Here is a 57671-nt window from a genome sequence, read left to right on the forward strand (position 1 = left end):
GCAAGGAAGAGCTGCAGTCGGTGAACGAGGAACTCGTCACCGTCAACTTCGAGCTGAAGGTCAAGGTCGAGGAGACCGGCAAAGCCAACGACGACCTGAACAACCTGATCGCCTCGACCGACATCGCCACCATCTTTGTCGACAGCGGCCTGCGCATCAAGCGTTTCACGCCGCGCGCGGCCGACCTGTTCTCGATCATTGCCTCGGACGTGGGCCGCTCGCTGCTCGACCTCACGCACAAGCTGGACTACGACCAGCTGGCCGAGGACGTATCCGCCACCTTCGACACCCTGCGCCTGGTCGAACGCGAGGTGCGCAGCAACGACGGGCGCTACTACATCGTGCGCCTGCTGCCCTACCGGACCAACGAAGACCGGATCGAAGGCGCGGTGATGACCTTCTTCGACATCACGCTGCGCCGCCAGGCCGAGGAACAGGCGCGCGCCAGCGAGGCGCGCATGCAGATGGTGGCCGAGAGCGCCAATGACTACGCCATCATCACGCTCGACCAGGAAGGCCGCGTCACCAGCTGGAACAAGGGCGCCGAGGCCCTGTTCGGCTACATGGCCGAGGAGATGCAGGGCGAACCCACCGACCGCCTGTTCGTGCCCGAGGACGTGGCGCGCGGCGTACCCAGGGACGAACTGCGCCGCGCACGCCAGGACGGCCGCGCCGAGGACGAGCGCTGGCACATGCGCAAGGACGGCTCGCGCTTCTTCTGCAGCGGCGTCACCACCCCGCTGCGCAACGGCGACTTCTACGGCTACGCCAAGATCGCGCGCGACGTCACGGCGCGCGTGCGCCAGGACGACGAACGCGAGCAGGCCCTGCACCGCGAATCGGCCGATCGTTCCGACGCCGAGAACGCCATCGCGCTCAAGGACGAGTTCCTGTCCGTGATGTCGCACGAGCTGCGCCATCCGCTCAACATGATCCACATTAACGTCGAGCTGCTGTCGCGCATGCCGGAACTGCGCCAGTCGCCGACCTTCATGCGCGCCGCCTCGATCATCCGCAACTCGGTGATGAACCAGGCCAAGATCATCGACGACCTGATGGACATGTCGCGGGTGCGCACCGGCAAGCTGTCGCTCACCATGGCGCCGGTCGCGCTGGACGCCGTACTGCAGGGGATCGTCGACGTCGCGCGCAGCGACCCCGCAGCCAAGGACATCGCCATTGCCTTGAGCGGCAATACCGGCGGCGTGCCGGTGCTGGCCGACGTCACCCGCATCGAGCAGGTGGTGATGAACCTGCTGAGCAATGCGGTCAAGTTCACGCAGGCCGGCGGCCACGTGCAGCTGACGCTGGCGCGGGATGACGGTTTCGCACGGGTCGACGTGGTCGACGACGGCCAGGGCATCGCCCCCGCCTTCCTGCCGCACGTGTTCGACATGTACGGCCAGAGTTCGTCCGTGACCACGCGCGCCAGGGGCGGCCTTGGCATCGGCCTGGCGCTGGTGCGCGAAATCGTCGCGCTGCACGGCGGCCGGGTCGAAGCCGCCTCGGAAGGCATCGGCAAGGGCGCCCGCTTCAGCTTCTGGCTGCCGGTGCTCGACCGCTCCGCCGCCCTGCCCCCGGGCGAACGCGCGGCCGACGACAGCCTGGCGGGCGTGCGCATCCTGCTGGTGGACGACATGGAAGACATGCTGCAGGTCTTCAAGTCGCTGCTCGAGACCACCGGCGCGATCGTGCTCGCCGCGACCAGCGGGGTTCAAGCGCTGGAAGTCCTGGCGCGCGAGGATGTGGACCTCCTGATCTCGGACATCGCGATGCCTGAGATGGACGGCTACGAACTCCTGCGCCGGGTGCATGGGTTACCGAAGTACGCGAGGCTGCCGGCGATCGCCATCACCAGCATGCGGCGTGACACCGACATCGCCCGGGCCAGGGCGGCGGGCTTCTCGGCGCACCTGGGCAAGCCGGTGTCGGTGGATCGGCTGAATGCGATCGTGAATGAGTTGTTGCCGAAGCGCGGAAACCAAGGCTGACCTGTAGGGTGGGCGGGTCCCCCGCCCACGCCGTGAAAGTTGGCAACGAGATCATCCGGCGCGATAGCGGAGCCTGATGCGGTCACCGCGTGGGCGGGAAACCCGCCCACCCTACCGAAGCTGGACGTTCAGCGCCAACGGCACCTTCGCCCGCAACGAAATATTCAACACCGCCTCCGGCTCCGCCTGCCCTTCCTCCTTCGCCAGCACGAAGCGCTGCAGCACCATCGCCGCCACCACCGTCATCTCCGCCAGCGCCAGGTGCTGTCCCAGGCACACCCGCGGCCCCGTCCCGAAGGGCATGAAGGCCCCGCGCGGAATCGCTGGCGCATCCGGGGCGAAGCGCTCCGGCTGGAAGGCCTGTGGCTCCGGAAACCAGCGCGCGTCCTGGTGCATCAGGAACACCGGGATCATGAACATGGTCCGTGCCGGGATCGTCCAGCCACCCAGCGTGAAGCCGCGCGTCGCGCGCCGGCTCATCAGGACCGGCGCGGCCGGATACAGGCGCATGGTTTCGTTCAGCGTCTGCGCCAGGTAGCCGAGGCGCGGCAGGTCCTCCCCTGCCGGACTGCGGCCTTGCAGCACCGCATCCACCTCGCGCCGCGCCGTATCCTGCGCCGCTGGATTCGCCGCCATGCACCAGGCCCACCAGCTCAGGCTCGCCGCGGTCGTCTCGTGCCCTGCCAGGAAGGCCGTCATGCATTCGTCGCGCACCGCCGCCAGTGGCCAGGCCGCCGGGTCGTCGCGGTGCAGGGCCAAGAGGCGGCTCAGCAGGTCGGCCGGCCATTCCGGCTGCGGCAATGCGAGGCGGGCCTGCAGCTGATGGTCGATCAGTCCCCTGAGCAGCGCGCGCACCTGGCGCTTGCGGCGCTTCCAGGGCAGCCAGTCCGGCGCGCTGGCGGGCCAGAACAGCTCGGCATTGCCCTCCACCAGCGCCTCGTGCACCGCTGTCTCCATGCTGCGCGCCTCGCCGCCGATCGCGCTGGAAAACATCATGCGCATGATGACGTCCATCGCCAGCGAGGTCAGCCCGCTCTCGATCGGCATGTTCGCCCCCGGCTGCCAGCGCTCCATGGTCGCGCCGGCTGCCGCCGCGATGGTCGGCACGAAGCTTTTCACCGACTTCGGTGCGAAGGCCGCTTGCAAGGCCTGGCGCTTGGCCGCCCACGGCGCGCGCTCCGCGATCAGCACGCTGTTGCCCTGCAGGTAGGAGAACACCTGCACCCCGCGCTCCCAGCGGATGATGGCGTCGTGGTGAGTGACCAGCAGCTCGCGCACCAGCGCCGGGTCACTGACGACGACCTGGTGCTCGGGCCAGATGCGCAGGTGGACCAGGTCGCCGTAGGCCTGGCGCCACCTGATGAGGACAGCCGGCAAGTCGCGCCCCATCTGCGCCAGCAGGCTCCAGCCGGTCAGGCGCGACGGCGGTCCGGGGGGCCAGCTGCCGGGCGGGTGCTGCAGCGGCGCTTCGTCGATCGGCGCGGACGGCATGCGGCCCGCATGGAAGGGACATTCGGAGAAGTTGGTCGTGTTCATGGCCCCGATTCTTTGCTAGGTGCAGGGCCAACGTCTTGAACGCAAACGACATCGACAGGCCGCATACACCCGCCTATACTGCTGGCTCATGGCGCCCGACAGTCACGACTACCTGCATCCCTGTCCCGATCCGCTCGCACGCGGCCCGCGCGCATGCAGCGAGGGTAAGGCGCCACTCGACCGGCTCTACCTGGCCCCAGCTGCGCTGCAAGACGCCATGCTGGCCCTGGTCAGCCGCGACACCTCGCATGTGGCGCTGAGCGACGCGCAGCGGCTGTCGCACTTCCCCGCTTCCCCCATCGTCACGCTGTCCTGGTTCCACGGCCTCGATGCGGGCCTTGTGGACGCGCGCGGCTGGCATCCGTTCGGCGCGCGCGTGATGATCTCGGGCAGTCAGTCCCATTCCCTGGTCACCTGGGCGCCGACGGGCGGCCGCGGCTACATGGCCTGCTTCCTGCCGGACGCCGCGCAGGCCCTGTTCGGGCTCGACCTGGCGACGGTGCAGGATCGCTTCCTGCCGGCGCATGCGGTCCTCGGCGACGCGTGGCAGCCGCTGTTCGATGCGCTGCTGGCCGCGGCGGACGACGCGACGGCCCTGCGCGTGCTGGAAGAGCAGTTAGGGAAGCGCTGGCGCACCGTACAGGGCCGCAGCGCGGAGCGGCCTTCGCTGCGCCAGATCGGCCGGCACTGGGTGCAGCAACTGGCCTGGAAGGCCTATGAATGGCGCAGCACCCACAGCGAGCGCCAGGTGGAACGCCGCATCAAGGCCTTCAGCGGCCGCTCGCTGCGCGAATGGCAGTCGCTGGTGCGCACCGAGGGCATGTTCTTCGCCGCGCGCGAGCGCTACGAGAACGGCCAGCCCTTCGACTGGGCCACCCTGGCGCTGGACGAAGGCTTTTCCGACCAGGCCCACATGAGCCGCGTCACGCGCCAGATCTGCGGCTTCCCGCCCACCGAATTCGCCAGCCGCTATATCGAGGACGAGTCATTCTGGATCTATCGCCTGTGGGTCTGAACAGCTAGAATCGCTGGACAAGCCAACGCGCGTCCATGCCACGCGCCCATGACAGGAGACCAAGGAATGTCGAACAAGATGTTGATGGGGCTATGCGCTTCGCTGCTGCTCGCAATGCAGCCTGCCGCTGCCCAGACCAAAGCGGCCGAGCCCGCGCCGCAATACGATGCCGCGCTTGCCAAGTCGCTCGGCGCCGACGAGCGCGGCATGCGGCCCTACGTGTTCGTGATCCTCAAGACCGGCCCCAGGAAAATCGAGGACAAGCCCGAGCGCGACAAGGTCTTCCAGGGCCACTTCGCCAACATGGGCAGGCTTGCCGCCGAAAAGAAACTGGTCGTGGCCGGCCCGCTGGACGGCAAGGAAGGCCGCCGCGGGATCTTCATCATCGCCACGCCGGACATCGAGGAAGCCAGGCGTTACGTCGAGACCGACCCCGTCATCGTGAGCGGCCTGATGGAAGCCGAGTACCACAAGCTGTACGGCTCCGCGGCACTGATGATGGTGAACGAGGTGCACGGCAGGATCGAAACGAAGCAGTAGTCCGGGTCCACATGTCCTGTTCGATGCCCGTCGACTGCATCGGTCAAGCGCCATCCGCAGGACTTGCCGCATCCTGGGCCTGTCCCGCATCGGACACCTCGAGCGACATTCCGACCAGTCCCTGGAACTGCCCATCCGCGGTGTGCCAGGGACGCGCATGCGACTTGAACCAGCGATAGCCGCCGCCGCGTTTTTGCAGGCGCACGCGTCGCTCGAACACTTCACGGGTACGCAAGGCGTGCTCGACCGCGCCCACATAATCGGCCGCATCGTCCGGATGCACGATGTCTTGCCAACCCATGTCCCGCAACTGATCCATGGTGGCGCCTGTCAGGTCGACAGTGCGCTCGTTCACGTAACTCAACGCGCCCGCGCTGTCGAGCTGCCAGATCAGTGCCGGCGAGGCTTCCGCCAGCGCCCGGAAGCGTGCCTCGCTGCCGCGCAAGGCTTCTTCTCCCCGCTTGCGCCCGGTGATGTCCGTAAACAGTACCGCGACACGGCGGCTGCCTTCGCCGCCAAGGCGGAAGATGTTCAGGTCGAATACGCGCCCCAGCATCAGTTCACCCTCTTCCACGCGAATCGGTTCGCCCGTTTCTACAGCACGTCCGTATAGGGCGGCCCAGCGCGGATTCGGGGTGCCCAGCAACTGGGTTGCGGTGCGTCCCACCGGATACGGCATGCCGGTATGTCGCACGAAGGCAGGATTTGCGTCCAGGAACAGGAAATCGGCCCATCGGCCTTCCGCGTCGGCCATCACCTCGACCACGGCATAGGCCTCGTCCATCTCGTTGAACAGGGCCCGGTACTTCTCCTCGCTCGCCTGCAGCGCCTGCGCCGCACGCAGCCTGTCGCTGACGTCGCGCCAGAACATGGCAACGCCTCCCTCGTCGGTCGGGTAGGCATTGACCTCGAGGTGGAAGTCGTAGCCTTCGCCCGTGTAGTGGTGGCTGAAGTGCTGCTCCGTGCCTTCTTCGACCACCCGGCGCAAGGCCCGCCCGACCGGGGCGTCCACGGAACCGGGGAAGGCATCCCAGTGCGAAAGCCCCAGCAGGCTTGCGCGCTCCCTGTCGAGCAGGCGCTCGGCGGCGGCATTCAAGCCCAGGAACCGGTAATCCGGCCCGAGCACGCAGTGCGCTTCGCTCATGCGTTCGAGGATGCTTTCCGCGCGCCGCTCGGCGCGCGCCGCGGCCGCCTCAGCGTGCGAGCGCTCGGTGGCGGCCCAGGTGCGCTCAGCGACCTCCCTCAGCAGCGCCTCCGCGTCGCCCGACCAGTCGCACACCTCGGTGCTACCTACGATCAAGGACGCGACCAGGCGCCCCTGCTTGACCAGCGTGGCGACCAGCATCGAGCGGAAGCCGAGCGCCGTGTAGCGCGCACGAAGCTCCGGGCTCAAGCCATCGTAGTTCGCGTAGTCGCCGACGTTCAGCATGGTCCTTTCCCGGATGATGTCGAGGAACTCTGGCACGTCCGAGACGTCGTGCGTTCCCGCGAGCGAGGGAAGATCCGCGCGCGCCGCGTCGCGGAGCACGACGCCCAGCGCGGCCGCCTCGTCCCATTCGACGTAATAGCACCACCCCGCACCGAGGTGCTCGCGCAGCAATCGCGTGGCCTCACCCTGGATCTCGGCGGCCGCATGAAGCGGCCTGACGGCATCAGCGAGCCGGAGCAGGAATGCCTGGCGCTGCGAGCTCTGCCGGGCCGCCTCTTCGCTGCGCTTGAGCCGGTCGACGTCGATGACCACGGCCAGGGCGCCCGTGATGTTTCCCTCGCCGTCGAGCAAGGGCGCGGAGCGCACTTCGGTCCAGGTTTCCCGGCCTCCGTCGTCGGTGTACAGCATCTGCATGCCGCCCAGGACGCTCTCGCCGCGCAGCGCCAAGGCGGCAGGAAAATCTTCGGGCTCGATCGGGGCGCCGGCGGCATCCCAGCCGCGCCAGCGTGCAACGCGCTCGACGTCGGGCGAAGGTATCAGATCGGCAGGCATGAAGCGCCGCATGACCTCGTTCAAAATGAGCATGTCGCCTTTCGGGTCGAGAATGCCGATCCCGATCGGCAGCGCGGCAAATGCGGTCGCCAGGCGCTGCTCGCTCTCGCGCAGGGCGTTCTCGGCATGACGGCGGCGGCTGATGTCGAAAAAGGTCAGGACCGCGCCTTCGATACGCTCGTAGGCGGTGCGGTAGGGATGGATGCGCACGATGTAGTCGGTGCCGTTGCTGCTGCGCGTTTCGCGCTCGACCGGCTTCCCGCTGGCGAAGACGCCGACGACATCGTTCAGCAGGTGCATGCTGTCGATCTTGCCGCTGAGGTCGGCCAGTGGCCGGCCGACGTCGGCCCCGATGATGTTGAAGATGCGCGTGACGCTTGGCGTATATCGCTGGATGCGCAGACGCAGGTCGAGGAACAGGGTCGCGATGTCGGTCGAGGCGATCAGGTTGCTGAGGTCGTCGTTGGCCTGGGCGGTTGCTTCCGTGCGTACCTCCAGCTCGGCATTGATGGTATGCAGCTCCTCATTGCGCGATTGCAGTTCCTCGCGGTGGATTTCGAATTCCTCGATATCCGCCCGCAGCTCTTCCACGTTCGCCTGCAGGTGCTCGTTAGCCCGGACCAGCCTGGCGTTGGCGGCTTCGGCCTGTTCGGTCGTCTGCTCCAGGTTGCGCCGCGCGCGCAGCAAGGCCTGCTCCAGTTCGCGTACGCGCGGGTCGGCGGGGTCCCCGGGCGCCACGCCATCGTCGGCAGGTTCGACCGACTCGAACCGCACCAGCCGCAGGCCTTCGGCGCCGGGCACAGGCAGCACCGACAGGGCGACTTCGCGCTCCTGGCCATCCTGCCGGTAGCGCAGCGGACCGGTATGCGCGGCCTGGCCGCTCTCGTTTGCCTGTGACAGCGCCGTGCGCAGGTCGATGCTCACATCAGGCGGAACCAGCGCCAGTAGCTGCATGCTGGGCTCGCCGCCGGCGAAGCGCAGGAAGGCACCCGCGCCCTCTGAAGCATGCACGACATTGCCGCTGCGGTCGATCAGCGCGCTGGGCGGCGCGAGCTGGAGCAGCACACGCTGGTGCAGCTCGGCGTAGGCCGGCGTCGCGGTCTTGCCCGCGGCCGGGGCGCCCGCTCCCGGCGCCGGCCGCCTGACCTCCGTACGTGGCAGGGCCACCGATAGCCGGCGTCCCGCCTGGGCGACAGGCTTGGCCTGGTAGATGCGATAGCGGCTGTTGACGGCGCTGAACAGGTCGGCCGCCAGCTCCGCGGACTCGGCGTTCCCCAGGAAGAGGAAGCCACCGGGTCTGAGTGCGGAGTGAAACACTTCCAGCACGTGACGATGGACTTCCCGGTTCAGGTAGATCAGGACATTGCGGCAGGTGATCAGGTCGAGTTTCGAGAAGGCCGGGTCGTGCAGCAGGTCGTGGCGCGCAAACAGGATACGTTCACGCAGCAGCCTGCGCACCTTGAACTGGCTGTCGACGGGCGTGAAATGGCGCGCCAGCCGTTCCGGCGGCACGTCTGCCGCGATCGTCTCGGGGTAGCGCGCGGCGCGCGCCATGGCGAGCCCGCGCTCGTCGATATCGGTGGCGAACATCTGCATCGCCGGGGCGTCGTCGACGCATTCCACGCGCTCGGCCAGCAGCATGGCGAGTGAATACGCTTCCTCGCCGGTCGCGCAGGCCGTGACCCAGGCCCGCACCGGTTCGCCGGCAGGCCTGGCCTGGCAGATGCGCGGCAGGACGAACTGCTCCAGCGCGTCGAAAGCCTCGCGGTCGCGAAAGAAGCTGGTCACGCCGATCAGCATTTCCTGAACCAGGGCGTCCGGTTCAAGCGGATCCTGCAGCAGCAGCTCGTGATAGGCAGGCAGGTCCGGCACGGCGCGTGCCTGCATGCGCCGTTCGATGCGGCGCAGGACGGTCACCTGCTTGTAATGGCGGAAGTCGTGCGCGGTTTGCGCGTGCAGCAGCGCCAGCACCGCCTCCAGCCGCTCCTGGGGGAATTTACCCATGTCTATAAGCGGTGGCTCGAGCGGGACGTTACCTTTCTGCCCGCCCTTGTGGATGGCCTGCATCACGTCGCGCATTTCCAGCAGCCTGGCCGCGATCTCGCCAGCGGGCTGGACAAAATCCGCGACGCCGGCATCGATCGCCGCCTGCGGCATGCTGGATTCCTCGGCCTCATCGGGAACTTGCACGATCACGATGCCGCCATGCTCCTTGATACAGCCCAGGCCGGCGACCCCGTCCGTGCCCATGCCGGACAGCAGCACGCCAATCGCGCCCTCGCCATGCGTTTCGGCCAGGGCGCGCAGGAAGATGTTGATGGTGGTGGGCATGCGCGGCGTGGCGGACGCTTCGCAGGCAAGCAGGTGGCCGTCTTCCATTTCCAGGCTGCGGCCGGGGGAAATCACATAGACCCGGTTCGGCAGCAGGGGCACGCGCTCGATGACCTGCACGACCGGCATGTCGGTAGCGCGCTGCAGCACCCTGTCGATGGCGCTGGGCGCGTCCGGGGCCAGATGCAGCACGACCACCAGGGCCATGCCGGGCGCCGGCGGCATGTTCTCGAGCAGCTGCATCAGGGCCGGCAGGCCACCGGCCGACGCCCCGATGCCGACCACTGGAAACGTCACTGCCCCGCTTGAAGACAGATCCGGCAAGGTGGACTCCGGCTGCTCATCCATAACTGAAATCCGTCAAGGTATTAAATATTGGATAAGTATAAACCGGCGGCAGTGCCTGTCGACATTCATGGCCCCCCTGCCATTTGCGGGAAATGGACAGGCTGCCCATGATGCGTGACCGCCTCACGTGCACCATGGCGACGACAGGAATCGGGACCGCGTTGCATGGCACGGCGCGGCTCCGGCAAAGGAGAGCCGGTGGACAGGATGCGGGTGCCAGCTACGCCAGTCGCGCCGCCAGCGACGCATGCCCTGGCGGCAGCATGCTAGAAGAGGTCGAGCTGTCCGCCCGTCCTGGCGCCGCCTTTGCCTGGCGCGGGCGGCACCACCAGCGGCTTGCGGAACTGCGAGCCATCCAGCCTGCCGAAGCGCCCGCGAAATTCTCCCATCCCCAGCCTGTCTACCGCCTTGGTAAAACGCTGGCGGATGAGGTCGGACCAGATGCCCTCTCCCTGCATGCGTTTGCTGAAGTCGCTGTCATAGTCCTTGCCGCCGCGCAGGTCGCGGATGCGGTTCATCACCCGTTGGGCGCGGTCGGGGAAGTGCGCCTGCAGCCATTCCTGGAACAGCGGGTTCACTTCCCATGGCAGGCGCAGCACGGTGTAATGGGCGCCAATGGCGCCGGCGTCGTGGGCCGCCTCGAGGATGCGTTCGATCTCCGGTTCGGTGACGAAAGGAATGATGGGCGCGACGCTCACGCTCACCGGGATACCGGCTTCCGTCAAGGTGCGGATGGTGCGCAGGCGGCGCGCCGGTGCGGCCGCGCGCGGCTCGAGGGTGCGCGAGATGGCGGGGTCGAGCGTGGTGAGCGTGATCGCGGCGCAGGCCTGGCTCTTTTCGGCCATCGGCGCGATCAGGTCGATGTCGCGCTCGATCAGCGAGGACTTGGTGATGAGTCCGACCGGGTGCTGGCATTCCTTCAGCACTTCCAGCACCGCGCGCGTCAGGCGCAGTTCGCGTTCGCAGGGTTGATAGGCGTCGGTGTTGACGCCGATGGCGATGTGCTCGGGCACGTAGCCCGGCTTGGCCAGTTCGCGCCGCAGCAGCTCGGCCGCGTTCACCTTGGCGAACAGGCGGCTTTCGAAGTCGAGCCCCGGCGACAGGCCGAGGTAGCTGTGGCTCGGGCGGGCGAAGCAGTAAATGCAGCCGTGTTCGCAGCCCCGATAGGGATTCAGCGAGACGTTGAAGGGCACGTCGGGCGAGCTGTTGCGCGACAGGATGGACTTGGCGACTTCGTCGGTAACGGTCGTGCGCAGGCTCGCTGCTTCTTCTTCGTCGCGTTCCCAGCCGTCGTCGAACTCTTCGCGTCCGTTGAGCTCGTACCTTCCTTGCAGGTTCGACACCGCGCCCCGGCCCTTGCGCGCGGCGAGCGGACGCGGGCCGAGCATCGGCTGCTCGTCCACGGGCTGGCGCTGTTCAGGGTTATTGCGATCGGGCACGGCGGCTCCATACTGTACGTTTATACAGTATGGTACGCCTTGCTCAGTTTGAATTCAAGTCCGGCACAAAAGCCCCCTGTTGCCGAAATAGAGTTGTAGGGTGGGCAGGTTTCCCTGCCCACGCGGTTCGATCACGTGTTCTGACCTGCTCACTATTTCGCTAACACCTGTTGACCGCGTGGGCGTTCGTGTCATGGGCCACTGGCCCATGACACCCCGCCCACCCTACAATGGATCGGCGTCTCGGACTTGACCGTTATGCGGCACAAAAGCGGCCTGTTGCCCGACAAAGCCGTCGAAGGCGTCCAGCAGCGGCTGGAACGACACTCCCTCGCCTTCCAGCTGGGCCAGCGCCAGGGCCGCCGCTTCCAGCGAAGACAGCTGGTGCGGCGCATGCGCCTTGCGAATCCGATAATTCGAGGGGGCCACTTCGCGCAGGGCCAGCTGCGGCAGCGTCTGCAGGGCCGGATTCAGGTACAGCATCTTGCGGCTCTTGCGCCAGGTGGCATCCAGCACCACCAGGCGCAGCCGTCCGGCGTCCTGCGGCACAAAGTGCGGCGGTACCGGCAGGCCGGCGTCGCCATCGGTGTCCGGATACAGCAGCACCGGCGCCCGCCCATCCGCATGCAGCAGCGCGTCGAGTGCAGGCGCATCGAAGGTCTCCCCTACCGCCAGCACGCTGCCCGGCACGCTCAGGTGCAGCAGGCGCGCACTGTTCTTGGCATTGCCGACCTCCAGCGGATGCTGCAGCACCAGGAGCGCCACACGTGGCTCCACCCGCGTGATCCACCGGCAGATGCAGGCCGACTGCGCGCGCAGGCAGGTCGCGCAGCGCGCGCGTTTTACGGCTGGCTCGTTCACGGCGTCGGCGTCCAGCCGCCGCCCAGCGCGCGGTACAGGTCGACGTGGGCCGCCAGCAGGCTGGCGCGCAGCTGCAGCACGGTGTTCTCGGCGCTGAAGGCGTTGCGCTGGGCGTCCAGCTCTTCCAGGTAGGAAGCGTAGCCGTTCGCATACCGGTTGTGCGCCACGCGCAGCACCTCGTTGGCGGCGGTGCGGCGCGCTTCCGCTTCCGCCAGCTGGCGCCGCAGGCCGTCGATGCCGGCCAGTGCGTTCTCGGTCTCGGCAAACGCGCCGCGCACCACGTTCTCGTAGGTGAATACGGCGCGGTCGCGCACGGTGCCCGCGATCTCGGCCTGGGCGCGCAGGCGGCCGGCATCGAACAGGGGCGCCAGGATGCTGCCCCCTAAGCTCCACAGCTCGGTGGGTGACTGCAACAGATTACCCAGGCTGTGGCCTTGCGCGCCGAGCGAAGCCGTGAGGCGGATCGACGGCAGCAGCTGGTCGCGCGCCGCGGCCAGGCTGGCGTCCGCCGCCGCCACCGCGCGCTCGGCCTGGGCAATGTCGGGACGGCGCCGCAGCAGTTCCGAGGGCAGGCCGGGGCCGGGCGTCGGCATGCGCAGGTCCAGCAGCGGCAGGCCCCGGGCCACCGGGCCGGGGCTGCTGCCGAGCAGAAGATTCAGCGCCTGTTCCTGCTGCGCGATCGCGCGCTCCAGCTGCGGCACCACGGCGGCGGTGGCGCGCAGCTCGGCCTCGGCCTGGGACATCTCCAGGCGCGAGCTGTAGCCGACTTCGAACTGGTGACGCGCCAGCGCGAAGGAGCGCTCGCGCGAAGCCAGGGTCTCGCGCGCCAGCGCCAGCTGGGCGTCCAGTCCGAGCAGGTTGAGGTAGCCGGACGCCGTGTTCGCCGCCACCGCCAGCGCGGCCGCGTCCAGCGCGGCTTCCTGCGACAGCGCTTCGAAGCGCGCCGCCGCCGTGGTGCTGGCCAGGCGGCCGAACAGGTCGAGTTCATACGCTGCCTGCACCGCGCCGGTCACCGAGGTCACTTCTACTGGCTGGCCCAGCGGGCCGATGGCACGCGCGCGGGACGGACCGATGGACAGGTTCAGGGACGGGACTTCGGCGCTGCTCGCAACGCGCACGCGCGCCTGGTACTCCTGCAGGCGCGAACGGGCAATGCGCAAATCGCCGTTGGCGTCCAGCGCGCGCCGTACCAGCGCGTCCAGCTGGGGGTCGCCGAAGGCCTTCCACCAGTCGCGCGCCACAGCGGTGTTGGCGGCGGGCGCGCTGCGCCAGGCGGCGGGCACCTGCAGGGTCGGCGCGGGCGCCGGCTGCGGCGCCATGCTGCACGCGGCCAGCAGCAGCGGCGCGGCCAAACAGACCAGCTTCCTCATCGCGTTTCCTTCTGCGCGGAAGCCGTGTCAATCGTCGCCACCACCGACATGCCGGGCCGCAGGCGCTGGGCCAGCGGCTGGTTCGGGTCGATGCTGATCCGCACCGGGATGCGCTGCGCGATCTTGACGAAGTTGCCGGTCGCATTGTCCGGCGTGATCACCGAGAACTCCGAACCGGTCGCCGGCGAGATCCGCTCCACGTGGCCGCGCAGGGTGGCGTTGTTCAGCGCATCGACCGTGAAGCTCACCGGCTGGCCCAGGCGCACGTCGGCCATCTGCGTTTCCTTCATGTTGGCGATGATCCAGAAGGTATTCGGCACCAGGGCCGTGAGCTGGGCGCCGGCGTTCACGAACGCGCCCTGGCGCACCGTCACCTGCCCCAGCTGGCCGTCGCGCGGCGCATGGATGCGGGTGTTCGACAGGTCGATCTCGGCCAGGCGCACCTGCGCTTCGGCGTTCGCGACCGCCGCTTCCAGAGAGGCGCGGCTGACGCCCACCGAGCGCAGGTTCTGGCGCGCGATCTCCAGCGCCGCCCTGGCCTGCTCGCGGCCGGCCACCGCCTGGGCGCGGGTAGCGCGCGCGGCGTCGCGTTCACGGGCCGACAGCGAACCGTCGGCCGCCAGCTCTTCCACCCGGCGCAGGTCGGCCTCGGCGCGCCGCGCCTGCGCTTCGGCGGACCCCAGGGTTGCCTGGTTCTGCTCGATGGTCGCCTGGGCGCTGCGGTTGGTCTGGGCGTAGTTCTCGAGTGCGGCGCGGCGGGTGGCCAGTTCGGCGCGCGCCTGCTCCAGGCGCTGGGAGGGAATGCGGTCGTCGATCCGCATCAGGAGCTCTCCCTTGCGCACTTGCTGGAAGTCCTGCACCAGCACCTCGACCACGTAGCCGGAGAGCTGAGGACTGATGATGGTCACCTGTCCCCGGACCAGTGCGTTCTCGGTCGCCTGCAGCGTGGTCTGGAACGGCGGCAGCTTCCAGGCGTAGAGCACCAGCAGCACGCCGCCCAGGGCGACGGCGCCGAAGGCGAGTGCACTCAGCAGGATGCGGCGCGAGCGTTTGTTGGCAGGTGGGCTGGATGGTTCGGGCATGTCAATCGGTCACTGGTTCGGGTGGTGGAGGCGCCCCGGGCGGCGGCGACGCCGGTACCGGGGTCAAGGCGGGGAAATAATGCAGCCACACGGCGTGCAGGAAGATCCACAGGGCGCTGGCGGCGGCAAGCACGGACAGCACGAGGAAGACGTCGTTGTAGGCCAGGATGTTCGCTTCGCGCGTGGCGCTGGCGGCCAGCGAGGCCGCGCCCTGGCGCGCGCGTGCGGCCGGATCGGCCACCATCTGGCCGACGGCCGCGGCGCCGGCCTGGATGCGGCTCGCCACCAGCGGATCGAGGCTGCTCAGGTGTTCGACGATGATCGAAGAGTGGTATTTCTCGCGCAGGATCTGGAAGCTGCCGACGATGGCCGAACCGAGCAGGCCGCCCAGGTTCTGGGTCAGGCCGAACAGCACCGAGAAGCTGATCAGGTTGGCCGGGTTGGCGATCACGGTGCCGATCAGCGAGATCACCAGGGGTCCCAGGAACAGGGTGCCGCCAAAGGCCAGCAGGCTTTGGCTCAGGTACATCTGCTCCGGGCGGGTCTGGTTGGTGGCATGGGCGTCGATCCAGGCGCCCAGCGCCATCAGCAGGAGCGAGATCACCTGCGGCGCCATCAGGTGGTTGACGTTGATGGTGAGCGCCGAGACGACCACGCCGGCGATGGTGGCGCACAGCACGATGGCGTACAGGGTCTGCAGCTGGTCGTTGTCGAGCCCGACGAGGCGCAGGAAGCCGACCGCGCCGACGCTCTGCTCGGACAGCACGATGCGCACCAGGATCATCGACAGGGCCAGGCGCACGATGTTGCCACTTGTGAACCAGCGCAGGTTGAGCAGCGGATTGGCGCGGTTGTGCTCCACGCACAGGGCCGCCGCCAGCAGGAAGACCGAGGCGGCCAGGGCGATGCCGATCCAGGGTTCCTCGAACCACCAGCGCACCCGGCCGAAGCTCACCGCCGCGCACAGCAGCGCCATGCCCGGCGCGAACAGGGCGAAGGTGACGAAGTCCATCGGCCGGAAGGCCTTGAAATAGTCCCCCGGCGGCAGCTTGAGCAGCAGCACCGCGCCCAGCGAGACGAGGGCCAGGCCCAGCTCGAACATGTACAGCCCGCGCCACTCGGCGATCTGCAGCAGGTCGTTGGAAAAGATGTAAGCCAGCGGCAGCGCCAGCTGGGCGCAGCCCATCGCCAGCGCGACGCCGCGCAGGCGCCACTCCTTTTTAAAAGCCTGCAGCACGTAATACAGCCCGAGCGGCGACACCGCTGCCGCCAGCATGCCGTGGGCGGCGCGCACCGCGATGGCCGAGCCCAGGTCGTTGACGAACAGGTGGGCAAAGGTGACCAGCGCGTACAGCACCAGGAAGATCTCGGTAAACAGGCGCAAACCGAACTGCTGGCGGAATTTCACCAGCAGCAGGTTCATCGATGCGTTGGTCATCACGTAGACGGCCGGCAGCCAGGCCGTTTCGGTGGAATAGGCGCCGAGCACGCCCTGCAGGTTGATCAGGTTGACGGACACCAGGGCGTTGCCGAGGCCGCCGGTGATGGTGATCAGGATGCCGACGGCCAGGTAAGCAAAACGCAGCGGCGTCGGGTGGGCCGGCGTGGAGGGAGAGCCCGGAAGCATCGGCTTTTCGTCCGGCGCCCACTGACGCGGCGCAAACTTGCTCATCCGACCATTCCTTCTCTTCCGTTGCCAGCTTCGCATGATAACCGTGATCGAAAAACCACGTCGGATGCCATGAGAGACACTGCTACGAAACAATTGCGTGGCCACTTTGTCACGCCACGAAAATTTACTACTGGAATTGCCTAAACGAGTATTGCTCTGCGTTTTCTACGTACCTAGAATCAACTTATGCCTCGCGGAAAGTTGTTCCGCATCCGCTTCACCCGGTACGTAGTGAGACAGAGTCAACATGGTTCCACGCTTCACGCTCCGCAACCTGTTCGCCGCCGCCCTCGCGGCCGCCGCCATGATCCCCGGGATCGCTGTGCAGCAGGAATTGCAACTTGATCATCGCATGAACGAACACATCGAGCAGGTTCCGGCCGGCCCGCAGGGCCGCGCCATGCTCGAGACGACCGTGTTCCAGCCGAACGGCCCGGGGCCCTTCCCGCTGATCATCATCAACCACGGCAAGGATCCGGGCCGCCCCAACCTGCAGCCGCGCGACCGCTTCTATCACATGGCGACCGCCTTCGTGAAACGCGGCTACGCCGTGATGGTGCCGATGCGCCAGGGCTTCGCCAACTCGACCGGGCGCTATCGCGACTACGGCTGCAACATGACCGCCAACGGCTATGCCCAGGCGGAAGACATCGCTGCCACCCTGGCCTATGCGCGCCAGCAGAAGTGGGTCGACGCCGAACGCATCGTCGTCGCCGGCCAGTCCTACGGCGGCCTGGCGACCATCGCCCTCGGCACCCAGCAGCAGCCGGGCGTGCGCGGCCTGATCAACTTCGCCGGCGGCCTGCGCGACGACAGCGACCGCTGCGCCTGGCGCTCGGCGCTGGTGTCGGCCTTCGCCGAATACGGCACCAAGGCCAAGGTCCCGACCCTGTGGATGTACGGCCAGAACGACTCGCTGTTCGGCCCCGAACTGGCGCAGCGCATGCACGCCGCCTTCGAACAGGCCGGCGGCCGCGGCCGCCTGATCGAGTTCCCGGCCTTCAAGCGCGACTCGCACGGCATGCTGGCCAGCCGCGACGGCGAGAAGGTGTGGCTGGACGACACCATGCGCTTCCTGGCCCAGATCGGCATGCCAACCAAGGTCCTGTACGACGTGCCGCCGCCGCCGACCCCGGCGCGTACCGACTACGCCAAGGTGGACGATGTCGAGGCCGTGCCCTTCCTGTCGGAAAACGGCCGCCGCGCCTACCAGGAATACCTGGGCAAGATGACCCCGCGCGCGTTTGCCGTGTCGCCGAGCGGCGCCTGGACCTGGGCCGAGGAAGGCGAAGACCCGGACGGCCGCGCCCTGGCCACCTGCACCGCCAAGAGCACCGAGCCGTGCCGCCTGTATTCGGTGGACGACTATGTGGTCTGGACGGGCGACCTCGACCAGGCGGCGGAAGCAGCCATGACGGCGTCGAACACGCCGGCGCCGAAGCCGGCTGCGGACCCGAACGCCTCCGCGCCAACGACCTCGATCGGCTCCAACAAAGCCGCCAACTGACACGATGGCCGGCCGCGCCGGCCATCGTGCTGTCAAGCGGCCCGCGCATTATTTCCGTGCGTGAAGCCTGACAAGCATCCAAGCCGCGACCCAGCGCAAACCACAGCTCGCCTGCAACTCCGACAATGGCCCTGAGCCCATCACGGAGGATTGCATGATCCGCATCATCCACGCCCTGCTCGCGCTGGCCGCGCTGTGCACCAGCGTGCCGGCGCTTGCTACCAACAACTACCCGGTGATCCTGGTCCACGGCTTCCTCGGCTTCGGTCCCGACACCTTTGAACATAGCGGCTTCAACTACTGGGGCGGCTATGGCGACATCGCCTCGCACATGCAGGTCTACCGCGGCCCGCGCACGGTGTTCGCGGCCGTGGTCGGCCCGGTGAGTTCCAACTGGGACCGCGCGGCCGACCTGTATGCCCAGATCAAGGGCGGCTGCGTCGACTACGGCGCCGCCCACGTGCGCAAATACGGCCTGCCCGGCCAGCAGCAGAAACCCGCCGGCAAGTGCTGGGCCGCCGATCCGAAGAACAATCCAGAGAACTACCCGCTGGCGCTCTACCCCGCTTGGGACGCCCGGCACCCGATCCACTTCATCGGCCACAGCCAGGGCGGCACCACCATCCGCGCCCTCGTCGAACTGCTGGAACACGGCTCGCCCGAGGACGAAGGCGGCCACGAACTGTTCAAGGGCGGCAAGGTGGGCTGGGTGCGCAGCGTGACCACGATCTCGACCCCGCACAACGGCACCACCTTCGCCGACGCCGTACTGAACGTGGTGCCGCCGCTGCAGACGCCCCTCGGCGACCTGCTCAAGAACCGCTGGGCCAACTGGGAGCTGTCACCGGACGGCGCGCGCGAATTCAACACCTGGGCCCGCACCTCGCCGCACATCTATTACTACGCGATCGGGACGGTAGCGACCGAAGCCGGCGCCTGGTGCTGCAACGGCACCGATCGTGTCGTGGCGCCGATCCAGACCACCCTTTACCAGTACCCGCGCACCGACATGATCCCCGGCTTCAAGGCCACGGCCGGCGAATGGATCGTGCCCTCGGTGCTGCAGCACGGGCTGGGCGGCTATACGCAGCAGGGGGCGGGTCGGGTCTGGATCGACAGCGACTGGTTTGCCAATGACGGGGTGGTGAATACGGTGAGCATGCGGGCGCCCGGCGGGCATCCGGTGCGGGAGTTCGACGGCAAGTCGGTGAAGGGGGTGTGGAACTTCCTGGGGAATTACCGGGGGTATGACCACTTCGATATTCTGAACTGGCCCAATCCGGGGCCGTCGGCGAATCCGGTGTATGAGCGGATTAGTGACATCATTTTTGACTTATAGGTCAGTTCGCGCTTGCTCTCTAACCACCAGCCCCAAGACCGTCATCCCGGCGCAGGCCGGGATCCAAGTTCGTCGAATAGCGCTGGCGCTTCGCGGATGCATCGTGGCTAATCAAAGCAAGTTGGATCCCGGCCTGCGCCGGGATGACGACTCAAGAGCTGGTGGCGGGGATCGAGAGCCGGGCATGCAAGCTACTCAATGCACGCTGCGCAGCCCCCGCGCCAGATCCGACAAGCGATACGGCTTGCTCACGAACGTGAAATCCCCCAGCCGGTACTGTTCCAGCTTGAGCGCCGGCTGCGGATACCCCGAGGCCAGCATCACCTTAATGTTCGGGTAGTTCTCGCGCGTGTACTCGGCCAGCTCGATGCCGTTCACGCCGTTCGGCATGACGATGTCGGTGAACAGGATGTCCACGTCGCGACTGGCCAGCACGTTCATCGCTTCGAGACCGGTGGCCGCGGTGGTGACTTCGTAGCCCATGCTCATGAACAGGGCCGACGCCACGTCCAGCAGGTCCGGTTCGTCCTCGACGATCAGGACCGTCTCCGAGTCGCCGTGCGCGGCTTCGCGGTCCTGGCTGCTCACCATCGGCAGGTAGATCGTGATCGAGGTCCCCTCCCCCAGCGTGCTCTGGATGACCACCTCGCCGCCCGACTGCTTGATGAAGCCGTACACCTGCGACAGGCCCAGGCCCGTCCCCTTGCCGGTTTCCTTGGTCGTGTAGAAGGGTTCGAAAGCGCGCTGCACGGTTTCCGGCGACATGCCGGTGCCGGTGTCGGTCACCGAGACGCACACATAGGGCCCGCGCGCCAGTCCCGGCACCTCGCCTTCGCGCAGCGTGACCGGCGCCGTGTCCAGGCTCAGTTTGCCGCCCTCGGGCATGGCGTCGCGCGCGTTCACGACCAGGTTCAGCAGGGCCGACTCGAAGCGGGCGCCGTCGACCACTGCGCTGCCGGCCTGCGGGTCGAGGTTGAAGTCGAACTCGATGCCGGTATGGCCGGCGCGCCGCAGCACCGACTCGAAGCCCGAGATCAGGCGGTTGATGCTGCGCGTTTCCGGCTGCAGCGGCTGCTGGCGCGCAAAGGCGAGCAGCTGCTGGGTGAGCGTGGCGCCGCGGTCGATCGCGCGCCGCATGCTGTCCAGGGTCTTGGCGTCGCTGCCGCCCTGGCGGCTCATGCTCAGTACCTCGAGGCCGCTGGCCAGCACCGACAACAGGTTGTTGAAGTCGTGCGCGACGCCGCCGGTGAGCTGGCCGATCGATTCCATCTTCTGCGACTGGAACAGCGCCAGCTGCGCCTGCTCCAGCGCTTCCTCGGTGCGCTTCTTCTCGGTGAGGTCGCGCGTGATCTTGGCGAAGCCCAGCAGCTCGCCGGCGTCGTCGTGGACGGCGTCGATGATGACGTGGGCCCAGAAGCGGGTGCCGTCCTTGCGCACGCGCCAGCCCTCGGACTCGTAGCGGCCTTCGCGCGCGGCGGTGCCGAGGGCGCGCTCAGGCATGCCGCCGGCGCGGTCTTCCTCGCTATAGAAGCGCGAGAAGTGGCTGCCCAGGATCTCTTCCAGCGAGTAGCCCTTGATGCGCTCGGCGCCGACATTCCAGTTGGTCACCAGGCCTTCAGGCGAGAGCATGTAGATGGCGTAGTCGGTGACGCCCTGCACCAGCAGCCGGAAGCGCTGCTCGCTCTCGCGCAGCGCATCCTCGGCCAGCTTGCGCTGGGTGACGTCGCGGGTGATCTTGGCATAGCCCAGGTGGTTGCGGTGCTCGTCGTAGATCGGGTCAATCACCACGTGGGCCCAGAAGCGGGTGCCGTCCTTGCGCACGCGCCAGCCCTCGGCCTCGTACTTGCCATGCTCGAGGGCGTGCGCCAGCGCGCGCGCCGGCAGGCCGCTCTCGCGGTCTTCCGGCGTGTAGAAGCGCGAGAAGTGCTCGCGCAGGATTTCATGCGGCTGGTAGCCCTTGAAGCGCTGCGCGCCGGCATTCCAGCTGGCGATGTGGCCGGACGGATCCAGCATGTAGATGGCGTAGTCGCTGATGCCTGCAATGAGGTACTGGAACCGTTGCTCTTCGGTCAGCGGCGGCTTGCTGGGGTGTTGCGTATTCATGAGCCGGGGCACTTCCATGATGGTGCGGCAAATATCCTATCATAGCCTTACTCAGCAATATCAGCCGCGCGCTTGACACGGTATTGACTTGTATAGTCAAGTGCAACGTTGGAAATTGCGCTACTGCCCGTTCGATCTGTCGGATTTGACGTTACAATGCTGAATTGTATCTTTCCGCTGGCCTCCCGTTGCACATGACCCAGGCACCCACCAATCACCTCGACCTCAGCCGCTGCGCGGACGAACCGATCCGTACGCCGGGCAGCATCCAGCCGCATGGCTTCATGCTGACGCTGTCGCAGGCCCTCAGGGTGCAGCAGGCCAGCGCCAACCTCGAAAGCTGGGTCGGCATCCCGGCGCAGCACGTGGTCGGCCAGCCGCTGTCCGAGGTGGTAGGCGAGGCCGCTGCGGCCCGCATCGCCGCCGACATCGAGGCCAATCCGATCGCTTCGCGCCCGGTCTACCTCGGCACCGTGACGCCCCCGAACGGCGCTCACTTCGACGTGCTGGCCCATGCTTGGGACAGCCTGCTGATCCTCGAATTCGAAGCGGTCGACCGGCGCCGCGCCGCCGACTTCCGCAACCTGTATCCGCTGATCGGCGACTTCCTGGTCAAGGTCAACCAGTCCGCCACGATTCCCGAACTGTCGGAACTGGCCGCGCGCCACGTGCGCGCGGTGACCGGCTACGGCCGGGTGATGGTTTACCAGTTCGACGCCGACGGCCACGGCCGCGTGCTGGCCGAATCGAAAGAAGACGGCTACGACTCCTACCTCGGCCAGCACTTCCCGGCCAGCGACGTGCCGGCCCAGGCGCGCGCCCTGTACACGCTGTCACCGATCCGCCTGATCCAGGACGCCAACTATGAGCCGGCGGCCCTGGTGCCCGAGCTCAATCCGATCACGGGCCGGCGCAACGACCTGTCCTTCGCGGCCCTGCGCAGCGTCTCGCCGATCCACCTGCAGTACATGCGCAACATGGGCACGCTGGCCTCGATGTCGGTCTCGCTGATCGTCAAGGGCCAGCTGTGGGGCCTGATCTCCTGCCACAACGCGACGCCCTGCCCGGTCCCGGTCGACAAGCGCACCGCCTGCGAACAGCTGGGCCAGATCCTGGCGCTGTGCATCGAGTCGCGCGAGGACGCCAGCGAGCTGCAGTTCCGCCTCGACGTACGCCGCATCATGGTCGAGATGCTGGGTCACCTGACCAAGGGCGCCGACTTCCTCGAGAACCTGAGCGGCGTGTTCCCCGAGCTGCTGCGCTTCGGGCGCGCGGGCGGGGTCGCGATCGTGGTCGACGACCGCGTGCTGACCTACGGCGACACCCCGGACGAGCCGCAGATCCGGGCGCTGGCCTCATGGCTGTCGGTGCACGGCCACAGCGAAGTGTTCCATACCGACCAACTGAAGGATGTTTATCCGGCGGGCGCCGACATGGTGCGCAACGCCAGCGGCCTGCTGGCGCTGCCGATCTCGCGCATCCACCAGCACTACCTGCTGTGGTTCCGCCCGGAGGTGGTGCAGACCATCGAATGGGCCGGCAACCCGCACGGCAAGCTGGCCTCGCCCAGCGACCCGACCCAGCTCACGCCGCGCCTGAGCTTCCAGGCCTGGCGCGAGACCATCCACGGCCGCAGCCTGCCCTGGCACGTGGCCGAGGTCGAGCTGACGGTCGAATTCCGCACCGCGCTGCTCGGCATCGCGCTCGAGCGCGCCGAACAGATGGCCGAGCTGGCCGAGGAACTGGGCCGCGCCAACAAGGAACTGGAAGCCTTCTCGTACTCGGTCTCGCACGACCTGCGCGCGCCGCTGCGCCACATCGTCGGATTCTCCGACCTCCTGATCGAATCGGGCGGCGCGGAAGACCCGGAGCGGCGCCAGCGCTTCCTCAAGAACATCAAGGAATCGGCGCGCCTGGCCGGCAAGCTGGTGGACGACCTGCTGTCGTTCTCGCAGATGGGCCGCGCCGCGCTGCGTCCGACCACGGTCGACATGAACGACCTGGTCGCGGCCTGCATCGACAAGCTCGGCATGGAAATGCAGGGACGTAACGTCGACTGGCACATCGAGCCGCTGCCCACCGTGTGGGCCGACCCGACCTTCCTGCACCTGGCGGTATTCAACCTGCTGTCGAACGCGGTGAAGTTTACCGGCGCGCGCGACCCGGCGGTCATCACCATCACCTCCGAAGAGAACGCCGACTTCACGATCTTCCACGTGGCCGACAACGGCGCCGGCTTCAACATGGAGTACGTGCACAAGCTGTTCGGCGTGTTCCAGCGCCTGCACCGCATGGAAGACTTCCAGGGCACCGGCATCGGCCTGGCCAACGTGCGCCGCATCGTCGAGCGCCACAACGGCCAGGTCTGGGCCGCGTCCGTCCCGGGAGAAGGCGCGACCTTCTCCTTCAGTATCCCGAAACATCCATCCCACTGAGGCCAAGAATGCTCAAGCCCATCCTCCTCGTCGAAGACAATCCGAACGACCTCGAACTGACCCTGATCGCGCTGGCCAAGAGCCAGCTGGCGAACGAGGTGGTGGTCGTGCGCGACGGCGCGGAGGCGCTCGACTACCTGCACCGCCGCGGCGAATTCCGCCAGCGCGTGGTGGGCAACCCGGCCGTGATCCTGCTCGACCTGAAGCTGCCCAAGGTGGATGGCCTGGAAGTGCTGAAGGAAATCCGTGAGACCGAGGCGCTCAAGAGCATCCCGGTGGTGATGCTGACCTCTTCGAAAGAAGAGCAGGACGTCATCCGCAGCTACGAACTGGGCGTGAACGCCTACGTGGTCAAGCCGGTGGACTTTGCCGAATTCGTGCGCGCAATCGCCGACCTCGGGATCTTCTGGGCGGTCCTGAACGAACCGCCGCCGGGCTCGCGCCGTTACGTCAAGCCCAAGTGAGCTGGCCGGCCTGAAGCGCCGGCATGCTGTCCGCGCTTCGCGCGGCGCAGCAGGTGACGGATGCGCGCGCTCAGCGCGTCTGGATGGTAGGGCTTCTGCAGCAGGTGCACCGACGCGTCCAGCTTGCCTTCGTGCGTCAGCACGCCTTCGGCATAGCCCGAGGTGTACAGCACCTGCGCATACGGCAGCCGGCGGCGCACGATCTCGCCCAGCTGCAGGCTGCTGACCGGCCCCGGCATGATCACGTCGGAAAACACCAGGTCGATGTGGCGGCCGCTCTCGATGATCTTCACCGCCGCCTGCGCGTCCTCCGCCTCCAGCACGTCGTAACCCAGCGCTGACAGGATGCCGCAGGTCGAGCTGCGCACGTCCGGCTCGTCCTCGACTACCAGGATGGTCTCCAGGCCGCCGGCCAGCGGCGCGCTGTGCACGGGTTCAAGCGCGGCGGGCGCCGCGTCGCTGCGCGGCAGGTAGATGCGCACGCTGGTGCCCTGCCCGACCTCGCTGCGCAGCACGATCTCGCCGCCCGACTGCTTCACGAAGCCATAGGCCATCGACAGGCCCAGGCCCGTGCCCTGCCCGGTCGGCTTGGTGGTGAAGAAGGGTTCGAAGGCGCGCTGCAGGACTTCCTGCGGCATGCCCTTGCCGGTATCACGTACCTCGATCATCACGAAATTCCCCTGCGGGACTTCGGGCGGCAGCTCGGGACCGGCATTGACGTTACAGGCGCGGATCGTCAGGGTGCCGCTGCCCGCCATGGCGTCGCGCGCGTTGATGGCCAGGTTCAGCAGCACGTTGTTGAGCTGGTTGGGGTCGACCATGGTGCTGCCCAGGCCCGGTTCGATCTCGGTGACGACACGCGCGCTGGGGCCGAGCACGCGGCGCATCATGTCGTCCATTTCGCGCAGCAGGTGGCCGGGATCGACCACCACCGACTGCAGCGGCTGGCGGCGCGCGAAGGCCAGCAGGTGCGCGGCCAGCTTGGCGCCGCGCTCGACGCCCGACAGGGCCATGTCGACGCGGCTCCTGGCGCTGTCGTTCAGGTTGCCGACCAGCTTGAGCAGCTGCAGGTTGCCGCCGATGATCTGCAGGACGTTGTTGAAGTCGTGGGCGACGCCGCCGGTGAGCTGGCCGATCGCTTCCATCTTTTGCGCCTGGTGCAGTGCCGACTGGCTGGCGGCCAGCTGCTCCTGGCTCACGCGCAGCGAAGCAAACGCGGCGTCGCGCTGGCGCCGCGCGATGCAGGCGCCGCTGTGGTAGCGCACGCGCGCCACCAGCTCGCGCGGGTCGGGCCACTTGACTAGGTAATCGTTGGCGCCGGCGGCAAAGGCGCGCGCCTTGATGTCGGGATCGTCTTCGGAGGACAGCACGATGACGGGAAGGTCTTCGGTGTCTGGATGGGCGCGCAGGCGCGCGGTGACCTCGAAACCGTCGAGGTCGGGCATGCGCAGGTCGACCAGCACGACCGTGGCCTTGACCTCGCGCGCCACGTCCACCGCGCGCGCCGGGCTCGACTCGTAACATAGGGTGTGACCGACGCAGCCCTGCAGTCCGTGCGCGATGATGTCCTGCGCAAAGGGTTCATCATCGATGAGGAGAACGGAACATTCTGGGCGATCGTCAATCATTGCGGCAGGCTCACTGATGCGTCACGATCTTGCAAAAAGGTAAGCATTGATTCTACTACATTACCGCGCGCACGCGCACATTTAACAATTCTGAACAGTGCGCGCGTCTTTACACGGCGTCGATCTTGTAAAGTGACGAATCTGCCGCCATGTTTCCGGCATGCCCAAACGCCGCCCGGAACCGATCAGCGATGAGCCAGTGCCCGACGCCCACTGCCCCCTGTGCGGCCGTCTGCTCGGGACCCTCAACATCGACCGCCACCACCTGATCCCGAAGACCTTCAAGGGCAAGGAACAGTTCCCGATCCATAAGATCTGCCACCGCAAGATCCATTCGGCCTTCACCGAGCGCGAGCTGCTGCAGACCTATCACACCTGGGACGCCCTGCGCGAACACGAGGACATCCGCAGCTTCATCGACTGGGTGGCGAAGAAGCCGTCCGACTTCTATACTCGTACCTATACCTCGAACAAGAAGAAGTACCGCTAGCACCATGCGCAGGAGCTCGCCATGCAGGTCGACTGGGCCCACTTTACACCCTGGAGTTCGCTCGCGGGCGGTCTGCTGATCGGCGCCGGCGTCGCCCTGTGCGTGCTGCTGGCCGGGCGCGTGGCCGGGATCAGCGGCATCGTCGGCGGTCTGCTGCGTCCGCGCCCGGGCGAGACCGGCTGGCGCCTGGCCTTCCTGGCCGGCCTGCTGGCCGCCCCGCTGGCCTGGGGCCTGTTCGCGCCCTTGCCCATGGGCCGCGTCGAGGCCGGCCTGCCGCTGCTGGCGCACGCCGGCCTGCTGGTCGGCGTCGGCACCCGCTACGGCTCCGGCTGCACCAGCGGCCATGGCATCTGCGGCCTGTCGCGCGGCTCGCCGCGCTCGGTCGCCGCCACCCTTGCCTTCATGGCGGCCGGCTTCGCTACCGTCTACCTGGCGCGCCACCTGCTGCCATGAAGCTCGTCTTCGTCCTCCTTGCCGGCTTCGTGTTCGGCACCGGACTGGTGATGTCAGGCCTGGCCGATCCCGCCAAGGTGCTCGCCTTCCTCGACCTGGCAGGCAGGTGGGACCCGTCGCTGCTGTTCACCATGGGCGGCGCGCTGCTGGTGGCCTGGCCGGCCTTTGCCTGGGCCAGCCGGCGCGGCCGCACCCTGGCGGGCGGCCCGCTGCACCTGCCGCAGAAAGGGAATGTCGATCGCCGCCTCATACTCGGCAGCCTGGTGTTCGGCATCGGCTGGGGACTGGCTGGCTATTGTCCCGGACCGGCGGTGGTCTCGCTGGCCTGGGGCGGGGTCAAGCCCTTGATGTTCGTGGGCGCCATGATCGCCGGGATGGCTTTATACGAGCTGCTTGAAAAAAGGCGCTGAGCAGGCTTTTCCTTGACAAGACCAGGCGCACCGGATTTCATCATGAGCAAGTTCAACAACAGGCTTGCCGATGGAATTCAACGACTATCTCCAGCATGACGCCACCGCCCTGGCCGCCCTCGTCGCCCGTGGCGAGGTGAGTCCGCAGGAACTGCTGGATGCCGCGCTGGCGCGCCAGGCCCGGGTACACGGCCGGGTCAACGCGGTGGTGCGGCTGATGGAGGACGAAGCGCGGCGCCAGTTGCAAGGTCCGCTGCAGGGTCCCTTCGCCGGCGTGCCCTTCCTGCTCAAGGACACGCTGCAGGATTACGCCGGCCTGCCCACCACCAACGCCAGCCGCGCCATGCGCGCCCACGTCCCGCAGCAGCATGCGGCGGTGGTGCGGCGCTATCTTGGCGCCGGCCTGGTCGTCTTCGGCAAGACCAACCTGCCCGAGTTCGCACTCAAGGGCGTGACCGATCCCGAGCTGTTCGGCCGCACCAGCAATCCCTGGAACCTGGGCCACACGCCGGGCGGCTCGAGCGGCGGCGCGGCCGCGGCGGTAGCGGCAGGCATTGTGCCGATGGCGGCCGGGAACGACGGCGGCGGCTCGATCCGCATCCCTGCCGCCTGCTGCGGCCTGTTCGGGCTGCGGCCCTCGCGCGGACGGGTCTCAAGCGGCCCGGACGTGGGCGAAGTCTGGTTCGGCGCCTCCAGCGAAGGCGTGCTGTCGCGCAGCGTGCGCGATTCGGCACGCGCGCTCGACCTGCTGCAGGGCGCCGAGCCAGGCGATCCCTTCGTCATCGCCCCGCCCGCCGCGCCCTACGCGGAACTGATGCGGCGCGATCCAGGCCGCCTGCGCATCGGCTTCACGGCCGCGTCGCCGATCGGTACCGAGGTACATCCGGAAGCCGTGGCCGCCGTGCGCCATGCGGCCAGGCTGCTGCAGGGATTGGGACATGAGGTGGAAGAAGCCGCGCCCGAGATCGACGGCGCGGCGCTGGCCACCAGCTACCTGCACGTCTACTTCGGCCAGGTGCCCTCGCTGGTGGCACGCATGCGGGCGCTGGGCGCCAGTGGCGGCGAGCCGGAGCTCATGACGCGCCTGCTGGTCACGCTCGGCAGCGCGATCAAGGCGCCGGCATTGACGACCCAGCTGGCGCAGTGGAACGGCTTTGCACGGGCGCTCGGGCGCTTTCACCAACGTTACGACATGCTGCTCACGCCGACGCTGGCGCACCCGCCAATCAGGCACGGCACCGGCGACCTGCCGCCGGCGCAGCAGGCGCTACTGGGCTTCCTGCAGCGCACCGGCATGCTCGGCCTGCTGGCGCGCCTGGGCCTGCTCGACAGCACGGTGCAGCAAATCGCACGCGACAACCTGCGCTACGTGCCCTTCACCCAGCTGTCGAACCTGACGGGAACGCCCTCGATGTCGGTGCCACTGCACTGGACGGAAGACGGGCTGCCGCTGGGCGTGCAGTTCGTGGCACCCTTCGGGGCGGAAGACCGGCTGCTGCAGCTGGCGCACCAGCTGGAAGAAGCCCAGCACTGGTTCGAGCGCCTGCCCGCCATGACGCGCGACGAATAACTGACAGGTAGACCGACCTGCCGCGTGAACGATTGCAGCAGCAGGTCCAAATAAAAAAGGGCCGCGTCTAAACGCGGCCCTTCGTATTTTGGCTCCCCGACCTGGACTCGAACCAGGGACCTGCGGATTAACAGTCCGTCGCTCTACCGACTGAGCTATCAGGGAAAAGAGGCCGCATTATAGCGAGCGCTTTTGGATTTGACCAGTGCTTTTCGTAAAGTAGTTGGGTCGGCGACGGGCGATCGGCGCCTTTGCTATAGTCGTCACTTTGCTTTCCGATCAAGACCATGACAACGCCTCGCCTCTTCGGTACGCCGCTCTCCCCTTCCGCCACCAAGGTCATGCTGCTCGGCTCCGGCGAGCTCGGCAAGGAAGTGATCATCGCCCTGCAGCGCCTTGGCGTGGAAACCATCGCGGTCGACCGCTACCCCAGCGCGCCCGGCCACCAGGTGGCCCACCGCGCCCATGTGATCGACATGACCGACGGCGCCGCCCTGTCGGCCCTGATCGCGCTGGAAAAGCCGGATCTCGTGGTGCCGGAAATCGAAGCCATCGCTACCGAGACCCTGTTCGCGCTGGAGCAAAGCGGCAAGATCACCTGCATCCCGACCGCGCGCGCCGCCATGCTGACCATGAACCGCGAAGGCATTCGCCGCCTAGCCGCCGAAGAGCTCGGCCTGCCGACCTCGCCCTACCGCTTCGCCAGCAGCCTGGAAGAGCTGCAGCAGGCCTGCGCCGCGGTGGGCTTTCCCTGCGTGGTAAAGCCGGTGATGTCCTCGTCTGGCAAGGGCCAGTCCAAGCTCGACAGCGCAGCCGAGGTCGCAGCAGCCTGGGAATACGCGGCCGTCGGCGGGCGCGTCGATGCCGGCCGTGTGATCGCGGAAGGCTTCATCGACTTCGACTACGAAATCACGCTGCTTACGGTGCGCTCGATCGGCGCCGATGGCGAGATCGAAACCAGCTTCTGCGCGCCGATCGGCCACAAGCAGGTGCAGGGAGACTACGTCGAATCCTGGCAGCCGCACCCCATGACGCCCGTCGCGCTGGAACGCGCGCGCGACATCGCGGCCAAGGTGACGGCCGACCTGGGCGGCTGCGGCGTGTTCGGGGTCGAGCTGTTCGTCAAGGACGACATGGTGTGGTTCTCGGAAGTGAGCCCGCGCCCGCACGACACCGGCATGGTGACCATGGCCAGCCAGGTGCAGAGCGAGTTCGAGCTGCACGCCAGGGCCGTGCTCGGCCTGCCGGTGGACGTGTCGCTGCGCGCACCGGGCGCCTCTGCCGTGATCTACGGCCAGCATGAGGCAGCAGGAATCGCTTTCGAAGGCGTGGCCGATGCGCTGCGCGTGCCGGGCGCCGACCTGCGCTTGTTCGGCAAGCCCGAGTCCTTCGCACGCCGCCGCATGGGGGTTGCGCTGGCGACCGCGGACGATGTCGAGACGGCGCGCCAGCGGGCGCTGGAAGCGGCATCGCGCGTCAAGCCCGTGGTGCGCTGAGCAGGCTGACAAGAGCGTAAATTCCGGCGGTGTGGCGCCTGCTCACATCGCCGCTTTCCTGTCACGAGGAATGACCTTGCCCGAGGCGCAGCAAAACAAAAAGGGCCGCATTCACATGCGGCCCTTCGAATTCTGGCTCCCCGACCTGGACTCGAACCAGGGACCTGCGGATTAACAGTCCGTCGCTCTACCGACTGAGCTATCAGGGATTAGAGGCCGTATTATAGCAGCGCTTTTCGATTTGGCGAAGCCCTGCGCTATCGAAAAGCAACTTTTCTTACGGCGATGTGCGCTTGATAAGCTTTGCCAGCTCGTCCAGCACCAGCTGCGGCTCCGACATCTGCGGGAAATGGGCACTGCCCTGCGCGATCACGCGCTTGCACAGGGGCGACAGGCGCATCAGGGATTCCTGGTTGCGCGCCCGCTCGCGCTGGGCGTCGCCCGACACCATCCAGCGTGGCAGGCGCTTGCCGCCCGAGACGACAGTGATGGGAATCGCCGGGAACATGGGCGCCTCGGCGATCTCGGCCACGGTCTCGGCCTCGTTGCTGATCTCGTCGTTCGGATCGGGCGGCGAGAAACGGTCGAGCAGGCCCGCGACGGCGCGCTGCAGGCCGGAGCGATAGCGCTTCATGTTCAGCACGTCGTCGGGCGCAGTCGCCTCGAGGAACAGCACGCCGCAGGTTTCTGCCGGATAGACACGCGCGAACAGGTTGGCGTGCAGGCCGCCGAAGGAATGCCCGACCAGCAGGAAGGGCGGCTTGGCATCGATCTCGCGCAGCAGCGCGCGCAGCTGCAGCACCACGGTGGTGCCCATCTGCGCGTCGCGCGGACGGGCGCTGCCGCCGACGCCGGGCCGGTCGTAGGTGACGACCGTGCCCAGTGCTTCGATGCCGGGATACAGCTTGTGCCAGTTTTCCAGCGGCCCGCCGGCGCCGCTGAGCATGACGATGGTCGGACTCCCCTGCCCCGACCGGGAAAAGCGGAGCACCTGTCCTGAGACCGCGACCCTCTTGCTCGATGGAAGATGCTTCAACGTTTATTCCTGATGAGTAGACTATTGCCAGCGTAACCTGCCATCCCACTTTCCCGCAATACCTGAAGTTGGTACTGTGGGCAAACAAAAAGGCCACATCTTGCGATGTGGCCTTCCGGAATTCTGGCTCCCCGACCTGGACTCGAACCAGGGACCTGCGGATTAACAGTCCGTCGCTCTACCGACTGAGCTATCAGGGAATTGATGACAGCATTATATGTTTGCAGTGACACGGTGTCAAATTCAGGTCGTGTCGCACAAGCAGCTGCTGCTCTTCGGAACCAAGTTGAAACTGCGTTGGGTCAGTTCCGAAGAGCCAAGATTTTAAAGAACTTTGGCGACGGCGTCAACGACACGGTCGAGGTTGGTCGAGTTCAGGGCCGCAACGCAGATGCGGCCGGTGTCGACCGCATAGATCGACTGCTCGCGCAGCTTGCCCACCTGCTCCTTGGTCAGGCCCGAGTACGAGAACATGCCGACCTGCTCGCGCACGAATTCGAAGTCGCGGCCCGGGGCCTTTTCCTTCAGCTTCTCGACCATCAGGTTGCGCATTTCGCGGATGCGCACGCGCATGCCTGCCAGTTCCTCTTCCCACAGCTGGCGCAGTTCCGGGGTCGACAGCACCATCGCAACCACCTTGGCAGTATGAGTCGGCGGGTTCGAATAGTTGGTGCGGATCACGCGCTTCAGTTGCGACAGCACGCGCGCCGCTTCTTCACTGCTGGTAGCCACGATCGACAGCGCGCCGGCGCGTTCGCCGTACAGCGAGAAGGACTTCGAGAACGAGTTCGACACCAGCAGCGGGATGCCGGTCTCGGCGAAGCGGCGCACCACGGCGCCGTCTTCCGCGATGCCGGCGCCGAAGCCCTGGTAGGCCATGTCGAGGAAGGGTACCAGGCCATTGCCCACGACGGCTTCGATCACCTGGCTCCACTGCTCCTGCGTCAGGTCGGCGCCGGTCGGGTTGTGGCAGCAGGCGTGCAGCACCACGATCGCACCGCGCGGCATGGCGTTCAGGGCCGCCAGCATGCCGTCGAAATTCACGCCGTGGGTGCTTGGATCGTAATAGGTGTAGTTGTTGACGGCAAAGCCGGCGCCTTCGAACAGTGCGCGGTGGTTTTCCCAGCTCGGGTCGCTGATGTAGACATCGGATTCAGGCGAGAAACGCTTGAGGAAATCGGCGCCCAGCTTGAGCGCACCAGTGCCGCCCAGGGCCTGCACGGTAATCGCACGCTTCTCTTGAATTACGGCGCTGTCGGCCCCAAATACAAGCTCTTGCACGGCCTTGTCGTACGCCGCCAGCCCTTCGATCGGCAGGTAGGTACGCGGCGCCGGCTGCTCCATCAGCTTCGCTTCCGCCTTTTGCACGCACTGCAGCAAAGGAACCTTGCCATTATCGTCATAGTAGACGCCGACACCCAGGTTGATCTTGGCCGGGTTGGTATCGGCGTTGAATGCTTCGGTAATGCCCAGGATCGGGTCGCGGGGCGCCATGTCGATGGCGCCGAAGAGGCTGGCGGAGGCTGTGGAAGTCATCGTGATAAACTGAGTTTGTCGGTGGGTTCGCAGCGATTGTAATGAACGACACTGCTTGTATAGTCATGCTGCAGTGCCGCAAGCGGACACCCATTCTAGCAAAGGTCTGAAAGTATGGCAGAACTATCCATTGCAAATGCCCCGGAACCGACCGTCCTTACCTTCCCAGGCTCGCCCTTCAAGCTGCACCAGCCCTTCCCGCCCGCGGGCGACCAGCCGACCGCGATCGCGGGCCTGGTGGAAGGCATCAACGACGGCCTGATGTACCAGACTCTGCTGGGGGTGACCGGTTCCGGCAAGACGTACACGATGGCCAACGTGATCGCCCAGGCGGGCCGTCCGGCGATCGTGTTCGCGCCGAATAAAACGCTGGCGGCCCAGCTGTATGCGGAGTTCCGCGAATTCTTCCCGCAGAACGCGGTCGAGTATTTCGTCTCCTACTACGACTACTACCAGCCGGAAGCCTATGTGCCGCAGCGCGACCTGTTCATCGAAAAGGACTCGTCGATCAACGAGCACATCGAGCAGATGCGCCTGTCGTGCACCAAGTCGCTGATGGAGCGGCGCGACGTCGTCATCGTCGCCACCGTGTCGGCCATCTACGGTATCGGTAATCCGAACGAATACCACAAGATGATCCTGACGCTGCGCCACAAGGACAAGGTGGCACAGCGCGACATCATCGCGCGCCTGATCCAGATGCAGTACACGCGCAACGAGATGGATTTCGCGCGCGGCTCCTTCCGCGTGCGCGGCGACACCATCGACATCTTCCCGGCGGAACACGCGGAACTCGCAATCCGCGTCGAAATGTTCGACGACGAGATCGAGTCGCTGCAGCTGTTCGACCCGCTGACGGGCCGCGTGCGCCAGAAGATCCCGCGCTTCACGGTGTACCCGGGCTCGCACTACGTGACCCCGCGCTCGACCGTGCTGCGCGCGGTGGAATCGATCAAGGCCGAGCTGCGCGACCGTCTGGAATACTTCCGCAACGAGAACAAGCTGATCGAGGAACAGCGCCTCGAGCAGCGTACCCGTTTCGACCTCGAGATGCTGGCCGAGATCGGCTTCACCAAGGGCATCGAGAACTACTCGCGCCACCTGTCCGGCTCGATGCCGGGCGAACCGCCGCCAACCCTGATCGACTACCTGCCCAAGGATGCGCTGATGTTCATGGACGAGTCGCACGTGATGATCGGCCAGCTCAACGCGATGTACAACGGCGACCGTTCGCGCAAGGTCAATCTGGTCGACTACGGCTTCCGCCTGCCCTCGGCGCTGGACAACCGGCCGCTGAAGTTCCAGGAGTTCGAAGGCAAGATGCGCCAGACGGTCTTCGTCTCGGCGACGCCGGCCGAGTACGAAAAGGAAAAGGCCGACAACGTGGTCGAGCAGGTGGTGCGTCCGACCGGCCTGGTCGACCCGCGGGTCTTGGTCAAGCCGGCGCGTTCGCAGGTGGAAGACCTGATGAGCGAGATCACCGACCGCATCGCCAAGGACGAACGCGTGCTGGTGACGACGCTGACCAAGCGCATGGCCGAGCAGCTGACCGAATACCTGAGCGACCACGGCATCAAGGTGCGCTACCTGCACAGCGACATCGAGACGGTGGAGCGCGTGGAGATCCTGCGCGACCTGCGCCTGGGTACCTTCGACGTGGTGGTCGGCATCAACCTGCTGCGCGAGGGTCTCGACTTGCCGGAAGTGTCACTGGTGGCGGTGCTGGACGCGGACAAGGAAGGCTTCCTGCGTTCGGAACGCTCGCTGATCCAGACCATCGGCCGCGCGGCGCGTAACCTGAATGGTGTCGCGATTTTGTACGCCGACCAGATGACCGATTCGATGAAGCGCGCGATCGACGAAACCGAACGCCGCCGCGCCAAGCAGATCGCCTTCAACGAAGCCAACGGCATCACGCCGAAGGGTTTGAACAAGAAGATCAAGGACATGATCGACGGCGTGTACAGCAACGCTGCACAGCGCGCGATGGTCGAAGGTGTCCGCGAGGATGCGGAAACGGCCAAGGTCGAATCGATGAGCGAGAAGCAGATCTCGAAAGAGATCAAGCGCCTCGAGAAGCTCATGGTGGACCACGCCAAGAACCTAGAGTTCGAGAAGGCGGCGCAGGTGCGGGATCAGCTGCATGTGCTCAAGCAGCAGGCGTTCGGCGCGCCGGGAGCTGACAACGTCATTTCGATGTTGGGAAAATAATGTTCGCTAACCGGTGCGCATTGTTTTCGCGCACCGGCAGCATTACATTAGCCCATCCGACAATATGCTATTTTTTCCTTCCTCTTGGGCGACGAGCTCTTCAAATGCTCGAATCTCGCTCCATATTTTACTTTCAAACTGAAGAAGCTTACCCTGCAATCCCTTAGTGCCATATTCCTGCACAGCACTTGCTAAGCTTATTTTGTAGGAATTTGGGTCATCAAAATCCTCGATAAAGAGGGGCCTAGATTCGATCAGTTCTTCTTGCTTAAAGGTTGCCGGCAGATCTTCTGTTACTCCTTGGATAATCGCATCAACCAGCCGTGAGTGAAGTTGCCCGCCAAACGAAACATCATTTTGGTTGTAAGTACCGAATTTCGAGGGGATGAAATCTAAACTCGAGTTAGAGTGATGCCGATCAGATTTTGCCCCTGATTCAGCATAGGTAATTCCAAAACTTGGTTGCGTTCTAATAAAATAGGTCACCCAAGAAGATATCGGCGTAACCGCCCCCTCCTCAAGACCCATCTCGGAAACAAAAGAGCTCAGTGCAACTAGGCCATAATACTTAGCATACCGGAACGAGTCGATTTTTTCCAAAAATGTAAGGACGGCATTCCAGAGGTCGTAATTTCCCACAGCAGCCGCATAGAATTTTTCAGCAAATTCATCTGTCGACCGCGCAACAAAGGCTGCTGCAAAATATTCCGCAATACTTTTATGAAGAAAAGTTGTAAGGTCATAGCCCTCAGAAATCATTAAGCAGGCTACCTGAACGATATCCTTCTTAAAATTTTCCAAGTCACAGGAGCCCTGAGTTGTGTGCTGACATGCGCGATCGAATGCCATTCCGAACTGCTCTGACGTTAAGCTTCGCCCATATCTATATCTGATTGTTATAAAGCAAAATAACTCGAAGAAGTGTTGTAGTTTCCTCTCCGACAATCCAGAATGGTGTTTTCGATTAAAGCCGGCCTTTTGTCTATCATGGCGCGAAAACATTGTAACGAATAACTTCTCGAAAAATTCCGGCAACTCCGAGGGTATTTCGTGTTCAGTCTCGTAAACCATGACCAGAAGCGTCATCATCAATGGGGTCGTGATCAAGTTCGAAACATCTGACGGGCTCTTGCGAATTGCCTCAGTAATTTCCAGGGCTTTTGCGGATGAAACCCCCAGTTTTGCCAAGAAACTTCCATAATCAGACTTTTCGAGCCCTAGCAGATTGACGCTATTCATCAAGCGACTTTTCTTAATTTCACTGGATGGCCTCGAGGTAACGATAATCTGCAGTTCCTCATACGTTTCGATAAGCCTCTCAACGCGATATATCGTCGATGGGATCAGTGTCTCATCCAACTCATCAAAGCCGTCGAGAAGCAAAACAAGTTTACCGCTGCGAAGCAGATAGTCGTACACCTCTTCATTGACTGAAATTTCCATCCTTTCAAGAGCGTCACGAATGTGGGTATCCAAGTCGCGTTTCTCGGTCAGAGTGCGCAACTCAATAAAAATCGGCAACTTTCCGCTTCCTTTTCCGGAAAGCTCTTGCAGATACAAGTATCGAAGGAGCATAGATTTTCCATGTCCTACAATACCCTCAATCACGAGATTACCCGGCGGCAGATCTGCTAGTGAATCGACGCTCGTTTTTTTCGAGTCAAACACAATTTTCGATGGGTAGTATATCGAAAGAAGTGATGTCTCCTTATCAGGCGCCCAAATTGTCTTAATTTTGTCCGCTACAGAGAGCTTTTTAGCAAGCCGCTTAGCAAAAGTAGCGGCTTCCCACTTTTTCAATGTGTTTCCAACGGATGTGCCAGCCCCCTTAGCGAGCTGCACCACCAACGGCGCTAGTGCCTTCGTCACCACAGCGATATCGAGTCCTACAGCCATGCTATCTCCTCAAATTCGAAGACAAACAATAACATTGAAATGTGGATAGTGCCATCTGAGAAAATGACGAGGTATTCAGAAAACCTACATACGTTGATGATAGGACTGTAGCCGCCGATAGATGTAAGGGCGCGAACGCAGCACACCTACATTGGGTAACACGAGATGGAGGCGAAAAATTCGATGCAAGAAACAGATCAGCAGCGATCAATCGAGCTAGGGGCTCATGACAGGCCTGCGATAGACCTTGAACCAAAAAGCGGCTTGAATTTAAATCAGTTGCACGCTACTAAGCAGCTGCGTCGCCAGTCAGGCCAGACAAGACAGTGTCGATGCCTCAAGAGGTGATCTTGCCTTGACGTCCGCGGCAACCTGCGGCGTTAGCACTACCAGGTCTTAGAAAACGCGTAGACGGGGGGCCTAATCTGCTCGGCCTCTAGTCTATTGTGTCGTGCAAAAGCATGTACAGTCACTGCTCAATGGAACTAAATTCGGTATCCAACAAAGTGGCGATCTTGCAGTCAACAATCAACTGGGTTCGCTGCTATGTGAACCTTAAGACTCCGCCTTCGCCGGCCTCTCAAACATCCTCGGGTCAAAGCTGTACGACCTTGCAATACTGAGCTTCACATCCGCATACGCCGGATGCTCGGGATTGATCACCAGGTTCAGCCCCTCCCCCACGATCACCGACGGCACCCGCATATAAAGGTGATGGCACTTCTCCAGGAAAGCCGTACCGAACGCCGTCGCGCTGCCGCCGTCGTCCAGGTCGTCCCACCCGTCCGGCAGCTCCTCGCGCCCCACGTCGATGCCGAGTTCCGGATCGTCCGGCAGGTCTACCGCCACCAGCACCAGGTCGGGCTCGTCGCCTTCGGCGTGCACGAATTTCTCCAGCACCGCCAGCTCCACCGTCATGGCGGTGTACAAGGCCGGGCAGCCCTCGGCGTGCCAGTGTCCGCCGCTCTTGCGGGCGCCTTCGCAACTGCGGTCGAGCGCCACATCCTTGTTCGCGATTCGCCAGGTTCTCATGTGTTCTTGTCCCCCTATTGTCCCGGAGCCAGCATACACCGGCGCAGAGCCGCGACCGCGCACGGATCGCGAGGGAATCAGTCTGTTTCGCCGCGGACCGAGGCAAGGATGCGCAGCAGTTCGGACAGGTCCGCGGGCTTGACCAGGTGGCGGTCGAAGCCGGCCGCGCGTGCGCGTTCGCGGTCGTCGCTCTGGCCGTATCCGGTGAGCGCGATCAGGGTCGCATTCGCGGTTTCCGGAGAGGCGCGCATGCGACGCGCCAGTTCGTGGCCGTCCATGTCGGGCAGGCCGATATCGAGCAGCATGACCTCGGGGCGCTCGCGCAGTGCGCGCGCCAGCCCACTGGTGCCGTCGTATTCGACACTGACCTGGTGCCCGTGCGCTTCCAGCAGCGTGGCCAGCATCTGGGCCGCGTCAGCATTGTCGTCGACCACCAGCACCCGCACCGGCCCTTCCCGGCCGTCTGCTTCCTGCTGCGCTTCCTGCTGCGCGGGCGCGGACTGCAGCAGCGGCAGGCGGATCAGGAATTCGCTGCCGCGGTTCATCCCTTCGCTGAAGGCCGCCACGCGGCCGCCATGCAGGGCCACCAGGCTTTTCACCAGCGCCAGGCCGATGCCCAGGCCGCCCTGCGAGCGGTCCGGAGTGCGTTCGGCCTGGGTGAACAGGTCGAAAATATAGGGCAGCACCTGCGGATCGATGCCCTGGCCGTTGTCGCACACGGCGATCACGGCCTCCCCTTCTTCTTCGCGCACGCGCAGGGTGATGCGGCCACCTGAAGGCGTGTACTTGGCGGCGTTGTTCAGGATGTTGGAGACCACCTGCACCAGGCGCGTGCGGTCGCCCGACACGTGCAAGGGGACTGGGGCCGGTTCAAGCTGCAGCTGGTGGCGCTTCATGTCCAGCAGCGGGCGCACCTGTTCCACGGCACCCTGGACGATGTCCGCAACATTGAGGTCTTCCTTCTCGATCTCGGCCAGGCCGCGCGTGACGCGCGAGACGTCCAGCAGGTCGTTCACCAGGTCGGTCATGTGCTCGGCCTGGCGCACGATGATGTCACTGGCGTGGCGCGCGCGCTGCGGATCGAGCGAGCCGCGTTGCAGGAGCTGGGCGGCGGTGGTGATCGGCGCCAGCGGGTTGCGCAGCTCGTGCGCGAGCATGGCCAGGAACTGGTCTTTCTGGCGGTTGGCGGCGCGCAGGTCGTCCTCGACGCGCTTGCGCGCCGTGACGTCGCTGCCCTCGACGAAGATGCCTTCGACGTCGCCCTTCGGCCCGCGAATCGGCTGGTACACGAAGTCGACGAAACGCTCTTCAAGTTGGCCGCTGGCGTCACGCTGGACGCGCACCGGCACCGCGTGTCCAACGAAAGGCTGGCCCGATTGATAGACCTGGTCGAGCAGCTCGAAGAAGCCCTGGCCCGCGACTTCCGGCAGCGCTTCGCGCGCCGGCTTGCCGATCAGCTCGCGGCGGCCGATCAGCTGCATATAGGATTCATTGGTGATCTCGAAGACGTGCTCCGGACCGCGCAGCACGGCCAGGATGCCGGGCGCCTGCTCGAATAGCGTCATCAGGCGCTGGTTTTCCTCTTCGCGGTAACGCTCGGCCAGCACTTCGGCGGTCGCTTCGACGCAGGCGCAGTACATACCGGCCACGGTGCCGTCCTCGTCGCGCACCGGCGAGTAGGAGAACGTGAACCAGGTGTCTTCGTCATAGCCGTGGCGGTTCATGCGCAGCGGCAGCCGGTCCATGTAGGTCGCCTCGCCCTTGAGGGCGCGTACGATCAGCGGATGGATGTCTTCCCAGATCTCGCGCCAGATGTCATGGAAGCGATTGCCCAGGGCCGTGGGGTGCTTTTCGCCCAGGATGACTGCATAGGTGTCGTTGTACAGGAAGCCCAGCTCCGGCCCCCACGCCACGAACATCGGGAACTTCGAGTTGAGCATCAGGCCGACGGTGGTGCGCAAGGCCTGCGGCCAGTCGCGCGGATGGCCGAGCGGGGAGCGCGACCAGTCGTGGGCCCGCATCATGGCGCCCATCTGCCCGCCTCCGCTGAGGAAGGGCAGCCATTCGGAGGGCGTCTCGTGTTCCGTTTTCATGCGTTCGTGTCGGCGTCTGTTGCGACGCTTATTGTGTTAGCAAAAGTGTGCCAGAAAGGGGCCCTTGCCCTCGCACCGCTGCCCCTGCCATCACAGCGTCTTGACGAAATCACGGATGCCGCCAAGCAGCATCTCGACCGACATTGCCGTCAGGATCAGACCCATCAGGCGTTCGAAGGCCGTCATGACCTGCGGACCCAGTCGCTGCTGCAGGCGCTCGGCGCTCAGGAACACGGCCAGCCAGACCACGCCGACTGCGGCGAGGGCGGCGACGTGCACCATCGTTTCCGACAAGTTCTCGGAGCTGAACAGCAGCACGGTGGCCAGCGCCGACGGGCCGGCCAGCGCGGGAATCGCCAGCGGGACGATGAAGGGCTCCCCTCCTTCGTTGCGGCCCAGCACGCCATCCGGATGCGGGAAGATCATGCGGATCGCGATGATCAGCAGAATCACGGCGCCGCCGATACGCAGCGCCACCGGGCTCAGGTGCAGCGCCTCGAGGAAGTGCTTGCCGAAGAACATGAACACGAGCAGCAGGAGGAAGGCAATGGCGCATTCGCGCACGACGATGCGGGCACGGCGCTCGACCGGCACTTCCTTCAGGGCTGCAACGAACAGCGGAACGTTTCCGAATGGATCAGTGACGAGGATCAGGAGGATGAAAGTCTGGAAGAAGCTTTGGGTCATCGGGTTGGGCTTGTTATTGTTAAATGCTGCAAATGGCCAAGACGCATCTTAGCAGAGTGGTACGACAGAAACATGACCGCTTTGTATCAGGCGCGGTTGTCAGGGCTCCACCGAATGGGTGCGCTTCAGGGTGCGCAGTACGAAGGTGGAGCGGCTGTGGCGGATGCCCGGGATCTTGTACAGGCGCTGGCGCAGGAAGCGCTCGTAGCCCTCGGTGCCGGCCACGGCCACCTTGATCAGGTAGTCGTAGTCGCCGGTGAGCAGGCTCGCCTCCATCACCTCGGGCAGCTGGGCCAGCGCTTCGCCGAAGCGTTCCAGCATGTCCTCGTCGTGGCGCTCGAGCGTGACTTCGATGATGACGGTGTCAGGCAAGCCCAGTGCGCGCTGGGACAGGATCGCCGCATAGCCCTCGATGTAGCCGGCCTCTTCGAGCGCGCGCACGCGGTTCCAGCAGGGCGTGGGCGACAGGTGCACGCTGTCGGCCAGCTTCTGATTGCTGATGCGGCCATCGGTGCGCAGGATGCGCAGGATCTTGCGGTCGATCTCGTCGAGTTTGTGGCCCTTGAGCTCAGGAATGGTGGACACGAGAAGAATCCTCTATGTTTCAAACGAAAGATAGGAGATTCTCCCATGTTTTGTCGAAAACAGGGAAACTACAAAAGCACCTTTCCGCAGTCCGCCATTACGATGGATGGACTTTATCGAGACCTTCCCGCGCTGCCCTGACCCTTGGCCACGACCCAAGCTGCATCGCGCGCCGCGGACACTTCTTCACGAGAGAAGCCGAAAAACAGAACGGGCAGGAAAGGCTGATCGCCCTTCCTGCCCGTTTTCATTGCCCGGTTCAACCGGCAAGGATTACTTCTCGAACTTCTTCATCCACGCCGCCAGCTGGTGCGGACGCAGGCCGTCGTAGTCTTCGAACGGCTGGTGGATCCACGGATTGTGCGGCAGGTCTTCCAGGTGGTAGTCAGGCTTGAAGGCCGAGGTACCTTTCACCCAGATGACAGCCGAACGCACTTCGGTGACGTCCGGGTAGTTGGTCTGCAGGTGCTCGCGCACCTTCTGCAGGGTCACGCCGGAGTCGGCCAGGTCATCGACCAGCAGGATGCGGCCAGCCAGCGGGCCCTTGGTCATCGTCATGTACTTGGCGATGTCCAGGTTGCCCTGCTTGGTGCCGGCTTCTTCGCGGTAGGAGCTGGTCGACAGGATCGCCAGCGGCACGTCGAAGATGCGCGAGATCACGTCGCCCGGACGCACGCCGCCGCGCGCCAGGCACAGCACCATGTCGAACTTCCAGTTCGATTCATACACTTGCAGCGCGAGGCGCTCGACCAGGCGGTTGTACTCGTCCCACGAAACCCAGAGGTCCTTGTCGGTCGATGCAGGGGTGTTCATTTCAGGCTATTCCTATTTTTATAATTAAGCTGCGAACGGATGGCGCAGCACAATGGTTTCTTCGCGGTCCGGGCCAGTCGACACCATGTCGATCGGCACGCCCACCAGTTCTTCGATGCGCTTGATGTAGGCGCGGGCATTCGCCGGCAGCTCCTCCATCGACTTGGCGCCGACGGTCGATTCAGTCCAGCCCGGCATTTCTTCGTAGACCGGCTCGCACAGCGCGGCTTCCTCGGCGCCGACCGGGAAGATGTCGACGTCGCGGCCGTCGATCTTGTAGCCGGTGCAGAGCTTCAGCGACTCGATACCGTCCAGCACGTCCAGCTTGGTCAGACACATGCCCGACACACCGTTGATCTGCACCGAGCGGCGCAGCAGCGCGGCGTCGAACCAGCCGCAACGGCGCGCACGGCCGGTGACGGTGCCGAACTCGTGGCCCACGCGCGACAGGTGTTCGCCCACGCCGGCGTCGGTCGGCAGTTCGGCAGGGAACGGGCCCGAACCCACGCGGGTCGTGTAGGCCTTGGTGATGCCGAGGATGTAGTGCAGCATGCCCGGGCCGACGCCGGCGCCGGCGGCGGCATTGCCTGCCACGCAGTTCGACGAGGTGACGAACGGGTAGGTGCCGTGGTCGACGTCGAGCAGCGAACCCTGGGCGCCTTCGAACAGCAGGCTGCCGCCGGCCTTGTGGGCGGCGTACAGCTGCGACGAGACGTCGCCCACCATCGGGCGCAGGCGCGGCACCAGGGCCATCGCGTCGTCGTAGGTCTGCTGGAAGTCGATCGGATCGGCGCCCAGGTAGTTCACCAGCACGTGGTTGTGGTACTCGAGGTTTTCCTTGAGCTTCTCGGCGAAGCGCTCTTCGTTGAGCAGGTCGGCAATACGGATTGCACGGCGCGCCACCTTGTCTTCGTAGGCCGGGCCGATGCCCTTGCCGGTGGTGCCGATCTTGTTCTCGCCGCGCTTGGCTTCGCGCGCCTTGTCGATGGCGACGTGGTAAGGCAGGATGACTGGGCAGGCTTCCGAGATCTTCAGGCGCGACACGACTTCGATGCCAGCTGCCTGCAGCTTGTCGATCTCGCGCATGACGTCCGGGACCGAAACGACGACGCCGTTGCCGATGTAGCAGGCCACGCCTTCGCGCATGATGCCCGAGGGGATCAGCTGCAGCGCGGTCTTCTGGCCCTTGATCACCAGGGTGTGACCGGCGTTATGGCCGCCCTGGAAACGGACGACGCCGGCCGCATGGTCGGTCAGCCAGTCGACGATCTTACCCTTGCCTTCATCGCCCCACTGGGTGCCGATGACAACGACGTTCTTTGCCACGTTAGTATTTGACATCACTTAACCTAAGTTTTTGAGAATCCAATTTCCGTTTTCGAGGACGAGCACGCGGTCGCACTCGAACTCGTCCTGAACATTGTCGTGACCCGGCATGGACTGGATCACGACTTCGCCTGCCTTGCGCAGGTCAGCGATTTTTTCCTTCAGCTCGGGGGCGTTGCCCCAGGGCGCGCGGATGGAATGCTTGCGCTCGGCCGTCGGCAGCAGCCGCGCCAGTTCGCGCAGGTCGAGCGAGAAGCCGGTGGCGGGACGCGCACGACCGAAGGCTTCGCCCACGTGGTCGTAGCGGCCGCCGCGCGCCACCGCGTTCGGCAGGCCCGGCACGTAGAGCGCGAACATGGCGCCGCTTTCGTACTGGTAGCCGCGCAGGTCGGCCAGGTCGATCGCCACGTCGGCGCGGCCGATGGCGCCGGCGGCCAGCGCCGCCAGTTCGGCCAGCGCGCGGGTGATGCCCGGCAGCGCAGGTAGTTCTTCCCTGGCGCGCTTGAGCACGTCGACGTCGCCGTACAGGTGCGGCAGCGCCAGCAGGGCCCGGCGGGTGCTCGGGGCGTAGTGTTGGGTGAATTCGTCCAGGCCCGGCGCATCCTTGGCGCGCAGCAGGCCGATGAGCTGGGCCTCGTCGCGGCGCGCGGCCGGGTCTTCGGCCAGTACGGCGCGCAGGATGCCGACGTGGCACAGGTCGAGGCGGACGGAATCAAAACCGGCCAGCGCCAGCGAGCACAGCGCCAGTTCCTGGATCTCGGCGTCGGCTTCCAGGCCGGCGTGGCCGTAGATCTCGCAACCGATCTGGATCGGCTCGCGGGTGGCGTGCAGGCCCGACGGGCGGGTATGCAGCACGCTGCCGGCGTAGCACAGGCGGGTGACGGTGTCGCGGTTGAGCAGGTGGGCGTCGATGCGCGCCACCTGGGTGGTCATGTCGGCGCGCAGGCCGAGCAGGCGGCCGGACAGCTGGTCGACCACCTTGAAGGTGCGCAGTTCGGTGTCCTGCCCTGCCCCCGCCAGCAGCGACTCGACATACTCGAGCAGCGGCGGCATCACCAGTTCGTAGCCGTACAGGCGGAAGGTATCGAGCATCTTGCGGCGCAGATCCTCGATCTTGCGCGCCTCGGACGGCAAGACATCGGCGATATTCTCAGGCAGGAGCCAGTTCGGCATGGGCAGACAGCTAACGGGTTGTTTTCAAGAGCAATGTTCGGGGCACGGGCGTGCCGGCGCACGGTGCGAGCGCCGAATCGGCAATTTTACCCGAAAATGGGGAGGCGTAGGACGGGGATGTTGATTTGACAGCGCTGGCGGGTTGCCAGAGTGCCATTGTGCAACGCTTGTCTATACTAAAAACGGCCGGGTAAACGTAGGGTGGGCAGGTCCCCTGCCCACGCGGTCAAGCGGCTCATGCACTGTTTGACCGCGTGGGCGGGAGACCCGCCCACCCTACGATTACTTCGAAGCTGGTTGCTTGAAGTACTTGAAGAACTCCGAATTCGGATCCACCACCATCACGTCCCCACGGTTCTTGAAGGTCGCGCGATACGCTTCCAGCGAACGGTAGAACTTGGCGAATTCCGGATTCTTGCCGAACGAATCCGCATAGATCGCGGTCGCCTTGGCGTCGCCGTCACCCTTGATCTTCTCGGCGTCGCGGAAGGCTTCGGCAATAATCACGGTGCGCTGGCGGTCGGCGTCGGCGCGGATCTGTTCGGATTCGGCGGCGCCGGTCGAACGCAATTCGTTGGCCACGCGTACGCGCTCGGCCTTCATGCGCTCGTACACCGAGTTGTTGATCTGCTCGATGTAGTCGACGCGCTTGAGGCGCACGTCCACCACGCCGACACCGATCTCCTTGGCTTCGGCGATGACCTTTTCCTTCACCGCTTCCATCACGCGGCCGCGTTCGCCCGAGATCACTTCGCGCACGGTGCGCTTGGTGATTTCGTCGTTCAGGGCTGCCTTGACGATCTGCGACATGCGGTCGCGGGCACGGTTCTCGTCGCCGCTGAAGCTGACGAAGTACAGGCGCGGGTCGACGATACGCCACTTGACGAAGGCATCCACCAGGATGTTCTTCTTCTCGGCCGTGATGAAACGGTCGGCGTCGGGCGTGTCGAGCGTCAGGATGCGCTTGTCCAGGTAGATCACGTTCTGGAACGGCGGCGGCAGCTTGAAGTGCAGGCCCGGTTCGGTGATGACGTCACGCACCTGACCCAGGGCGAAGACGATGGCGAAGCGGCGCTGGTCCACCACGAACACGGTCGAGGACAGCAGCATCAGGGCAATGAAGCCCGCCACAAATAAAGTTACGAGGCGGTTCATTAACGGCTCTCCCGATCACGTGAGGAATCGCGGCTGCGGCTATCGCGCTGGCGCACCGAATCCATGGCTTGCATGACATCCTGCGGCGGCGCCGATTGCGGCGTCGGCACCTGCACCGGACCCGAACGGTTGCCGACATTGTCGTTGCCGGCGTTCTGCTGCAGCAGCTTGTCGAGCGGCAGGTAGATCATCGGGTTGCCGGCGCGCGAATCGACCATCACCTTGCTGGTGTTGGAGAAGATCTGCTGCATGGTGTCGATGTACATGCGGTCGCGCGTCACGGCCGGGGCCTTGCCATAGGCGGCCACCACCTGGTCGAAGCGCGAGGCGTTACCGGTCGCGTTCTCGACCACCATCGAGCGGTAGGCTTCGGCGTCCTGCATCAGGCGGAAGGCCTGGCCGCGCGCCTGCGGGATCACCTGGTTGGCATAGGCTTCACCTTCATTCCTTGCACGGGCGCGGTCCTGGCCGGCCTTGACGGCGTCATCGAAGGCTTCCTGGACCTGCTCCGGCGGCTGCACGGCCTGCATGGTCACGTTGGTGATCAGGGCGCCGAGCGCATAGCGGTCGACGATCTTCTGCATCATCTGGTGCACGTCGACGGCCACTTTTTCGCGGCCTTCGTACAGGACGAAGTCCATCTTGCTGCGGCCGACCACTTCGCGGATCGCCGTCTCGGCGACCTGGCGTACGGTCTCGTCGTTCTCGCGGTTGTTGAACAGCCACTGGACCGGGTCCTTCAGCGTGTACTGCACCGCGAACTGGATGTCGATGATGTTTTCATCGTCGGTCAGCATCAGTGCTTCCTGCGGCTGCTTGTTGCGCACGTTGGCGCGGTAGCCGATCTCGGCGGTGCGGATCTGCGAGACATTGACGGTCTCGTGGGCCTGGATCGGGTACGGCCAGCGCCAGTTAAAGCCGGCGCCGGTCTTGTGGCTGAGCTTGCCGAAGGTGGTGACGACGCCGACCTGGCCTTCCTGCACGATGAAGGCGCCGCTCGCCAGCCAGATCAGGCCGACGATGACCGCCACCACGCCGGCGGTGACGCTGGCGCCGCGCATGTCGCCGCGGCCGGACGGACCGTTGCCGCCGTCGCCGCCGCCATTGTTGCGGCCGCCGAACAGGCGGTTCAGGCGGGCATTGAAGTCGCGCCAGAGTTGATCGAGATCGGGCGGGCCTTCACCCGGCCGGCGGCCCTCCTGGGCCTTGTGGTCACCCTGGGGTTTATGGCCCCAGCGTGGGTCGTTGAGCGACAGTTTGATGCCGCAACGTTTTAGCAGAGAAACGAGCATAGGCTAGTGTGGCCCGAGATGGGAAGTTGTTGTGTTATTGTCCGCAGGATTGCCGAAGGAGCCGCCCACCGCCGGTTCCTCCCCATCCTGACTGCTTTCAGGTGCGCGCGCCGCCAGCGCCGACTCGACGATCGCGTCGCGCAGCAGGTCCAGCCCGGCCCCGCTGTGGGCGCTGATGAAAACGCGGCTGATCTTATCATACTCATCACGCTCGACCCCAGGCTCGAGCCCGGCGGCATCGATCTTGTTCCAGACCAGGATCTGGGGCACATGATCGGCGCCGATCTCGCGCAGGACGTCGTTGACCTGCTCGATCTGCTCCATGCGCACCGGCGAATTGCCGTCGACCACATGCAGCAGCAGGTCGGCGTGGATGGTTTCTTCCAGCGTGGCGCGGAAGGCCGCGACCAGCTGGTGCGGCAGTTCGCGCACGAAGCCGACGGTGTCGGAAATGACGACCGAACCCACCTCGTCGCCCAGGTAGAGGCGGCGGCTGGTGGTGTCGAGCGTTGCGAACAGCTGGTTCGCGACGTACACGCCGGCCTTGGTGAGGGTGTTGAACAGGGTCGACTTGCCGGCGTTGGTATAACCGACCAGCGACACCGAGAATGTCTGGTTGCGCCCGCGCTGGCGGCGCTGGGTCTCGTGCTGCTTGCGCAGCTTGGTGAGGCGGATGCGCAGCTGCTTGACGCGCTCGCCGATCAGGCGGCGGTCGGTCTCGAGCTGGGTTTCACCAGGACCGCGCAGGCCGATACCACCCTTCTGTCGTTCCAGGTGGGTCCAGCCGCGGATCAGGCGCGTGGCCAGGTGCTGCAGCTGGGCCAGTTCCACCTGCAGCTTGCCCTCGTGGCTCTGGGCGCGCTGGGCGAAGATGTCGAGGATCAGGCTGGTGCGGTCGACCACGCGCACTTCCAGCCGGCGCTCGAGATTGCGCTGCTGGGCCGGCGACAGGGCGTGGTTGACGATGACGATGTCGATCCCGTCGGCCTGGCAGGCCATCTTGATTTCGTCGGCCTTGCCGCTGCCGACGAAGTGGGCGGGATCGGGACTGCTGCGCTTGGCCGTGATCGTGGTGATCGGTTCGGCGCCGGCGGAGCGCGCAAGCAGCGACAACTCTTCCAGGCTGGCGTTGAAATCGCCAGCACCAAAATCGATGCCGACCAGCGCTGCGCGCATGGTGGTGTTGCCGGGGGCGTCAGCCATCGGCCTTACTCGGCTTCGGAGTCGAGGTTAAGGTTGACGGCACGAGCCGGGACGACGGTGGAAATGGCATGCTTGTAGACCATCTGGGTCACGGTATTACGAAGCAGGACGACGTACTGGTCGAAGGATTCGATATGGCCCTGGAGTTTGATGCCATTGACCAGGTAGATGGAGACGGGGACGTGCTCCTTGCGCAATGCGTTCAGGAATGGGTCTTGTAACAGTTGCCCTTTGTTGCTCATAACAGCTCCGTAATGTTGTTGTAGTTCAGTGGGTGTAGATGCGAGTTTGAGGCTATTTGCCTTTTTTCAAGTGCCCGGGCCACATTCCGCGGTGGCGAATGACAGCCCTAAGCTACTGTAACCTGTTTCGCCACTTTTTGTCGTACTGCTAAGCCTAATTCTGCTCCTTGGCAAAAGGATTCTTGCCGGATTTGAATTCGATGCGCACCGGGGTGCCGACCAGGTTGAACGTATCGCGGAAATGCTTTTCCAGATAGCGCTTGTACGGGTCGCTGACGGCTTCCAGCGCATTGCCGTGAATGACGATGATCGGCGGATTCTGCCCGCCCTGGTGGGCGTAGCGCATCTTCGGACGCACGCTGCCCTTGCGCTTCGGCTCCTGCTTCTCGATCGCTTCCTGCAGGGCGCGCGTCAGGCGCGGGGTCGACAGGTTCGAGGTCGCGGCCGCATAGGCCGAATCCACCGACTTCATCAGCTGGCTGATGCCGGTGCCCTTCAGCGCCGACACGAAATGGGTCTTGGCGAAGGACAGGAAATCGAGCTTGCGGTCGAGGTCCGTCTTGACCTGGTCGCGCTGGTCCGACTGCAGGCCGTCCCACTTGTTGACGGCCACTACCAGCGCCCTGCCCGACTCCAGGATGAAGCCGGCGATGTGGGCGTCTTGCTCGGAAATGTCTTGCTGGGCGTCAAGCAGCAGCACGACCACGTTGGCGTCCGAGATCGACTGCATCGTCTTGACCACCGAGAACTTCTCGATGGCCTCGAAGACCTTGCCGCGGCGGCGGATACCGGCAGTGTCGATCAGGGTGTATTTCTTGCCGTCGCGCTCGAACGGCACTTCGATCGAATCGCGGGTGGTGCCCGGCATGTCGAAGGCGATCACGCGCTGCTCGCCGACCAGGGTGTTGATCAGGGTCGACTTGCCGACGTTCGGGCGGCCCACGATGGCGATCTTGATGCCATGGTCGGGATGCTCGAGCTCTTCCTCGTTCTCGGCGCGGTTCTCGAACGCGAAATCGAGCGCCTCGATCACGAGGTCGTGCACGCCGTCGCCGTGGGCGGCGGAAATGACGTAGGGGTCACCCATGCCGAGCTCGTAGAAGTCGGCCGTGACCGAGGTGTACTTCATGCCCTCGGACTTGTTGACCACAAGCATGACCTTACGGTTCTGCTTGCGCAGGTAATCGGTGATGGTCTTGTCGTGCGGGGTCAGGCCCTGGCGGCCGTCGACGATGAACACGACGACGTCGGCTTCGGCCACCGCCTGGCGCGTCTGCAGCGCCATCTCGTGCATGATGCCCTCTTTGGCGACCGGTTCGAAACCGCCGGTGTCGATGACCAGGAACGGCCGTTCGCCGATCCGGCCTTCGCCATAGTGGCGGTCGCGGGTCAGGCCAGGAAGGTCGGCCACCAGCGCGTCCCGCGAACGGGTGAGGCGGTTGAAAAGGGTCGACTTCCCGACGTTCGGGCGACCAACGAGTGCGATTACCGGCTTCATGTAATTATTTTATTCGACCGCGATGGCGGCCACAGTTCCATTTTGTGTTTGAAAAATCAGGTGCGATCCAGCCACCAGCGGGGTGCCCACGATCGGGCTGCCGTCGGTGGCGGCGCGCGCCAGGAAGGCGCCGTCTTCGCGCGACAGGAAGTGGACATAGCCCTGGTAGTCGCCCACCGCCACTGCGCGGCCGTAGGAGACAGGGGTCGACAGGCGGCGGAAGGCGAGCTTGTCGTTCTTCCAGGCGTTCGAGCCGGTGTCGCGGTTGAAGGCGTACAGGGCGCCCTTGTCGTCCGGCACAAAGACGAAGCGCTGGTCGACGGCGACGCCGACTTCCGACGACAGGTCGCGCGTCCACTTGGCCGAACCGGCGGCGGCGTCGAAGCATGCCACGCGGCCCTGGTAGGAGACGGCGCAGACGTCGCCCTCAAACAGCACCGGGGCGCCGCCGATGTCGGTCACGCGCTCGAGTTCGGTGGCGCCGCGCGCCACGCCCACTTCCACGTCCCAGCGCGGCGCGCCGGTGGCGAGGATGAAGGACGACAGGCGGCCGGCCGGCTGGGCGATGACAACGTCGGTGTTATTGATGATCATGCCCGGCGCGGTGCGCAGGGTCAGGGCCGGCGAAGTGCGCTGCACCGTCCATTTCTTTTCGCCGGTCTTGGCGTCCAGGCCGACGATGCGGTTGTCCAGGCTGCGCGCGACGACGATGCCCTGCCCGACCACTGGCGAGGACAGGAGCTCGCTCGACAGCTGGGTGCTCCACAGCTTCTTGCCGTCCATGTCGAAGGCCAGCACGGTGCCCTTGGCCCCGCCGACCACGATCAGGTTGCCGTCGGTACCGACGCCGCTCGAGAGCTGGCTGCCGGCCTTGGTGCGCCACAGCAGCTTGCCGCTCTCGGCCTCGACGCGGGCGATGTCGCCATCGCTGGCGGCCACGACCACGGTATTGCCGGCCAGTGCCGGCGAGAACTGGTAAGACCCGGCCTTGCCGATGTCCAGCTTCCAGGCGGTACGCACGGCCATCGTGCCCTTCAGCTCGACGAGCGGCGCCGGCTGATCGGTCTTCGACTTCGACGAGAACGGGTTCAGGGAGCTGAGCGAAGAAAGCTGCGGAATGCTCGAGCAGCCCGTCATCAGGGCCAGTACGCCAACACCAACAAGTTTGCTGCTAATACGCATGTTCTTTTACCTTTTAGAGGACGCAAGGCCCGCGTCCGCCCGACAGGCGCACGCGGGCCAGTCAATCTTGGATCTTACGCGTTCGCTTTCGCGTCTTTTGCCTCGGCCGGCACGGTACCGCCGATCGCTTCAAGCTTCACCTGGACCAGCTGGCGGCCCGGATTTTCCTTGTGCATCGCGGCCAGCGCGGCGACGTAGGCCTGGCGCGCCTCGGCCAGCTTGTTCTGCGCCACCAGCACGTCGCCCTTGCGGTCGGACACTTCGGCCGAGAACTGGGCCGGATAGGTATCGTTCAGCAGCTTGAGGGCAGCGTCGTAGGATTTCTCGTCCAGCAGCACGCCGGCCAGGCGCAGCTTGGCGATGGCCTTGTACTCGTCGTTGCCGTGGTCCGCCGCCCACTGCAGCTGGGTCTTGGCGGTCTTCAGGTCATTCGCCTCGAAGGCGGTCTTGGCCGCGCCCAGCGCAGCCATCTGCGCGTAGGTGGTGCCCGCATACTTGTTCTGGATGTCGCCGGCGATGCGCTGGGTCTTGGCGTTGTCGTTGGCGGCGAGCGCCGCCTGCAGCTCGTCGTACAGGGCCGAAGCCTCGACGGTCTGGTTGCGCTTGTGGGTATTCCAGAAGTTGTAGCCCGCGTAGGAAAGCAGCGCGACGATCAGCACGCCCATGATGATGTTGCCGAATCGGGCCCAGAAGGCCTTGAAGTTCGCTATCTGTTCCTGTTCTTCGAGGTCGTATGCCATGTTCTACTCTGTTGTTATCGTGAGGGTGGATCGGTGCTACGGGAAATCTTAGTGGCGGTGATGGCCGTGCTCGTTGCAGTTCTCGTCATCGCAGTCGTGCTCGCCGCCGCCGACGATCTGGTCGACCACATAGTCGACCACTTGTTCGAAGGCGACCTTGGACTGCTGCTGCTCACCGGCCTCGCCGCGCATGGCTTTCACCACGGCTTCGCCGGACGCGATCTCGTCCTCGCCGATGATCACGGCGAAGGAGGCGCCGCTGCCGTCGGCCTTCTTCATCTGGCTCTTGAAGCTGCCCGCGCCTGCCGGCGTTGCGCAATGTAACACAACATCCAGGCCGGCATCCCGCAGGCGCTCGCCCAGGATGAAGGATTGCAGCTGCGCTTCTTCGCCCTGGTGCACGAGGTAGACGTCGCACTGGCTCGGCGCCTGGGTCTCGCCCAGGCCCTTCATCAGCTCGATGATGCGTTCCATGCCCATTGCAAAGCCGACTGCCGGGGTCGGCTTGCCGCCGAACTGCTCGATCAGCGGATCATAACGGCCGCCGGCGCAGATGGTGCCCTGCGAGCCCAGCTCGTCGGTGACCCATTCGAACACGGTGCGGTTGTAGTAGTCCAGGCCGCGCACCAGGCGCGGGTTGATGGTGTACTGCACCGCATTGCGGTCGAGGATGTTCTTCAGGCCGTTCAGGTGCGCCAACGATTCTTCGCCGAGGTAATCCAGCAGCTTCGGCGCGCCGTTGACCATCTCCTGCATGGCCGGGTTCTTGGTGTCCAGGATGCGCAGCGGGTTGCTGTGCAGGCGGCGCTTGGCCTCGGCGTCGAGGATGTCCTCGTGCTTCTCCAGGTAGGCGATCAGGTCGGCGCGGTGGCGCAGGCGCTCGTCGGCGTTGCCGATCGAGTTCAGCTCGAGGCGCACGTTCTGCAGGCCGAGGTCGTCCCACAGGCGGCGGCACAGCATGATCAATTCCGCGTCGATGTCCGGACCCGAGAAGCCCACGGCTTCCGCGCCGAACTGGAAGAACTGGCGGTAGCGGCCGCGCTGCGGACGCTCGTGACGGAACATCGGGCCCTTGTACCACAGGCGCTTGGGGCCGTCGTACACGAGGTTGTGCTCGATGACCGCGCGCACGGCGCCCGCGGTGCCTTCCGGACGCAGGGTCAGCTGGTCGCCGTTCATCGAGTCTTCGAAGGAGTACATCTCCTTCTCGACGATGTCGGTGACGGCGCCAATGGCGCGCGCGAACAGCGAGGTGTCCTCGACGATCGGGGTGACGATCTTCTGGTAGCCGTAGCTCTTGAGGATGGTCTCGGCGGTGTTCTCGAACAGCTCCCACATCGGTGCGTCTTGCGGGAGGATGTCGTTCATGCCTTTGACGGCGACGATTTTTTCTGGTTTGGACATATTGTTAGCTCGTTTCTTCGTAGGGTGGGCAGGTCTCCTGCCCACGCGGTCAGTCAGTATTTGAGCCGCTTGACCGCGTGGGCGGGAAACCCGCCCACCCTACGGATTTATTCTGTCACTGCCTCTTGGCGGCTGTAGTTCTTCTGCACGTAGTTCAGCACAATCGTCTTGAACTCATCCACGATCCGCTCGCCGCGCAGCGTGGCAACCTTCTGTCCGTCGACGAACACCGGCGCCGCCGGCGATTCGCCCGTACCCGGCAGGCTGATGCCGATGTTCGCGTGCTTCGATTCGCCCGGGCCGTTCACGATGCAGCCCATCACGGCCACGTTCATCGCTTCCACGCCCGGATAGGTCTTCTTCCACTCCGGCATCTGCTCGCGCAGGAAGGTCTGGATGTTGTCCGCCAGCTCCTGGAACACGGTCGAGGTGGTGCGGCCGCAGCCCGGGCAGGCGATCACCATCGGGGTGAACTTGCGCAGGCCCATGGTCTGCAGGATCTCCTGGCCGACCACGACTTCCCTGGTGCGGTCGCCGCCCGGTTCCGGGGTGAGCGAGATACGGATGGTGTCGCCGATGCCTTCCTGCAGCAGCACCGACAGCGCCGCGGTCGAGGCGACGATGCCCTTGCTGCCCATGCCGGCCTCGGTCAGGCCCAGGTGCAGCGGGTAGTCGCAGCGGCGCGCCAGTTCGCGATAGACCGCGATCAGGTCCTGCACGCCCGACACCTTGCAGCTCAGGATGATCTTGTCGCGCGCCAGGCCGACTTCTTCGGCGCGCACGGCATTCTCGATCGCCGAGGTGATCAAGGCTTCGTACATCACGGCCTGCGCGCTCCACGGGGTAGCGCGGGCGGCATTCTCGTCCATGATGCGCGCCAGCAGCGCCTGGTCGAGCGAGCCCCAGTTGACGCCGATGCGCACCGGCTTGTCGTACTTCGCGGCGATCTCGATCATCTGGGCGAACTGGGTGTCGCGCTTGGCGCCCTGCCCCACGTTGCCCGGGTTGATGCGGTACTTCGACAGCGCCTGCGCGCATTCCGGATAGTCGCGCAGCAGCAGGTGGCCGTTGTAGTGGAAGTCGCCCACCAGCGGGGTGTCGATTTCCATGCGGTCGAGCTGTTCGCGGATCGCCGGCACCGCGGCCGCGGCGGCCGGGGTGTCGACGGTGATGCGCACGATTTCGGAACCGGCGCGCGCCAATTCCTTCACCTGGATCGCGGTGCCGATCGCGTCGGCCGTGTCGGTATTGGTCATCGACTGCACCACCACCGGCGCGTCGCCGCCGACCCACACGGTGCGCTGGCCGTGCGACACCGCTACCTTCCGGCTGCTGCGGCGCGCCAGCGGGCCCGATGGAATCGGTTCGCCGAGACAGGCTTGGTTCATGTTCTGTTCCATTGCTTACTTCAAGGAGACTTGCGCGAATTTCTTGCCCGGCGCCTGCTCGAGGCTGACGGCGGCGCCACGCAGGGTCGCCGTCACGGCGCCCGGATTACCGACGGTCAGCACGCCCGGTGCGGTGACGTCGAAGGTTTCGGTCGAGCCGGCCTTGACCTCGCGCCACAACAGGCGCTTGCCGCCGACGACCACGCCGATCCAGGCGTCTTCACGCACGTTCAGCACCAGCGCGTTCCCGCCTGCCGGTGCTGCAGGAGCAACAGCCGGCGCAGCCGTGACCGGTGCGGCCAGGGTAGCGGTCGGTGCCGCCGGGGTCGTTGCTGCAGGTGCGGCCGGGGTCGTGGCGGCCGGCGCAGCGCCAGGCGTCACCGCTGGCGCGACGCCCGGCGCAGTGGTCGGCGCGGCGGCGGGCGCGGTCGCGCCCTCGCCTGCCGGCGCCGGCACCGAGATCAGCGGCACCGACGGGTTCTGCAGGGTGTCGTTGGCAGCGGGTGCGGCGCCGTTCGGCGCGCTTGGCGCGACCACCGGCGATTCGAGCACTTCGCCCTCGGTCGTGCCCTGCTGCTGGCCGCCCGGGATCAGGCCGAAGTGCCAAAGTGCGAAACCGGCGGCAACCACCGCCACGGCGCCCGCGATCAGGCCGACCGGCACCTTGTTGCGCTTGCCGCCGATCGGGAAGCGGCTCTGCGAGAACGAGGCCGGACGCTGTTCGCGGCGCGGGATCGATGCGGTCGCGCCGGCCTGGGCTTCCGGCGGCATGTTCATCTCGATCTTGGCCACCAGCGGGGCGGCATCGATCTTCAGGAGCTTGGCGTAGGCGCGCACGAAGCCGCGCGTCACGGCCGGGCTCGGCAACGAAGCATAGTCGCCGGCTTCCAGCGCCACTACCTGGCGCGGCGCCAGCTTCAGCTGGTCGGCCACCTGCTCCACGCTCCAGCCCATCGCTTCGCGCTGGGACTGCAGGGTCTGGCCGGGAAGGCCGGCGTCGTTGCCCGGCGTCGCCGGCTGGTCTGCATGCTCGTTCATGGGTTCAGTCTCACTCATCAAAGGCGCCGCGCTCGAAAGCCGCGTACTCCGGCGAACCGGGGAAACGCCGCCGCAGCTGGGCGGCCAGGCTGGCTTCGTTGCTCCGGTTGCCCGTCTTGCGCTGCACACGCAAGGCCAGCCAGAGCGCGTCCGCCGGCAGCGTGTCGAGTTTCGAAGTCTCGATCAGGCGGTTAATGAAAAAACCGGCGCGCTGGTAGTCGCGCCGCTCGTAGTAGATCCGTGCCAGGCCGGCATTCGTGGCCTGCAGGTCGGGGTTGTAACGCACGGCCTCGAGCAGGTAGCGCTCGCCGGCCTGCCAATTTTTGTTGCGGATCGCGCACACGCCGGCATTCACCAGCGCGCTCACGGGCGTCTGGTAAGTGGGATTGCGCAGCGCCGCGTCGAAATACGGCATCGCCTGCGCCGGCTTGTTCAGCGCGGTGCACAGGAAGGAGCCATAGTTGTTCGACAAATCGGGACTGCCCGGCTTGAGGCGCAGGGCGGTCTGGTAGTTCTCGTCGGCCAGCTGCAGCTGGCCCATGGCGGTGTAGATCAGGGCGCGCAGACCGTAGGCTTCGGCGTTGCCGGCGTCGATTGCGATCGTTTGCTTGACCTCGTCCAGCGCTGTTTCGTACTGGCCGTTCTGGTAGTAGCCGACCGCCAGCTGCAGGCGGATCGAGGCGCGCTTTTCCGCCGCCGTCACGTCGGACGCGGTCTTCAGTTCGCCGCTGCCGCTGCCATGGCTGGCGCAGCCGGCCACCAGGGCCAGCGCGAACAGGAAGGCTGCACGACCGGCGGCGCTGCCCATCAGGAAGGAATCTCCACGATGCGTCCGAAGTCGGCGCCGAATTTCTTCTGGTACTCGGCCATCTTCTCCATGCGCTGGGCGACACGGGTGCGGTCCTGCACCTCGCCGGCCAGCTGGCCGCAGGCGGCGTCGATGTCGTCGCCGCGCGTCTTGCGCACGGTGGTGACGATGCCGGCGTCCATCAGCACCTGGGCGAAGGCCTTGATGCGCGGGTTCTTCGAACGGGTCAGGCCCGATTCCGGGAACGGGTTGAACGGGATCAGGTTGAACTTGCAGTTCACGCCGACCACCGGGTCGTTCACCAGCGCGATCAGCTCGCGGGCGTGCTCGTCGCTGTCGTTGAAGCCGTCGAGCATGCAGTATTCGAAGGTGATGAAATCGCGCGGGGCGAATTCCAGGTAGCGCTTGCACGCGGCCAGCAGTTCGCGCAGCGGGTATTTCTTGTTCAGCGGCACCAGGATGTCGCGCAGGGCGTCGTTCGACGCGTGCAGCGACACGGCCAGGGCCACCGGCACGTCCTGGGACAGCTTGTCGATGTTCGGGACCACGCCCGAGGTCGACAGGGTCACGCGGCGGCGCGACAGGCCGTAGGCGTTATCGTCCAGCATCATCTTGAGCGCGGTGACGGTCGGCTCGTAGTTGAGCAGCGGCTCGCCCATGCCCATCATGACCACGTTGGTGATCTGGCGCTCGCCCTTCGGGCCCGGCTCGATGCCCTTGGTGCGGCGCAGCTCGAACTCGGCCATCCACAGCTGGCCGATGATCTCGGCCACGGTGAGGTTGCGGTTGAAGCCCTGCTTGCCGGTCGAGCAGAAGCGGCAGTTGACGGCGCAGCCGGCCTGGGTCGAGATGCACAGCGTGCCGCGGTTTTCTTCCGGGATGAACACGGTTTCCACGGCGTTGCCATTGCCGACGTCGACCAGCCACTTGCGGGTGCCGTCCGTCGAGGTATGGTCGCTGATGATGCCCGGCGCACGGACTTCGGCGCGGGTCTTGAGTTTTTCGCGCAGCGACTTGGCCAGGTCGGTCATGTCGTCGAAGCTCGACGCACCGAACTGGTGGATCCAGCGTTGGAGCTGCTTGGCGCGGAACGGTTTCTCACCCAGCTCGGCGCAGTACGCAACGAGTTGCGCGGGATCGAAGTCCAGCAGGTTGGTGAGAGTCGTCATAACAAATTCCTTTATTTCCTGAAACCACTCGCGCCGGCCTTGGGCCGCGGGCGAGTGGTTTACTCTTTAAATTAGTCCGGGGGAGAAATCAACCGGGGCGCGC

Annotated in this window: 44 protein-coding genes and 3 tRNA genes (1 of these 47 only partly in view); 13 read left to right on the forward strand and 34 right to left on the reverse strand. The window is 65.3% G+C overall.

Annotated features, from left to right (window positions below; translation table 11 throughout):
• A protein-coding gene (locus LK539_RS00565; protein ID WP_227798967.1) for a CheR family methyltransferase crosses the window boundary here: on the forward strand, positions 1-1991 show its 3' portion. It extends 2158 nt beyond the left edge of the window; 1991 of the gene's 4149 nt are visible here — the last part of the coding sequence; the start codon falls outside the window, past its left edge; it ends in the stop codon at positions 1989-1991.
• A 111-nt stretch (positions 1992-2102) separates the two neighbouring features.
• Here the strand turns inward: LK539_RS00565 and LK539_RS00570 are convergent, their stop codons facing one another.
• The gene (locus LK539_RS00570) at positions 2103-3527 is read right to left on the reverse strand and encodes a cytochrome P450 (RefSeq protein WP_227798968.1); all 1425 of its coding nucleotides are present in this window, start codon (positions 3525-3527) and stop codon (positions 2103-2105) included.
• A gap of 88 nt (positions 3528-3615) precedes the next feature.
• Here LK539_RS00570 and LK539_RS00575 point away from each other — a divergent pair, with 88 nt between their 5' ends.
• Both LK539_RS00575 and LK539_RS00580 read left to right on the forward strand, forming a co-directional pair.
• On the forward strand, positions 3616-4542 hold the full coding sequence (locus LK539_RS00575; RefSeq protein ID WP_227798969.1) for a helix-turn-helix domain-containing protein: 927 nt from the start codon (positions 3616-3618) through the stop codon (positions 4540-4542).
• A 66-nt stretch (positions 4543-4608) separates the two neighbouring features.
• Entirely contained in the window at positions 4609-5082 is a 474-nt protein-coding gene (locus tag LK539_RS00580; protein WP_227798970.1) for a YciI family protein, read from the forward strand.
• Positions 5083-5125: 43 nt separating this feature from the next.
• On the opposite strand, the gene LK539_RS00585 is transcribed toward LK539_RS00580, so the two are convergent.
• The 6 genes from LK539_RS00585 to LK539_RS00610 form a co-directional block, all read right to left on the reverse strand.
• Entirely contained in the window at positions 5126-9691 is a 4566-nt protein-coding gene (locus LK539_RS00585) for a CheR family methyltransferase (RefSeq protein WP_227798971.1), read from the reverse strand.
• Between the two features lie 317 nt (positions 9692-10008).
• Entirely contained in the window at positions 10009-11130 is a 1122-nt protein-coding gene (locus LK539_RS00590; protein WP_227799759.1) for a PA0069 family radical SAM protein, read from the reverse strand.
• A gap of 276 nt (positions 11131-11406) precedes the next feature.
• Complete coding sequence (locus LK539_RS00595; protein ID WP_227798972.1) at positions 11407-12042, reverse strand: DTW domain-containing protein; 636 nt, start codon at positions 12040-12042, stop codon at positions 11407-11409.
• Positions 12039-13412, reverse strand: a complete 1374-nt coding sequence (locus tag LK539_RS00600) for an efflux transporter outer membrane subunit (RefSeq protein ID WP_227798973.1) — start codon at positions 13410-13412, stop codon at positions 12039-12041. Before LK539_RS00600 ends, LK539_RS00595 begins: the two co-directional genes overlap by 4 nt.
• Positions 13409-14494, reverse strand: coding sequence for an HlyD family secretion protein (locus LK539_RS00605; RefSeq protein WP_227798974.1), 1086 nt, complete (start codon positions 14492-14494; stop codon positions 13409-13411). The genes LK539_RS00600 and LK539_RS00605 overlap by 4 nt, the downstream gene beginning before the upstream one ends.
• Position 14495: 1 nt before the next feature.
• Positions 14496-16166, reverse strand: coding sequence for an MFS transporter (locus LK539_RS00610; RefSeq protein ID WP_227798975.1), 1671 nt, complete (start codon positions 16164-16166; stop codon positions 14496-14498).
• 247 nt (positions 16167-16413) lie between these two features.
• Here LK539_RS00610 and LK539_RS00615 point away from each other — a divergent pair, with 247 nt between their 5' ends.
• Together LK539_RS00615 and LK539_RS00620 are read left to right on the forward strand one after the other, a co-directional pair.
• A complete protein-coding gene (locus tag LK539_RS00615; RefSeq protein WP_227798976.1) occupies positions 16414-17673 on the forward strand; it encodes a dienelactone hydrolase family protein in 1260 nt (419 codons plus the stop codon).
• 154 nt (positions 17674-17827) lie between these two features.
• Positions 17828-19012 (forward strand): triacylglycerol lipase, encoded by a 1185-nt coding sequence (locus LK539_RS00620; protein ID WP_227798977.1) that lies wholly within the window; start codon positions 17828-17830, stop codon positions 19010-19012.
• A 195-nt stretch (positions 19013-19207) separates the two neighbouring features.
• Here the strand turns inward: LK539_RS00620 and LK539_RS00625 are convergent, their stop codons facing one another.
• Complete coding sequence (locus tag LK539_RS00625; protein WP_227798978.1) at positions 19208-21115, reverse strand: PAS domain-containing sensor histidine kinase; 1908 nt, start codon at positions 21113-21115, stop codon at positions 19208-19210.
• 194 nt (positions 21116-21309) lie between these two features.
• On the opposite strand from LK539_RS00625, the gene LK539_RS00630 reads away from it, so the two are divergent.
• Positions 21310-23550 (forward strand): ATP-binding protein, encoded by a 2241-nt coding sequence (locus LK539_RS00630; RefSeq protein ID WP_227798979.1) that lies wholly within the window; start codon positions 21310-21312, stop codon positions 23548-23550.
• A gap of 8 nt (positions 23551-23558) precedes the next feature.
• The gene (locus LK539_RS00635; protein WP_227798980.1) at positions 23559-24014 is read left to right on the forward strand and encodes a response regulator; all 456 of its coding nucleotides are present in this window, start codon (positions 23559-23561) and stop codon (positions 24012-24014) included.
• Here LK539_RS00635 and LK539_RS00640 read toward each other — a convergent pair.
• Positions 23996-25642 carry a response regulator gene (locus LK539_RS00640; RefSeq protein WP_227798981.1) on the reverse strand — a complete coding sequence of 549 codons (1647 nt, stop codon included), beginning with the start codon at positions 25640-25642 and terminating at the stop codon, positions 23996-23998. The genes LK539_RS00635 and LK539_RS00640 overlap by 19 nt on opposite strands.
• Positions 25643-25802: 160 nt before the next feature.
• Here LK539_RS00640 and LK539_RS00645 point away from each other — a divergent pair, with 160 nt between their 5' ends.
• The 4 genes from LK539_RS00645 (at position 25803) to LK539_RS00660 (ending at position 28565) form a co-directional block, all read left to right on the forward strand.
• A complete protein-coding gene (locus LK539_RS00645; RefSeq protein WP_227798982.1) occupies positions 25803-26132 on the forward strand; it encodes a hypothetical protein in 330 nt (109 codons plus the stop codon).
• Between the two features lie 21 nt (positions 26133-26153).
• Entirely contained in the window at positions 26154-26585 is a 432-nt protein-coding gene (locus LK539_RS00650; RefSeq protein WP_227798983.1) for a YeeE/YedE family protein, read from the forward strand.
• Positions 26582-26995 (forward strand): DUF6691 family protein, encoded by a 414-nt coding sequence (locus LK539_RS00655; RefSeq protein ID WP_227798984.1) that lies wholly within the window; start codon positions 26582-26584, stop codon positions 26993-26995. Before LK539_RS00650 ends, LK539_RS00655 begins: the two co-directional genes overlap by 4 nt.
• Before the next feature lie 70 nt (positions 26996-27065).
• Positions 27066-28565: an amidase gene (locus tag LK539_RS00660; RefSeq protein ID WP_227798985.1), complete on the forward strand. Its 1500-nt coding sequence runs from the start codon at positions 27066-27068 to the stop codon at positions 28563-28565.
• 89 nt (positions 28566-28654) lie between these two features.
• Here the strand turns inward: LK539_RS00660 and LK539_RS00665 are convergent.
• Positions 28655-28730: transfer RNA gene (locus LK539_RS00665), tRNA-Asn, on the reverse strand.
• Positions 28731-28852: 122 nt separating this feature from the next.
• On the opposite strand from LK539_RS00665, the gene purT reads away from it, so the two are divergent.
• Positions 28853-30061: a formate-dependent phosphoribosylglycinamide formyltransferase gene (purT, locus tag LK539_RS00670; protein WP_227798986.1), complete on the forward strand. Its 1209-nt coding sequence runs from the start codon at positions 28853-28855 to the stop codon at positions 30059-30061.
• A 133-nt stretch (positions 30062-30194) separates the two neighbouring features.
• Here the strand turns inward: purT and LK539_RS00675 are convergent.
• The 4 genes from LK539_RS00675 to LK539_RS00690 all read right to left on the reverse strand — a co-directional run bounded on the left by LK539_RS00675 (position 30195) and on the right by LK539_RS00690 (position 32633).
• A tRNA-Asn gene (locus LK539_RS00675) sits at positions 30195-30270 on the reverse strand.
• A gap of 68 nt (positions 30271-30338) precedes the next feature.
• Entirely contained in the window at positions 30339-31007 is a 669-nt protein-coding gene (locus LK539_RS00680; RefSeq protein WP_227798987.1) for an alpha/beta fold hydrolase, read from the reverse strand.
• A gap of 214 nt (positions 31008-31221) precedes the next feature.
• A tRNA-Asn gene (locus tag LK539_RS00685) sits at positions 31222-31297 on the reverse strand.
• Between the two features lie 124 nt (positions 31298-31421).
• Positions 31422-32633: an amino acid aminotransferase gene (locus tag LK539_RS00690; RefSeq protein ID WP_227798988.1), complete on the reverse strand. Its 1212-nt coding sequence runs from the start codon at positions 32631-32633 to the stop codon at positions 31422-31424.
• A 114-nt stretch (positions 32634-32747) separates the two neighbouring features.
• Between LK539_RS00690 and uvrB the strand changes: the two genes are divergently transcribed.
• Positions 32748-34844 (forward strand): excinuclease ABC subunit UvrB, encoded by a 2097-nt coding sequence (gene uvrB / locus LK539_RS00695; RefSeq protein WP_227798989.1) that lies wholly within the window; start codon positions 32748-32750, stop codon positions 34842-34844.
• Positions 34845-34886: 42 nt separating this feature from the next.
• Here uvrB and LK539_RS00700 read toward each other — a convergent pair whose 3' ends face one another.
• The 20 genes from LK539_RS00700 to rlmN form a co-directional block, all read right to left on the reverse strand.
• The gene (locus LK539_RS00700; RefSeq protein WP_227798990.1) at positions 34887-36740 is read right to left on the reverse strand and encodes an NACHT domain-containing NTPase; all 1854 of its coding nucleotides are present in this window, start codon (positions 36738-36740) and stop codon (positions 34887-34889) included.
• A 555-nt stretch (positions 36741-37295) separates the two neighbouring features.
• Positions 37296-37772 (reverse strand): RES family NAD+ phosphorylase, encoded by a 477-nt coding sequence (locus LK539_RS00705; RefSeq protein WP_227798991.1) that lies wholly within the window; start codon positions 37770-37772, stop codon positions 37296-37298.
• 77 nt (positions 37773-37849) lie between these two features.
• A complete protein-coding gene (locus LK539_RS00710; protein WP_227798992.1) occupies positions 37850-39865 on the reverse strand; it encodes an ATP-binding protein in 2016 nt (671 codons plus the stop codon).
• 90 nt (positions 39866-39955) lie between these two features.
• Positions 39956-40552 (reverse strand): MarC family protein, encoded by a 597-nt coding sequence (locus tag LK539_RS00715; RefSeq protein WP_227798993.1) that lies wholly within the window; start codon positions 40550-40552, stop codon positions 39956-39958.
• A 99-nt stretch (positions 40553-40651) separates the two neighbouring features.
• The gene (locus LK539_RS00720; RefSeq protein WP_227798994.1) at positions 40652-41137 is read right to left on the reverse strand and encodes an Lrp/AsnC ligand binding domain-containing protein; all 486 of its coding nucleotides are present in this window, start codon (positions 41135-41137) and stop codon (positions 40652-40654) included.
• 273 nt (positions 41138-41410) lie between these two features.
• Entirely contained in the window at positions 41411-41950 is a 540-nt protein-coding gene (locus LK539_RS00725) for a phosphoribosyltransferase (RefSeq protein ID WP_227798995.1), read from the reverse strand.
• A 24-nt stretch (positions 41951-41974) separates the two neighbouring features.
• Entirely contained in the window at positions 41975-43291 is a 1317-nt protein-coding gene (locus LK539_RS00730; protein WP_227798996.1) for an adenylosuccinate synthase, read from the reverse strand.
• Positions 43292-43294: 3 nt separating this feature from the next.
• Complete coding sequence (locus LK539_RS00735) at positions 43295-44449, reverse strand: ATP phosphoribosyltransferase regulatory subunit (RefSeq protein WP_227798997.1); 1155 nt, start codon at positions 44447-44449, stop codon at positions 43295-43297.
• Between the two features lie 282 nt (positions 44450-44731).
• Complete coding sequence (gene hflC, locus LK539_RS00740) at positions 44732-45604, reverse strand: protease modulator HflC (RefSeq protein WP_227798998.1); 873 nt, start codon at positions 45602-45604, stop codon at positions 44732-44734.
• The gene (gene hflK / locus LK539_RS00745) at positions 45604-46896 is read right to left on the reverse strand and encodes an FtsH protease activity modulator HflK (RefSeq protein WP_227798999.1); all 1293 of its coding nucleotides are present in this window, start codon (positions 46894-46896) and stop codon (positions 45604-45606) included. Before hflK ends, hflC begins: the two co-directional genes overlap by 1 nt.
• A gap of 3 nt (positions 46897-46899) precedes the next feature.
• A complete protein-coding gene (hflX, locus tag LK539_RS00750) occupies positions 46900-48072 on the reverse strand; it encodes a GTPase HflX (RefSeq protein WP_227799760.1) in 1173 nt (390 codons plus the stop codon).
• A 32-nt stretch (positions 48073-48104) separates the two neighbouring features.
• Positions 48105-48341 carry an RNA chaperone Hfq gene (hfq, locus tag LK539_RS00755; protein WP_026354376.1) on the reverse strand — a complete coding sequence of 79 codons (237 nt, stop codon included), beginning with the start codon at positions 48339-48341 and terminating at the stop codon, positions 48105-48107.
• Positions 48342-48495: 154 nt separating this feature from the next.
• Positions 48496-49839 (reverse strand): ribosome biogenesis GTPase Der, encoded by a 1344-nt coding sequence (gene der / locus LK539_RS00760; protein ID WP_227799000.1) that lies wholly within the window; start codon positions 49837-49839, stop codon positions 48496-48498.
• Between the two features lie 9 nt (positions 49840-49848).
• Complete coding sequence (gene bamB / locus LK539_RS00765) at positions 49849-51021, reverse strand: outer membrane protein assembly factor BamB (RefSeq protein WP_227799001.1); 1173 nt, start codon at positions 51019-51021, stop codon at positions 49849-49851.
• Between the two features lie 74 nt (positions 51022-51095).
• Positions 51096-51761 carry a tetratricopeptide repeat protein gene (locus LK539_RS00770; RefSeq protein WP_227799002.1) on the reverse strand — a complete coding sequence of 222 codons (666 nt, stop codon included), beginning with the start codon at positions 51759-51761 and terminating at the stop codon, positions 51096-51098.
• Positions 51762-51809: 48 nt separating this feature from the next.
• Positions 51810-53165 (reverse strand): histidine--tRNA ligase, encoded by a 1356-nt coding sequence (gene hisS, locus LK539_RS00775; protein WP_227799003.1) that lies wholly within the window; start codon positions 53163-53165, stop codon positions 51810-51812.
• Positions 53166-53272: 107 nt separating this feature from the next.
• The gene (gene ispG, locus LK539_RS00780; RefSeq protein ID WP_307729072.1) at positions 53273-54553 is read right to left on the reverse strand and encodes a flavodoxin-dependent (E)-4-hydroxy-3-methylbut-2-enyl-diphosphate synthase; all 1281 of its coding nucleotides are present in this window, start codon (positions 54551-54553) and stop codon (positions 53273-53275) included.
• A gap of 15 nt (positions 54554-54568) precedes the next feature.
• On the reverse strand, positions 54569-55591 hold the full coding sequence (locus tag LK539_RS00785) for a helix-turn-helix domain-containing protein (protein ID WP_227799005.1): 1023 nt from the start codon (positions 55589-55591) through the stop codon (positions 54569-54571).
• Positions 55592-55601: 10 nt separating this feature from the next.
• A complete protein-coding gene (pilW, locus tag LK539_RS00790) occupies positions 55602-56399 on the reverse strand; it encodes a type IV pilus biogenesis/stability protein PilW (protein ID WP_227799006.1) in 798 nt (265 codons plus the stop codon).
• Complete coding sequence (gene rlmN / locus LK539_RS00795; protein WP_227799007.1) at positions 56399-57568, reverse strand: 23S rRNA (adenine(2503)-C(2))-methyltransferase RlmN; 1170 nt, start codon at positions 57566-57568, stop codon at positions 56399-56401. The genes pilW and rlmN overlap by 1 nt, the downstream gene beginning before the upstream one ends.
• Positions 57569-57671: the final 103 nt, after the last annotated feature.

The sequence above is a fragment of the Massilia sp. IC2-476 genome (assembly GCF_020707295.1).
Taxonomy (GTDB): Bacteria; Pseudomonadota; Gammaproteobacteria; order Burkholderiales; family Burkholderiaceae_D; genus Telluria.

Excerpts from the sequence above, each read along its gene's own strand:
- LK539_RS00570 (WP_227798968.1), bottom strand. The coding sequence starts at position 3,527 with ATGAACACGACCAACTTCTCCGAATGTCCCTTCCATGCGGGCCGCATG.
- LK539_RS00575 (WP_227798969.1), top strand. The coding sequence starts at position 3,616 with ATGGCGCCCGACAGTCACGACTACCTGCATCCCTGTCCCGATCCGCTC.
- LK539_RS00580 (WP_227798970.1), top strand. The coding sequence starts at position 4,609 with ATGTCGAACAAGATGTTGATGGGGCTATGCGCTTCGCTGCTGCTCGCA.
- LK539_RS00590 (WP_227799759.1), bottom strand. The coding sequence starts at position 11,130 with ATGCTCGGCCCGCGTCCGCTCGCCGCGCGCAAGGGCCGGGGCGCGGTG.
- LK539_RS00600 (WP_227798973.1), bottom strand. The coding sequence starts at position 13,412 with ATGAGGAAGCTGGTCTGTTTGGCCGCGCCGCTGCTGCTGGCCGCGTGC.
- LK539_RS00605 (WP_227798974.1), bottom strand. The coding sequence starts at position 14,494 with ATGCCCGAACCATCCAGCCCACCTGCCAACAAACGCTCGCGCCGCATC.
- LK539_RS00610 (WP_227798975.1), bottom strand. The coding sequence starts at position 16,166 with ATGAGCAAGTTTGCGCCGCGTCAGTGGGCGCCGGACGAAAAGCCGATG.
- LK539_RS00615 (WP_227798976.1), top strand. The coding sequence starts at position 16,414 with ATGGTTCCACGCTTCACGCTCCGCAACCTGTTCGCCGCCGCCCTCGCG.
- LK539_RS00620 (WP_227798977.1), top strand. The coding sequence starts at position 17,828 with ATGATCCGCATCATCCACGCCCTGCTCGCGCTGGCCGCGCTGTGCACC.
- LK539_RS00625 (WP_227798978.1), bottom strand. The coding sequence starts at position 21,115 with ATGAATACGCAACACCCCAGCAAGCCGCCGCTGACCGAAGAGCAACGG.
- LK539_RS00630 (WP_227798979.1), top strand. The coding sequence starts at position 21,310 with ATGACCCAGGCACCCACCAATCACCTCGACCTCAGCCGCTGCGCGGAC.
- LK539_RS00635 (WP_227798980.1), top strand. The coding sequence starts at position 23,559 with ATGCTCAAGCCCATCCTCCTCGTCGAAGACAATCCGAACGACCTCGAA.
- LK539_RS00640 (WP_227798981.1), bottom strand. The coding sequence starts at position 25,642 with ATGATTGACGATCGCCCAGAATGTTCCGTTCTCCTCATCGATGATGAA.
- LK539_RS00645 (WP_227798982.1), top strand. The coding sequence starts at position 25,803 with ATGCCCAAACGCCGCCCGGAACCGATCAGCGATGAGCCAGTGCCCGAC.
- LK539_RS00650 (WP_227798983.1), top strand. The coding sequence starts at position 26,154 with ATGCAGGTCGACTGGGCCCACTTTACACCCTGGAGTTCGCTCGCGGGC.
- LK539_RS00655 (WP_227798984.1), top strand. The coding sequence starts at position 26,582 with ATGAAGCTCGTCTTCGTCCTCCTTGCCGGCTTCGTGTTCGGCACCGGA.
- LK539_RS00660 (WP_227798985.1), top strand. The coding sequence starts at position 27,066 with ATGGAATTCAACGACTATCTCCAGCATGACGCCACCGCCCTGGCCGCC.
- purT (WP_227798986.1), top strand. The coding sequence starts at position 28,853 with ATGACAACGCCTCGCCTCTTCGGTACGCCGCTCTCCCCTTCCGCCACC.
- LK539_RS00680 (WP_227798987.1), bottom strand. The coding sequence starts at position 31,007 with ATGCTCAGCGGCGCCGGCGGGCCGCTGGAAAACTGGCACAAGCTGTAT.
- LK539_RS00690 (WP_227798988.1), bottom strand. The coding sequence starts at position 32,633 with ATGACTTCCACAGCCTCCGCCAGCCTCTTCGGCGCCATCGACATGGCG.
- uvrB (WP_227798989.1), top strand. The coding sequence starts at position 32,748 with ATGGCAGAACTATCCATTGCAAATGCCCCGGAACCGACCGTCCTTACC.
- LK539_RS00700 (WP_227798990.1), bottom strand. The coding sequence starts at position 36,740 with ATGGCTGTAGGACTCGATATCGCTGTGGTGACGAAGGCACTAGCGCCG.
- LK539_RS00705 (WP_227798991.1), bottom strand. The coding sequence starts at position 37,772 with ATGAGAACCTGGCGAATCGCGAACAAGGATGTGGCGCTCGACCGCAGT.
- LK539_RS00710 (WP_227798992.1), bottom strand. The coding sequence starts at position 39,865 with ATGAAAACGGAACACGAGACGCCCTCCGAATGGCTGCCCTTCCTCAGC.
- LK539_RS00715 (WP_227798993.1), bottom strand. The coding sequence starts at position 40,552 with ATGACCCAAAGCTTCTTCCAGACTTTCATCCTCCTGATCCTCGTCACT.
- LK539_RS00725 (WP_227798995.1), bottom strand. The coding sequence starts at position 41,950 with ATGAACACCCCTGCATCGACCGACAAGGACCTCTGGGTTTCGTGGGAC.
- LK539_RS00730 (WP_227798996.1), bottom strand. The coding sequence starts at position 43,291 with ATGTCAAATACTAACGTGGCAAAGAACGTCGTTGTCATCGGCACCCAG.
- LK539_RS00735 (WP_227798997.1), bottom strand. The coding sequence starts at position 44,449 with ATGCCGAACTGGCTCCTGCCTGAGAATATCGCCGATGTCTTGCCGTCC.
- hflC (WP_227798998.1), bottom strand. The coding sequence starts at position 45,604 with ATGAACCGCCTCGTAACTTTATTTGTGGCGGGCTTCATTGCCCTGATG.
- hflK (WP_227798999.1), bottom strand. The coding sequence starts at position 46,896 with ATGCTCGTTTCTCTGCTAAAACGTTGCGGCATCAAACTGTCGCTCAAC.
- hflX (WP_227799760.1), bottom strand. The coding sequence starts at position 48,072 with ATGCGCGCAGCGCTGGTCGGCATCGATTTTGGTGCTGGCGATTTCAAC.
- hfq (WP_026354376.1), bottom strand. The coding sequence starts at position 48,341 with ATGAGCAACAAAGGGCAACTGTTACAAGACCCATTCCTGAACGCATTG.
- der (WP_227799000.1), bottom strand. The coding sequence starts at position 49,839 with ATGAAGCCGGTAATCGCACTCGTTGGTCGCCCGAACGTCGGGAAGTCG.
- bamB (WP_227799001.1), bottom strand. The coding sequence starts at position 51,021 with ATGCGTATTAGCAGCAAACTTGTTGGTGTTGGCGTACTGGCCCTGATG.
- LK539_RS00770 (WP_227799002.1), bottom strand. The coding sequence starts at position 51,761 with ATGGCATACGACCTCGAAGAACAGGAACAGATAGCGAACTTCAAGGCC.
- hisS (WP_227799003.1), bottom strand. The coding sequence starts at position 53,165 with ATGTCCAAACCAGAAAAAATCGTCGCCGTCAAAGGCATGAACGACATC.
- ispG (WP_307729072.1), bottom strand. The coding sequence starts at position 54,553 with ATGAACCAAGCCTGTCTCGGCGAACCGATTCCATCGGGCCCGCTGGCG.
- LK539_RS00785 (WP_227799005.1), bottom strand. The coding sequence starts at position 55,591 with ATGAACGAGCATGCAGACCAGCCGGCGACGCCGGGCAACGACGCCGGC.
- pilW (WP_227799006.1), bottom strand. The coding sequence starts at position 56,399 with ATGGGCAGCGCCGCCGGTCGTGCAGCCTTCCTGTTCGCGCTGGCCCTG.
- rlmN (WP_227799007.1), bottom strand. The coding sequence starts at position 57,568 with ATGACGACTCTCACCAACCTGCTGGACTTCGATCCCGCGCAACTCGTT.